Raw genomic sequence first — 47,695 nt, forward strand, 5'->3', positions numbered from 1 at the left:
GTGGAATCATCTACCGTGGAGCAACAACAACAATCTAATTTTATTGAAATAAAATTGAGGATGGGCCTGGGACGTATGTCTCAGGCCCGTTTATTTTCGAAGGGAAACGGTAGGTACGCCTGACTCTTTGGAAAAAAATAAGTGATATGTTAGAATGAAAGAAATAGAGTGGCAGAAATCTGTCTGGAGGAAAAATATGAGTAAAATATTAGGTATGGTCATCACAGGGATAATCGTTGATGAAAATGAGAAAAGTGTCTTTGTGCAAAAGGATGGCGTCACTTATCGTTTGGATAAGGAAGAATTAGAGAGCCCATTGACTCTAGGCGACACGGTAAAGGGTTTTGTTTATGAAGCGATGAATAAGGATTTACGGATGACGCTGAAGGAACCTGCAAGCCAAGTCGGACATTATGGCTGGGGAACGGTTGCTGCAGTCCGAAAAGATCTAGGTGTGTTTGTGGACATCGGCTTGAAGGATAAGGAAATGGTCGTATCGTTGGACAATTTGCCTGAAATAAAGTCACTATGGCCCAAAAAAGGAGACCGACTGTTGATTGCTCTTGAGCAAGACGAGAAGGATCGTCTATGGGGCGTCTTGGCGGATGAACCCGTGTTCCGTTCCATTTCAAAAGTTCCTGGGGAAGAGTGGAAAAACAAGAACATTACCGGGACCGTGTTCCGCCTGAAGATGGTGGGGACATTTATTTTGACGGATGATTATTATATCGGATTCATCCACCCTTCCGAAAGAGAAATCGAACCGCGCTTGGGCGAAGTCGTCAACGGCAGGGTCACCGGCATCAGCTCGCACGGCATGCTGAATGTGTCCCTAAAACCGCGTGCCCATGAAGCGATCAGTGAAGATGCGCAGATGATCCTTGTTTTGCTGGAAAAAAGCCCGACAAAGAGCCTGCCTTATTACGACAAAAGCGATCCAGAAGAGATCAAGAATTATTTCGGAATCAGTAAAGCGCAATTCAAACGTGCTTTGGGACATTTAATGAAAGAAAAACTGATTGTCCAAGAAGAGGGACAAACAAAATTAATCAAGAAGGATTAGGCGGAATGTGCACAATCCAGTGAAGGAGTAATAATAAGTGACCGAATTATCATTATTAAGTATAAGAAAGCAACTGCAGGAAGCTGGATTTAAACTTACACCTCAACGGGAAGCTACGGTCAGTGTATTGCTGGAAAAAGAAAAAGAACATCTCAGTGCAGAAGAAATTTTCCTTTTGCTGCGTAAAAAACATCCGGATATTGGACTTGCGACGGTCTATCGCACTTTGGAAATTTTGACCGATTTGAATATCACCTATAAAGTCGTCTTTGAGGATGGTTTGTCCCGTTACGACCTAAGGCGGACCAGCAATGAACATTTCCACCATCACCTTCTGTGTATCGAATGCGGCAATATCGAAGAAATACATGAAGATTTGCTGGGGGATGTCGAAAAAGATGTTGAATCCCGCTATCATTTCATCGTGAAGGACCACCGTTTGACTTTTCACGGCATTTGTCGCGATTGCCAAAAAAAATTGCGTTTGCCGCAAAAAAATGAATGATGCGTTGCATTGAAAAGGGCATAGAATATGGATGAACAGATCATTGAATATATGCACTATCTAAGGATTGAGAGAGGTTTATCAGATAACACCATTCAAAGTTATCGACGCGATTTGAAGAAGTATCAACTTTTTTTGCAGACAGAACAAGTTGTGGCTTTCAATGCTGTCACGAAAGCCGATATTTTGCTTTATTTGCAATACCTCAATGCGGAAAAATTTGCGACTTCTTCCATCAGCAGGATGATTTCCAGCCTGAGGAAATTCCATCAATATTTGAAACAGGAAGGTTTGAATGAAAGCGATCCGATGATCAATGTGCAGCTGCCGAAAAAGAAGCAGTCGCTGCCGAAAGTGTTATCGACGGATGAAATCGATCGATTGATGAATACGCCGGATCTCAAAACCGTTCTGGGAATGCGCGACAGAGCCATATTGGAAGTCTTGTACGCAACGGGGCTGCGCGTCAGCGAGTTGGTGAATCTTACAATGAGCGAAATTCATATGGATATCGGATTCATCCAAACCATCGGTAAGGGCGACAAGGAAAGAATCGTTCCGTTGGGCGAGGAAGCCATCTATTGGGTCAATCAATACATACAATATAGCCGACCGGATTTAGCTAGAGGCAGAAAGGAAACGGCCTTTCTTTTTCTGAACTTTCACGGTCAAGGATTCACAAGGCAGGGAATATGGAAAAACCTCAAACAAATCGTCCGCCAGGCTGGCATTAAAAAGAATGTATCGCCGCATATGTTGCGTCATTCTTTTGCAACGCATATTTTGGAAAATGGTGCCGACCTCAGGGTTGTACAGGAACTACTGGGACACACCGATATTTCCACTACCCAAATCTATACGCACATCACAACGGAAAGAATGACGGAAATTTATCAAAGATATCATCCTAGAGCTTGATTGCTTTTCGATTCAAAGATGTGCTGAGAGCTCTCGTGACTTCAGTCGTGAGTAGTTCACGAAGTTAGAATATTATTGGAGGAAATCATATGAAATATAATCGCATTCACTTGATCGTTTTGGACTCAGTGGGTATAGGGGAAGCACCCGATGCAGAAAAATTTGGAGATGTTGGGTCCGATACGCTGGGGCATATTGCTGAGGCAGCAGGTTTGCATATCCCGCATTTGGAAAAAATGGGTTTAGGGAATATCCGCGAATTGGATGGCGTCAATAAAGATGACGAATCGTTGGGCTACTACACGAAGCTGGAAGAACAATCCGTCGGGAAAGATACGATGACAGGCCATTGGGAAATCATGGGCCTGAATATTGATACGCCCTTCCGGGTATTTCCGGAGGGATTCCCTCCGGCACTGATCGAACAAATCGAAAAGCATACAGGCAGGAAAATCGTGGGGAACAAGCCTGCAAGCGGCACTGAAATCATCGATGAGTTTGGCGAAAATCAGATGAAGACAGGGAATTTGATCGTTTATACATCTGCGGATCCCGTTTTACAGATAGCTGCTCACGAGGAAATCATTCCTTTGGAGGAATTATATGCCATTTGCGATTATGTGAGGGAAATTACGCTGGAAGATCCGTATATGATCGGCCGCATCATTGCAAGACCCTATGTGGGGACGCCCGGGCATTTTAAAAGGACGAGCAATCGACACGACTACGCCTTGGATCCGTTCGGGGAAACGACGTTGGATTTCCTGAAAGAAAAAGGTTTTGATGTGATCGCCATCGGTAAAATCAATGATATATACAATGGACAGGGGATTACCGAATACGTCCGGACAAAAAGCAACATGGACGGCGTGGATCAACTGTTGAACGTTATGGGCAAAGATTTCAAGGGCATCAGCTTCCTGAATTTGGTCGATTTTGATGCGCTCTATGGACATAGAAGGGACGTTAAAGGCTACGCGAAAGCCATCGAAGATTTCGATAATCGCCTTACTGAAATAGTGGACGCCTTACGCGAGGATGACCTGTTGCTGATAACAGCCGATCACGGCAACGATCCAACCTTCCCTGGAACGGATCATACACGTGAATATGTTCCATTGCTGGCCTTCAGCAAATCAATGGTTGGCCGCGGGAAAATCAGACAGGGTAAGTTTGCCGATATCGGGGCAACTATCTCGGAAAATTTCAACGTACGAGCAACAGAAAACGGCAATAGTTTTTTGAAGCAATTGAATTAATTGGGGGCAATGATAATATGTCAGGACATCAAAATAAAATATCAGAAGCAACACGATTTTTAGCAGAAAGCGGGTTTCTTGAACCTGAATTCGGCCTTATACTGGGATCAGGTCTGGGGGAACTGGCTGATGAAATTACGGATGCCGTTGCCATTTCTTATACCGACATTCCGAATTTTCCGGTTTCTACAGTTGAAGGCCATGAAGGCAGACTGATCTACGGGACACTGAGCGGAAAGAAAGTGATTGCGATGCAAGGCCGTTTCCACTACTATGAGGGGTACACCTTGGGAGAAGTCACTTTCCCCATTCGGGTCATGAAACAACTGGGCATCCATTCACTGGCTTTGACCAATGCGGCTGGAGGTATCCGATACGATTTTACACCAGGAGATTTGATGATGATTGTCGATCATATCAATCTGACCGGGCAAAATCCATTGATCGGCCCCAACGATGATGCTATTGGCCCGCGCTTTACGGATATGAGCCAGACCTACGATGCGGATTATCAGGATAGAATCCGCGAGGTGGCTTCCGATATGAATCTTGATTTAAAAGAGGGTGTTTACATCGGTTTGACCGGCCCGACCTATGAAACGCCCGCAGAAATCCGGATGTGCAGAGCGCTCGGAGCCGATGCTGTCGGGATGTCGACTGTGCCTGAAGCCATCGTGGCAAGGCATGCCGGCCTGCGTGTCTTCGGGATTTCTTGCATCACCAATTTGGCTGCGGGAATGCAGGCTACCTTGAATCATGGAGAAGTGGTCGAAACAACGACGCGTGTAAAAGAGACATTCAAAACGCTTCTGAAAAATGTTTTAGGCGCACTATAACCGTCGCCGGTATTGCCATGAACAAAAAGTACATTTGTCCAATAGCTTTTCTTGTGGTAAAGTAAATTTTAGCTTTTAAGGAACGATTTTTTCAAAATATATTTCCACTGTAAAGGAGTACTGTATATGAACGAACAACTCTTGACCGGCACATTAAAAATTAACGAAAACAACCATCTGGAAATCGGCGGAATGGACACTGCAGCTCTTGCAGCGAAATATGGCACCCCTTTGTATGTTTACGATGTAGCGCAAATCCGCTCAAAATGTAGGCAATTCAAAGCGGCTTTTGAAAAGAATGATTTTTCCTATCAAGTTGCCTACGCCAGCAAAGCTTTTTCCGTTTTGGCAATCTATCAATTGATCCAAGAAGAAGGCTGTTCGGTTGATGTGGTATCCGGAGGGGAACTTTACACGGCTTTAAAGGCGGGGTTTCCGGCAGAAAAAATCCATTTTCATGGGAACAACAAGACAGTGGCGGAATTGACCTTGGCTTTGGAGAATAAAGTGGGCTGTATCATCGTTGATAATTTCTATGAAATTGATTTGCTGAACGCTTTAACGAAGGAACGTAATCAAAGGGTTGCTGTACAATTACGTACCGCCCCAGGTATCAACGCGCACACACATGAGTACATCACAACCGGCCAACGGGATTCGAAATTTGGTTTCGATTTGGAAAATGGGCAAATCGATCAAGCCATCCAAAAAGTATTGGAGAATCCTTTGTTCGATTTAATCGGTGTCCATTGCCATATCGGTTCCCAAATATTTGAAACGGAAGCATTTACGCACACCGTCGATAAAATGATTGGGTTGTTGGCTTCTTGGCGCGATAAATATGGATATACCGCAAAAGTGTTGAACTTGGGCGGCGGTTTTGGTATCCGTTATACGGAAGCGGATGAACCAAAAGAAATCAGCGACATCATAGATGCAGTCTGTCAAGAAGTCGTTCAAAAAACAGGGGAATATGACTACCCCGTGCCTGAAATTTGGATTGAACCGGGTCGTAGCATCGTTGGGGATGCTGGTATCACCCTATATGAAACCGGATCTGAGAAGGATATTCCCGGCATCCGTAATTATCTAGCGGTGGATGGCGGTATGAGCGATAATATCCGTCCGGCCCTATATGATGCAGCGTATACTGCAGTCATAGCGAACCGGGCAACGGAACCGGCTGAAGAAACGTATTCCATCGCGGGGAAATGTTGTGAATCAGGGGATATGCTTATTTGGGACATTCCCTTGCCAAAAGTCAACCAAAAAGATATTCTGGCAGTCTTCTCGACGGGTGCCTACGGCTATTCAATGGCAAATAATTACAACAGAATTCCACGCCCGGCAGTTGTCTTTGTGGAGGACGGTGAAGACGCGCTTGTTGTAAAGCGTGAAACATACGAAGATCTCATTCATTTGGATCAACTGATCTAATTCACCGCATTTCGGGCAAATAAAGTTTTAAAAGGAGAAAAAAGTGTTTATTTCGTATAATCAATCATGTGAAAAAATCGCTATGGGATTACTTTCTTATGTAACGGATTTGAAAAATGTGGCCAGATTAAAGGCTGAAATGGATAGTTACAAGGAGAATGCTGAAAGGAAATTGTTTCTTTGGAAAGATGAAGAGACGGATAATATTGTTGCCTTAGTAGGCATTGAACTCAGCGACACCATGATTTTAGTCCGCCATCTAGCGGTTTCCCCTTCTTTCAGGAAGGAAGGGATTGTCTATTCGCTGCTGAATGGCTTGCAGAAACAGTACCCTGCCCATTCCATCAGCGGAACGATAGAAACAGCACAGTTTATAGCAAAGTGGAGCCAAAAACAGAAGGAAGAGAATGATGAGGGAATGAGTGGATGATAGCGCCTGGAGAAAATGAACTCACCTTTAAACTTCCTGATTTCGAAGGCCCCTTAGACTTGCTGCTCCATTTGATCAAAGAAATGAAAGTGGATATCTTTGACATCCCGATTGCCGAGATAACTGAACAATACCTCCGCTACCTTGACTCAATGCAAGAATTGAAGCTGGATGTAGCGGGGGATTACTTGCTTATGGCTGCCACACTGTTGGAAATAAAAAGTCGCTTATTATTGCCGAAAAAGGAAATCGAATTTACAGAAGATTTCTATGAAGAGGGTGAAGATCCTCGCGAAAGCCTTGTCCAGCAACTGATAGAGTATAAACAATTCCAAGGTGCCGCAAAGGCTTTAAAGGAATTGGAACAAGAAAGAGGCTTATATTTCACAAAAAATGCTACCGACTTGGAGGAACTGCAACATTCGGTTCCGCTGTCCCCAGGTGAAGTTTCCGCGACGGATTTGATAGCGGCCTTGCAAAAAATGTATCAAAAATTGCAGAAGAAAAAACCGCTGCAGGCAAAAATGGGGCAAGAACAATTTACCGTCGAACAGACTATGCGATCGATACTGGAAAAATTCGACAGTTTAGGGGCAACGCCCCAAGTCCGTATTCCTTTTGCCGCTTTTTTTGAGGTTCAGACAAAGTCTCAGGTAGTGAATACGTTCTTGGCGATGCTGGAACTGGTCAAAGAACGGGAAATTAATTTTATGCAAGAAGAAGTTTATGGTGACATCTATTTAATACGGATTATGGGAGTTTTAGTCGATGAATAAAAAAGGGGCTTTGGAAAGTCTTTTATTTGTAGCGGGCGATGATGGACTGAGCATGGATGAGATAACATCGTTGCTGGAAATAAGCGAAATGGAAGCTCGCAATCTTTTGGTTGAAATGAGAGAGAACCATAATGATAACATGCATTCGGGACTGACTCTGATCGAGACGCGCAAAAGATATCAATTGGCGACAAAAAAAGAATATGCCGAGTTAATCAAAAGCTATGCCATTTCACCTTTTGCGACGCATTTGTCGCAGGCAGCGTTAGAGACACTGGCGATCATAGCGTATAAACAGCCATTGACGCGCATCGAAATCGATCAAATCAGGGGTGTGCAGTCCGCTGGTTTAGTGCAACGCTTGATGCTAAGGGGTTTGGTGAAGGAGATGGGACGGACTGAAACGCCTGGAAGACCGATCATCTATGGCACGACGGACTATTTCATGAACTATTTTGGACTGACGACGATCGAGGATCTGCCCAATGTTGAAGAGCTTTTTCAAATGCAAGAGAACGAATCGTTCGATCTATTTAATTATGGCTTGGACGAGGGAAACGAAAACCCCGATGGACCTATTGAAGGAACGGACGGTTTTTTTGCTGATGACCAAATATCGCTGATTTAATAGATTAATGGCATTGGCGGAGTGGTAATGACAGTTTTGCCAATAGATACTGACCTTTCCGGCCGGCAATCAGCCGCAAGCTGGAAAGGGACAAAATGAAAGAATAAAAGGTGAATGAATGGAACGATTACAGAAAGTTATAGCACATGCGGGGATTGCTTCAAGAAGAAAAGCGGAAGAAATGATAACAGAAGGCCTAGTGACCGTCAACGGAGAAGTCGTAAAGGAATTGGGCGTTAAAGTATCAAAAAGTGACAGGGTGGAAGTGAAGGGGATGCCGATTTATCGGGAACAACCGGCCTACTATCTTTTCTACAAACCAAAGAATACCTTGTCCTCCGTCAAAGACGACAAGGATAGAACGGTGGTCACGGATTTCTTTAACGTCAAAGAAAGAATCTATCCTATCGGTAGATTGGATTTTGATACGACCGGTCTTTTGCTGATGACCAATGACGGTGAATTTGCCAATTTATTGACGCATCCGAAATATCACATCGAAAAAACGTATGTGGCAAAAGTCAGCGCAATCCCTACGCGCGCGCAACTGAATAAATTGGAGAATGGCGTCATCCTGGATGGCAAAAAAACATCTAAAGCTAGAACTAAATTGATTTCGGCCAATTCCCAGAAGAATACTGCGATCGTAGAAATCACTATCCATGAGGGCTGGAATCATCAGGTGAAAAGAATGTTTGAACAGATTGGCTGCCCTGTGGAAAAATTGAAACGGGAAGCGTTCGGCTTCTTGACACTGGGCGATTTAAAACCCGGCGAGTACCGCGAACTGAACGCATTCGAAGTGGAAAAACTTAAAAAAATCGCTCTTTCAAATGAGGCGGACGCAAAAAGATAGAGAGAAAATTTACTAAATGCAAAGGATGATTTGAATGGCAAAAGCAGCAGGGAAGATTCTCATCGTAGATGACGAAGAACGGATTCGCCGACTATTGAAACTATATCTTGAAAAAGATGGGTACGAGACATTCGAAGCCGAAGATGGAAAGACTGCGTTGGAAATGATTTTAGCAAACTCGTACGATCTGGTCTTGCTCGACTTAATGCTTCCGGAAATGAGCGGCATCGAGGTGGCAAAATTGGTCCGCAAAGAAAAAGAAGTCCCCATCATGATGATCACTGCCCGCGGTGAAGAAAACAACAGAGTGGAAGGGTTTATGTCCGGAGCGGATGATTACATCGTGAAACCATTCAGCCCAAGAGAAGTGATGCTGCGGGTTGCAGCGGTATTGAAACGCACGAAACCGTTGGAATCTGAATCGAATACGATCGATTTTCCGCAACTCAAGATCTACCCTGACTCCAGGCTCGTATTAGTGGATAATGTGCCGATCAATTTAACGCCAAAAGAATTTGAATTGCTCCTCTATCTTTCTAAATCGCCAGAAAAAATCTTTACCAGAGAAGTGTTGTTGAAAGAAGTATGGCGCTACGAATTTTTTGGCGATCTACGGACGGTCGACACACACGTAAAACGATTGCGCGAGAAATTATTAAAACAATCCAAATCAGTTTCCAAAATGATTGTAACGGTTTGGGGAATGGGCTATAAATTTTCGCCGATCGATTCTGAACGGACTAACGAAAAGAAATGAAAAAGAAAAGAATTTTTTTAAACTCTTGGCTTTTCTTTGTTCTGCTGACAGTAGCGCTGATGACCTTGATGTATATAGGGAACGCCATCACCAATGTGAACACCATCGAAGATACGTACATCACTTTGCTGCAAGAGAAAATGATAGCAACACGGGATAGGATATTGGGGGCTCCTGATAGCTATTTGGCAGAGCCGGCTTCCAGCGGCAGCCAATCATCGGAGCTTGGCTATTACATTGAAATAGGTGATCAGAGTCAGTTTGTTATGAATGATGCGGCTCTTGCCAAGCAATCCAGTTCGCTGAAAAAGAAATTATTTGCCTCCGTCCCCCTGGCAAGCGCGTTGGCAAATAAACAAGAGCTATTTGAGAAAATTACTGTCTTTGATTCCAATAATAATGAGTTGCTTTTTTTGACGGATGTTCATTTTTTTGAGCGTGACGGAAAAGCGGGGACCATCATCATTTTTTACAATTTGGATGAGCTGCAGTCCTATCATCTTAATGCGAAAAGCATGTTTTGGTTGCTTCTGTCTATATTTTTGATGGGGGCAATCGCTTATTATCAATATCTGGAGCGTAAAGTATCGGAACCGTTGGAGGCGATGACGGATATCGCCTTTAAATATTCGCGCAATGATTTTTCAAAAAAAATCAAAGTTGAAACCTATGATGAAATTTCGAATCTGGGTATTGCCATGAGCAAACTCGGAAAAGCGATTCAGGCAAGCACGCTGATGAACAAGGAAGAGAAAGAATTGCTGACCCATTTGTTTGAATCGCTGCCTGGAGGGATTCTTTATTTTGACCAAAATATGAACTTGACACTTGTGAATGGTTTCGGGAAAGAATTTCTTGATTTTTGGAGAAAAGCAGACCCTGATGCCGAGAACAAAGCCATGCCTGATCAATTCAGGGAAATGATCCTACATTCGTATGATACGGCCTCCAGTGCGGAAACGGAGTGTCAGTGGCTGCAAAGGTATTTTAATGTGAAAGTCACTCCGTTGGTACAGGCCGAATCGAAACAGGTGCGGGGCGTCTTGGTTGTGCTGCAGGACATCACAACCGCAAAACAATTGGATACTATCCGCGGGGACTTCATCACGAATGTATCGCACGATTTGCGTACCCCTCTGCAGATGATAAAAGGCTACAGCGAAGCGATCATCGATAATATTGCAGAGACCAATGAAGAAAAGATTGAAATGGCGCATATTATTTTAGATGAGACAACCGAGATGAATAACATGGTCAACAATTTGCTGGATTTATCGCGGATGCAGGCTGGATATATCGAACTGAACAGACATGCTGTCGATTTGGCTGCGTTCTTTGAACATCTTTCTGTCCGCTTCGAGAAAAGTTTTAAAGAGTCGGAAATCCATTTCTCTTTTGAATTATTGGATGGCATCGATCATTATCCTTTTGATGAGGAAAAAATGAACCAGGTATTTTATAATCTGATCGACAATGCGGTTCGCTATTCTGCGGAAATCGGTGCAAGACAGCAAAAATTCATCCATATAGAAGGAAGCTTGGATGATCTATCCGGTAAAGTGTTATTTGAAGTGAGCGATAACGGAATTGGGATCCAACAAGAGAGTTTGCCCTATATTTTTGAACGTTTCTATAAAGACGATAAATCAAGAACCAATTCAAAACAAAAAAGTACGGGCATCGGGTTATCGATTGTGCAGACAATCGTAGAAGCACATGATGGTAAAATTGAGGTGCACAGCGAGTTGGGCGTGGGTACCACCTTCGTCATCAGTTTGCCGGATCCGGAGCTGCTCTGAACGTCCACTTCCCCCGGGAAATAACTCACTAAAAAAAATATCTCGAATTAATGATATTTATATTGACTTTCCTATCGGGAAGATATATATTTGATTTACAAAATAAAAAAAAGATTCGTCTTCAGGGCAGGGTGAAATTCCCGACCGGTGGTATAGTCCACGACCTCGTATTTCGATACGGGCTGAACTGGTGTAATTCCAGTACCGACAGTACAGTCTGGATGGAAGAAGATGGGGTTTCTTTGAATAGCTTATTCGAGGGCTCTATTTTTATCTATCCATTTTGCGGAGGATAAGAATAGGGCTCTTTTCTATTGAAAGAGACCCATCTCTGAGATGAAATCAACAGGGAGGATTTATTATTATGCAACAGAACAAAACTAAAAAAATGGTGGGCATTTCACTGTTTGGAGCACTTGCTTTCGTATTGATGTTTATCGCTTTTCCGGTCATCCCGGCATTCTCGTATTTGAAAATTGACTTCAGCGATCTACCCATTTTGCTTTCATTTTTCCTTTATGGTCCAGCAGGCGGCATCATTTCAGCACTGATTCGTTCCATTTTACATTACCTTCAAACAGGCGGCGATATGGGTTACCCAATCGGCGATGCTGCTGGCTTCTTGGCAACACTGGCTTATACCTTGCCGGTATATTACTTATTGCAAAAATCTAAAACAAAAGCAGGCGTTATCCTATCCTTGCTTGCCGGCACAATCGTATTGACCGTCGTCTTGTCTGTAGCCAATTGGTATGTCTTCACACCTTTGTACATGAACCTTTTAAACTTCCAAATGGGACCAATAAAAGAGTTGGTATTGGCGGGAATCTTGCCATTCAACATAATCAAAGGATTGGTCATCAGCGCTGTCATCCTGCTGGTTATGCCAAAGCTGAAACCATGGCTTACACATCAAAATATTAAGTTAACATATAAATAAAACGAAAAAGCAGCCGATTGGCTGCTTTTTTTGTTCGGGTATTGATTTTTGGCTACGCTTGACGCTCAAATGGCTCTTCTGACCGCAATATCGCGCCTGTAGGGCATTGTTGGTAGGCTTTGCGAAAGGCATCCATCTCTTCCGAAGGGACGGGTATGATGCCTTTATTTTCGTCCTTACGCGTGAAGGCGATGCCGTCCGGGGTGAAATCAAACAGAGCGGGGGAAATTATTTGGCAAAGTCCGCAGGCGATGCAGTTTTCTTGATTAATTTTGGTATAATACATATATTTTCACTTGAAATCCTTTCATATCAATGTTCTAAGCTTGTTTCAATTTATTTTTCGAAGGAAAGGGGCAGAAAGGGGGCAGAACTATTTCAAGTTGTTTAGTTTGTCCACGATATCCCGCGTCATGTTCTTCGTAACGTGTGTATATATTTCCAACGTGACCTTCGGATCAGAATGGCCAACTCTTTCCATGATGGCCTTCACTGGGATGCCCAACTCTGACAAGATGGAGATATGGCTATGTCTGAAAACGTGCGTCGAAATCTCCTTTTGGATCCCCATGTCAATCATCACTTTCTTCAGGTGGTAATTGATTATGCTGTGCAAGATAGGCGTTCCTTTCGGCATGGCGAAGATATAACCTTTATCATCATAATCCGGATACTCTGATTTGTATAGTTCATTCTCCGATTCGAATAACCGGATGATTTCAATGGCCCGATCCGACAAGGCTACCATGCGATAAGCCGCTGCCGTCTTGGGGGTGCTGATGTATGCATCGGCAACAGAATTCGTATCGGTGGCATAGGTGCCGGATACTTTCACGCAGCCATCGATAATATCGGATGCCCGCAATATATTCGTTTCGCCAATCCGCAAGCCAGTCAATGACATAAACTCGCACAGACGCGAATAACGGACGTTGTAGCGTGACAACCCATAGAGGCAGGTTTCCAATTCATCATGATCTAGGAATTTGTTGCTTATTTTTTCGCGCTCCGACATCGTGATCGGTTTCTTTTTCAGTTCGACATCCGAAACGGGGTTATACAGACAGTAGTTGCGTTTCTTTGCGTATTTGAAGATTTGGTTAACCATTGATTTTATGTTTCTGACGGTATCGAAGCCGTAGTTCTTTTCGTAATAGATCATTTCGAAATAGTCCTGCAGCGTGCCGGTATCGATTTTGGAAACCAACGCTTCTTTAGGGAAGTTATTCATTACTAACGAGAAATATCTTCTTTGCGTTTTTCCGGTCGATGCCTTCACAGTCTGCAGATACTTTGGAAACCATTCGTTGGCCACATCTTCAAAAGTGATATTCATCCCGGCTTTCGTCAGGCTGAAATTCTTGAGGAATTTTTGATTCTTTTCGTCCAGCATCCGCTTGGCTTCTTTTTGAGCACGGGAGCTTTTGCTGGTTAGGGTGACGGAAAACTTCTTTGTTTTCCCGAACAGTTCGTTTTCATAGCGTTCGAAGAATTTGTATTTCCCGTTCGGTAGTTCTTCCATCCACATGCTTTTTCAGCTCCTATCTGTTATAATAGGGCGTAACAAATCGCTCTATTTATGGGCGTTTTTTTGGAAACACCACTTTCGCTTTGGTCGGGGAGAGTGGTGTTTTTATTTTGCGTACAACTCTTCAATGTAAGTAAAAATCCTTGTCATAGTGTTTTCTGGTATGTTTAAGATTTGATAAATATTTTTTCCATTGATCAATTTATTAGGTTCATATGTTTCAGAATCAATATAAGGAAGTAATGATACCAGTAATTCTTGGACGAAATTACTTAGTACAACCTCGTCAAAAGTGTATTTAAGAATTAGTATGATTACTGTGTATAAATCTTTAAAGCCAAAGCCATTATCTATATCACTTTGTGTAAGCAATGTCGTTCCAAAAAACTGTAAGCTGTTACCAGGAGAAATATAATGCTTAATTTTTTCTTTGAAGTTCCTTTTTCCGTGAGCGGCGATGTTTCGATAGTCTCTTAAGAAATTCATGGAGTAATACAGAAAATCCGCATGGCCTCTTTCTGGTAATTCGGAGTTGTTGAAGTAGTCTGTTAAAATCATCTGTTTAAAGTCATAAGGTAAAATTTCGAACCATGAAATTGTATTGAAAAAGGATATGTCATTCACAACAATCCAAGGAGGGATATTAGCTTTATTTTCCTTATAGTAATAGGTAACGGAACCTTGTTTGCAATTCCTGATGCAATCATCTAAATCACGCAAAGTACTTCCTCTCAGGCGCCGGCTATCAAGATACAAACCTCTTTTTAGATAACTATTATCACCAGTGTTTTCTACGCCGAATGTATTAGCAACAACATAGGAAACGCGTGTTCGTAGTCCGCGTTCAATGAAGAGGATATATTTAAATATTAAACTACTAATATTCGTATCTATATAATATGCTACTGAAAAATCTTCAAAACAAGTTCCGTCTATCATAATGTCGGTTTCACCAGGCTTTAGAAATAGATGTTTATAACCGTTGATTAAGGTGTAATAAGAATGATTTTTAAGTGAATTAATAGTAAAGTCTTCCGATATAATATCGATGTTTTTCTCTTGTATTTTTACAAGTTGTTCTTCAAATGACTTGAAAGGAATATTGTCTGACATAAAAAAACGGAGCCTCCCTATCTTTCGATAAGAAAACTCCGTACCAACTTCCCGTTGGCGTTTCAGTTAAGTTTATCTTATCGAAGTATTTTGAAACTGTCAACTAATTTTGTTTTTTACTGGATCCCCAATTGAAATCAATGAATTAGAGATAGCCCAATGTTTATTTTCATCTGGATTTACTTTTAATTCATCGTAAGTAACATATATATTCTCTTGTAATAAAGGAGTCATAGCAATTGAAATTTTGTTTCCTTTTTTTCTAACTACCTTTTTACAAACTGAAAATTCTTGATATACTTCGGTAACTTCAACTGTCTCTTTAATGAAATCATATTGTCCGAGTTTTTGATTTGTTATAGGATCTTCAATAATTTTTCCGGATTCATATATATAGATTTTGTCTCCAACAGAAACTGAGAACTCTCCAACATTAATTATTACCGTATATTCATTTGGTATCTCAACTATATACCCAATTGCATTTTTATCCATAAAGTTCTACTCCATTCTTTATTATAATAAGGAAAAGGCAAATTCATACTTTCATCCGAACACTCTGATATACTTTTCACTCCTTACCGTCCAAAGTAGGGGAGTGGGGATTTTTGTTTATAATCCTAGTATTTGCTTCTTCTTAGCATCAAATTCACTTTGCGTAAGAATATCCATGTCAACAAGTTCTTTTAACTCTTTTAATTGATCAGGAAGGCTTTTTTCTTGGGCGGCTGCGGTTACCACCTGAGATGGTATGTTTATCTTGTCCTTAATAATTTTGATAAGCTCTATAGTTCCATGATGCATGCCTGTTTCGACTTTTATTACATTTCCACTAGTATGTATTTTAAGTTCCCACAATATCGAACCTTTGTTATATTCAACAGATGAAATCTTGTTATAGTCAATTGTTTCCAAATTAAAGCCTGTCATTTTTTTCCCATAAGCAAGTACTCTTTTATTTGTTGCGATAAGGACGCCGCTAATTTTTGTATCTGCATTCAATAATTTAGCATCATACACTCCAGACACATAATCAATAAGTTCTTCGTTGTCTTCAAAATGATTTTTTGCATCATTTAGAATCTTAATTGTTGATTTTCCGGTTTTTATTTTTTCTTCATTAATTAATTCTTTTTCAAGTTTAGCGTTTTTCTTTTCTTCCGCCATTAGAATTTTTGCTGTTTTTTTGTCCTCATTTCTACTAAAAAGGCCCATATGATTTCCTCCTATTATTTAAAAATACGCTTTATCACTCGCTGCTATGCTAAGCAGGGGAATGGGGATTTTTTGTTTATAATTCTTCCCTATAACTCACATTCATCGATTTTTTCAGATCCCGCACTGCAGCACGTAAGACTTCGCGAACGTGAGCAGGATCCTGAACTCGACGTAGAACTAACACCGGCGTAGACGAGTCTTTGCTGATAATCTCAACATCTCCTATTTTCAATACCTTCTCTTTCAAGCCTTGTTTCACGTTAATATCTTTGATTGTAAAAAGTTCTATTTCTTCTCGCTTTTTAGATACCACACCTTGTTTTTCTATAATAAGACGTTCGGAGGTAATCGTGTAATTCTCTTTAGGCATAGAAATATCAAATTTCCCACCAATGTTGGCCTTTTGATTTTCCATTCCAAACATATAAGTCGAGAAGGTTAACAGTTCCTTTTCTCCGTGTTCCTTAACAGGTTCAACTGTAGCTGCAGCACTTGTAGTCGATCCTCCAACTTTATATCCGCATTCCGGACAAAACTTCGCACCCTCAATATTATTACCGCATTCTGGACAAAACTTCATAACAATCTCCTCCTGAAATATATTTCAAAAAATCCTACAAATCAAAAACAACTTCAACGGCTTTACCAAGTATTCTCGCAGGATTATGCTCCGTAATAATATAAGGCGCATATGCACTATTTTCAGCCACTAGCATTATGATATCCCCTTGCTTCTTCACACGCTTCAAAGTAGCCTCTGTGTCTCCGTTCACAAGCACCGCCGCGATTTCGCCGTCTTCAACCTCTTCCTGAAGTCTGATCAGAACATCAGCACCGTTTCTGATTGTCGGCTCCATGCTGTCGCCGGCAGCCTTCAGATAGAAAGTTTCGCCACCCGGTAGGGTATCCTTCAGATGGTAACGATAGCCGATTATGTTCTCATCTGCTAATATCGGATCGCCGCATGCGATGGTTCCGATAATAGGTATAGCGATCATATTGTCGGCGGATATAGGGATTATGTTAGTTGGAGCAGAACTCGGTGTGTCAATTCCCATCAACCACGCTTCGCTTACGCCTAAAGCCTTAGATAACTTGAAAATATTATCTTGTTTAGCTTCGTAATCACCTTTTAACCATGCAGTAATGGAAGACTTATTTATCCCCGTTCGTCTCGCTAATTCTGCCGGTTTAATACCTTTTTCAGCGATAGCTTTATTCAATCGTTCTTTAAATGATTCAACCATATTTTCTATCCTCCTTTATGTAATATTTATAATTACATAATAAAGAAAACTTAACGCAAATACAAGTTTAACGAAAATAAAATTAAGATTTCTGAATATTTTGTGTTGCAATCATAAAAATAACATGCTAAGATTAGGTTGTTCAGAAAACTGAACTTTAAATTTAAAGGAGGTGAAAATAAAGTGAGCTTCGAATATAACAAATTACGCGGTCGCATCAGAGAAAAATTCGCTACGCAGGAAGAATTCGCTATCGCGCTAGGCATGAGTACTGTCGCACTATCAGGAAAATTGAACGGACATACTTTTTTTACGCAACCGCAAATAAAAAAAGCTTGTGAGCTCTTGTTGATAGAACCTAATGAAGTTTCTGAATATTTTTTTGTTAAAAAGGTTCAGAAAACTGAACTAAAATAGAAAAGGAGGAGCAATAACATGAATGAAGAAAAAATACAATTGTTACTACAAATAACTGATGGGCTCAGTAAATCTGAATGGGAAAGAGTTGTTGAGGTGGTTAATCAAAATTACTCCTATCAAGCTGCTAAGGTGCAACTTAACAGCCATGATAAGGAGCTTATAGGTCACTGGTTAAAGAAATAGTTTAAGACTCGACAATCTGAATGAAGATCGGATGAATCCGATAATCGCGATTCTTGTAATGAATCACGATGTAATCCTGATTGTACATTGTGTTTTCTTCCTTTTTCTGAATGGGACTAAACAATTCAGCATTTTCTTCCCACCATATATAGGGAGAGGTCATGCGCGGACCCATTACACATGAATCATCTGTTGATAAATCAACCCAGCTACCAATTAAATTGGCGTAAACCTTTGTAGACATAGTATCACCTCCTTTAGAGCATTATCTCAAAGGGAACCAACAAAAGAAAGAAGGGAACAAAATGAATAATTTGCAAATACTAAATAGATCAGCAGCAATCGATTCGAGGGAAGTTTCAACAATGGTTGAAAAAAGACACACAGAATTACTTAGAGATATTCGTACATATATCAACTATTTAGCCGAAAGCAAAATTGCGTCGGGCGATTTCTTCATAGAGTCAACTTATACGGATGCTAACAACCAAGAACGTCCATGTTTCTTGTTAACAAAACAAGGATGCGAGATGGTGGCCAATAAGCTGACTGGAAAGAAGGGCGTGCTGTTCACCGCGAGATACGTCAAGAAGTTCAACGAAATGGAATCGATTCAGCCAAAGAACTCGTACATGATTGAGGATCCAATCGCAAGAGCACAGGCGTGGATTGAGGAGCAACGGGAGAAGCAGAAACTGCTCGAAACGACTGAGGTACAGGCGCAACTCATTGCGGAGTACGAACCAAAAATCGGATACCTGGACAAAATTCTCCAATCAAAAGGTTTGCTTACGGTAACGCAGATTGCTGCAGACTATGGCTTGTCCGCAAGAGAACTGAACAAAGTCTTACATGAGGAACGTGTGCAGCACAAGGTTGGAAATCAATGGATCTTGTACAAAAACCACATGAATAATGGGTACACCAAATCGAACACAATTAACATCGTACGGAGCAACGGAGAGCCTGACACACAGATGCAGACTAAATGGACGCAAAAGGGAAGGTTGTTCATTCATGAGCTGCTTGAAAGACGCGGGATTATCGCATTAATGGATTTAGAAATGGAGGGGTGAGAGGGATGGGAGATACAGAAAAAGAAATGCCCACTATGGAATCGAAAGATTCAATAGAAGGCAAAAAAATGAACATGAATCTAAAAAGCGGAACCGTTAGATTTGGCCAAGAAACAGATGTTCGCATAGTTCAGCGTACCGCAGACGGACTAAAGATTATTCCGCTTGTAGAAGAAATGGAGGTTTAAGAGGATGGAGAACGGCATTTTAAATCAAGAAAAATATCAAAAGTTAGTCATAGAAACAGAAAACGGCGAAAAAATAGCAGAAGTTACTGCTGAAGAGGCAACTCCTGCTGAAGGTTATATTATTCGGCTTATTCCGCAATATGAGAATTAGCCTTTTGGAGGATGTGGATCTTTTCCGTAACTATCCTTGGCACGGATTTTACCATCAACTCCATGGATGACAACTTCGGACTTCTGGTTTTTAGCGATGTTTTTGGCAGCGTCAATTGCTTTGGCTTGTGTTTCGTGTTTACTAGTGACGCGCTTATTTCCTGCTCCTAAAACATTCCAAGTTCCATCTTGATTTCGAGTTACATGTTGATCTCCCATAAAAAAATATCACCTCGCTTCTTATACATAGATTTGCAGGAAACTCCGGTCGAAGGCGAGTCCTACAAACAAAAGTATAACACGATATATCACGGAAAGTTACCAAAAAAATACAATATATAGCAATTAGGGGGTGGTTCTATGTGGGACACCATCGAAAAAATATTGAAAGAGAAGAATTTGAACCAGGAGCAGCTGGCCAAACGCATGAAGGTTCATTCCGGTACCGTATCAGATCTAAAAAAAGGCAGAATCAAGAAGCCCAGTTTCGAGCTGATGTGTAAGATAGCCGATGCATTGGAAGTTAGCTTAGATGTTTTTAGAGAGGAGTGAGTAATATGCCGAAACCGGTAACGATTAACCTAAGTGAAGTGGAACAAAATCCAGAGCGCGCTGCAATCAAATACGGCAACAAGGACGTCGTATCCAAGATGTATAGCGTGAGCAGGACGACAGTGACGAAGTGGATTGCGGACATGCGTGATAATCCAAAGTTTGCGGACGGCGTTGTGAACCCGACACATAAGATTGTGTTGATCAAATTGGATAGGTTCGAAGACTATTTCAGATGGTTGGAAGATAACAGGTATAGGAGGTAGAACATGAAAATCTTTTCAAATGAGTTTGAGGAGATCCTGGTCAAAACGATTGTATATGGCTTGTTGATCGGATTGGCGCTGATATTGTTTGGCATAGCCGGAGGTATAGAACAAGGACTCATAGGAGGTTAATGATGATGAAACCAGAAAAGTATATTGAAATGCTGATTCAAATAGAAGCGGCGGAAAACTGTTTTCGCGACATGCGTATTAGTGCAGCAAGGTATCAAGCTGAAGCTGATAGAGCAGCGAGAAAGGCGCGTGCGTTCGAGCATAAAATTGTCAGGCTGCAAAGACAACTAGAAGAAATGGAAGAGGAAGGGATGCAATGAGTTTAGCTTTATTATCAAATGCATTGGGCAAACGTGGCATATCGCATATTCAAAGCAAGGTGGATGCCGGTTTCGTGAAAGTTTATTGGATCATTGATGGTGCATCGTTGCCGGTAGTCCTAGTGAACGTGAATAAAGGGACATTCCTGGAGCTGCGTGACTTCGAAAGGTTAGATAAATATGCAAAGAAAGTTCTCTCTGCAGTCAAAAAAGAATACAAAAAAAGCCGCTGATAGCCGGCAAGCAAAATCAGCGGTTAAAAAATAATACTTTTATAGGAGTGAGTATATCATGAACAGAACAAATTTTGAACGGTTTTTGGAACCGGATGAGCCACAGCTATTCGGTTCTGACTGGGAAGGAAACGAAATTTATGATGGTGATGAATACGTGGAGACGGAACTGGGCCTTGTCCGTTTGGAAGACATTTCCCGGTTCGTTAAGGAAACACAGAAAGTGATGGTGGCAGGAGAATGAGGAAGAAAGTATCCACTAAAAATATGACCCGATTCGATTGGCTGGACCTGAGACGGACCTCCATCGGCGGAAGCGATGTGGCAACCATTCTTGGATTCAATAAATACAAGAGCCCCTATCAATTGTGGCTAGATAAGACGGGTCAAATCGATATCGATACAACAGATTCAAGCGAAGCAGCTTATTGGGGGAATGTGTTCGAGCAGACGGTCGCAGAAGAATTTTCAAGACGGGCAGAAAAGAAGGTGCGCCAAGACAATCACATGTATTTCCACAAAGAATATGATTTCCTGAGCGCAAACGTTGACCGTCAAATCGTTGGAGAAAATGCCATCCTGGAATGCAAGACAGCCAGCGTGTATTTAGCAGACAAGTGGACGGAAGAAAACATACCGGAACAATATATTTTTCAGGTGCAGCATTATCTCAACGTCTTGGATAAAGACTATGCCTACATCGCTGTATTGGTAGGCGGACAGAAGTTCCAATGGAAGCGAATAGAAAGAGACCAGGAGTTGATAGATCTCATTCAGGAGCGTCTGATTGCATTCTGGACTGTCAATGTAAAGCAAAATATCGCGCCTCCGATTGATGGCAGCCAAGCAGCAACGGATTTCCTGAAAGAGCGATATGCCAACAGTGAAGCAGGGAAAGAGATCACCTTGTCCTCTTCCTTTGATGAAACAATCGCTTTACTGAATGAAGCGAAGGCCGCCAAGAAGACCGTAGAGGAAACCATCAGCTTATACGAGAATCAGATAAAGTTGGCGCTTGGAGAAGCGGATGCGGAGATAGGCATCACCCCAACGAATCTCATTTACTGGAAGCCAGTCACCACAAACCGATTGGATACCAAGACTTTGCAAAAAGAACAACCGGATATATACGAAAAATATGTGAATGTGTCGCAATCAAGAAGACTAACGATAAAGGGGATTAAATAATCATGGCAACGAATTCAAGTTTGAAAAACCAACTACAAAATAACGGCAACCAATCGCCAGGGCAAACGAAACAATTGGGGCTGAAATCACTGCTTAATTCACCGGTGGTTCAAGATAAGTTCAAAGAGGTCCTGAAAGACAAATCGCAAGGATTCACGGCTTCCGTCCTTAGCCTGGTGAATAACGATTCCTACTTAGCTCAAAGCGATCCGATGAGCATCATCACCTGCGCCATGACGGCCGCAACGCTGGACCTGCCCTTAGACAAAAACCTCGGCTACGCCTACATCGTGCCATTCAGGGATTACAAGGATGGCAACAAGCAAAAAGGGCAATTCATCCTGGGCTATAAGGGTTACATTCAGTTGGCCCAACGATCTGGCCAATACGAAGCATTGAATGTCATTGAGGTTTACGAAGGTGAATTGACATCCTGGAACCGACTGACTGAAAAATTCGAGTTTGATCCAAACGGAAAGCTGTCTGATGTGGTTATTGGATATGTCGGCTATTTTAAATTGCTGAACGGATTCGAGAAAACTGTCTATTGGACCAAGCAGGAAGTGGAAGCACACCGCATTCGCAACAACAAAACCAAAAACAAAACGGAACTTTCAGGCGTTTGGAAGACAGATTACGACTCAATGGCAAAAAAGACTATCCTCCGGAACATTCTTTCCAAGTGGGGAATCTTATCCATCGAAATGCAAAAAGCCGTCACAACGGACGAAACCGTCCAAACGCTCGATAAGGATACTGGTGACATTCGAGATATTACTCCAGAAAATAATCTGGAAGATTTTGAAGCAGTTCCAGAAGTCATTGCCATTCCTAAGACAAATGAATTTGTAACGGAAGATGGCGAAATTATCAATCTGGAAGATGCCGCAGCACAAGAATCATTATTCGAAGAAAGAACAATCAAGCCGAAAGATTAACAGAGAGGGGAGGCTTCCCCTCTTGATTGTGAGGTGAAAGAGAATGGCTGACAACAAAAAATACTATTACCTAAAACTTAAAGCAGATTTCTTTGAAGGCGACTCAATGATCGTCCTTGAAAGTATGCCGGATGGATATAAGTATTCCAATATCCTTTTGAAGCTTTACTTAAGAAGCTTGAAGAACGAAGGGAAGTTAATGCTTAATGAGCGGATTCCTTACAACGCAACGATGTTAGCGCAAGTCACACGGCATAGTGTGGGAGATATAGAGAAGGCCGTTAGGATATTTACGGATCTAGGTTTAATTGAACTATTGGACAACGGGGCTATATATATGAGCGACATTCAGAATTTTGTAGGGAAATCTTCAACGGAAGCCGACAGAATTAGGGATTATCGCAAAAGAATTGAAGGTGAGAAACAGGTAGAAATACCTGAAAGTGTTACAAATGTACGTACAAACGTACTAGCAAATCAAAGACATTTGTCGGACGAATGTTCGTACAAAAATACACCAGAGATAGAGATAGAGTTAGAGAAAGAGTTAGAGATAAAGATAGAGCAAGAGACAGAGAAAGAAGCAAAATCATCCGGCGGCGGCGTCCATTTGTTTTATCAACAAAATTTTGGAATGCCAACAGCATTCATCATTCAAGATTTGGAAAATTGGATAAATGATCTGAGTGAAGATGTGGTTATTATGGCGCTTCAAAAAGCGATAGAAGCTAATGCACCGTATTCCTATGCCAAGGCCATTATGAAGAGCTGGGCCAACAAGGGAATCAAAACGATTGAAGCGGCGGAAGCTGAGTCAGTTGGAAATCAGAAGCAAAAACAAAATCCATGGCAGCAACAACCGAAAAAAGAAATAACACCTGCATGGACTGAACAACCGCGGACGGAGACAGCACTTGATCAGGAGCAGCAAGCAGCAATAAACGCTCGTATCGCAAGGCTACAGAGTTCGAAGAGGGAGGCATAAAAATGAACGGAAAGTATTGGATTCAAGGCAAGTACACGGGGCGCTATTTCATTGACGGATTCGGCAATCGCTTAGAAATCTATTGGGCCGATGCGGTGCAACTGGTGAATGACCATCCGGAATTTGAAATGATTGAGGTTGACGACAGCTATACACCCATAGAAGTGAAGCTTTCGGGGCCGGATGAAATTCAACTGGATCTATTCACGACAGCGGAGGTTGAAAGATGAATGAACAGCTGAGCCTGCTTCAAGATGCGCCGACTGTCCAGATAGACGAAACGCACTGGGAAATATTCAATGATCAAAAACGTGTAGGATTTTTCGAATCGGACGGAACGCGTTATGAGTATACATCATGTGTTGGTGCCTGGTGCGGTAGCTCTGGGCCATTGGATAGTGAAAAAGAAATTAAATTTTATTTGGAAAGTGCTGCTGCTTTCTTGATCGCTCATGATCGTTATGAGGAAATGAAAAAATGGAGTAGGAAAGTGAGGAAGTAGCGGAATGAATAAACGCCAGTTAAAAAAGAAAGTCAAGCAAGCATTGCGGCGTGGGCCGCTGCTGATGACTGCAGAAGATCGGCATATCGTCCGAACATACGGAAATCGCTATTACACGCAAGAGCAAGTTTTTTGTTTAATCGATGCAGAATCGTGGCGCAAGCTTGGGGAATATATCAACGAAGTTATTGAAGCGGTGGTGCAAGGCATCAAGTCATTTGCGAAATTTATAGGCGAATTCGAATATATACCTGTAATCGAGGATCTGGAGGATGAGGAATGAACTTGTATATTTACACTGGCTACCAATGGCGGTTGATGACAGACGAGGAAATTTTGATCATGAGTTCTGAAAACGTGGTGCCAATCAAGCCGAAGCATCCGGAAGCCGGGGACATTTACATAGAGCAGGAGGTACAGAATGACGGGATTTGAAATAGTCATCATCGGATTAGTGGCCGTTATCCTCATGGGGTACCTTGAAATACTGACTCTATTGGACAATAAACGGAGGTATAAGAAATGATTAACAATGTAGTGCTAGTCGGACGCGTAACGAAAGAGCTTGATTTGAGGTATACACCGGCAGGAAAAGCCGTGGCGCGGTTCAATCTGGCAGTCAATCGTGATTTCAAAGATGCAAACGGGAATTCCCAGGCTGATTTCCCAAGTTGCCAGGTGTGGGGGAAAACAGCTGAAGCCATGGCTGATAACTTGCGGAAAGGCTCATTGATTGATGTAACCGGACGGATCCAAACAGGCAGCTACGAGAAGGATGGTCAGAAAATCTACACGACTGATGTCATTGTTGAAAAGTTCCACTTCCTGGAGGCTAAAAATGATAATAGCAATCGTTCGAGCGGTCAACAAGACAACGGGAATAACCAACAAAATTCTGGTGGGCATCATCAATCAACTGATCCATTCATGGGCGTTGGTGAGCCTATTACTGTTAATCCTGATGACCTTCCGTTTTAAGAAATGGGGACCGAACGATGAGAGTGAGTGAAAAATACGACGAGGAAAAACTGGATGGAGCCCTTGAAACCAGGGGAGTCCATGCCAATGCGCCGGATTCCTATGCAGAAGATAGCCAGTTCCTGCGGCACATGCGCACTCTGGACACGCGACGCCTAACGCCGACAGAGGTGAGGCGATTGATCAGAATAGCCGAAAACGGCATGCGCGTGAGGTTTGCGATTGAAAAATGGCTGGCTGACATAAAGAGACGCGAAGCCGAGAAAATTGCAGACAAGTCGATTAATAACGGCTTGAAGTACAGTGAGATTTACAGGCGTTTAACCAGCCAACTGAGAGGGATGAGGTGAGTGCGTGAGTAAATACGGAGCGAAAAAGGTCACGATCGACGGCATCACGTTCGACAGCAAAGCAGAATCACGTTATTACGAGTATCTTCTTAAACTAAAAAAATCGGGTCTTGTAGAAGATTTCTCCATGCAGCATTTACATTACTGGACAGGTTTGCTCATCCGCAGACGGGTAGAATCGTGCGAGCCATCACCTACAGGGCTGATTTCGAAGTATTATACGCAGATGGCCGGATAGAGGTTGTCGATATCAAAGGTTTCCTGACACCTGAGTTTAAAATAAAAGCAAAATTGTTCATGTTCCGTTATCAAATTCCGTTGGTGCTGCTGAAGTGGAGTGCAAAAGACAAAAAATTTGTGGAAGTCTAGGAGGAGATTGGATGGCTTTTAATTTCTTTATTCGCAAAAAAGAGGAACCGGTGCAGCAACAAGAGGCTCCGAAGAAAAATGTGGTCAACGCGGATCTATTGCTCAAGAGAATAGAACTGATGCATGATACGCACTACAGCGTTGCGAGGCACAAAAACGGAAAAGGCGAGCCGCGCGGATACTGCAGGGCGCTGAAGGACATCGAAGAAATAATCAAAGACATGAAAGAGGTAGAGGCATGAGCGACAGGAACACACAGTCAGGGTTACCACCAGAAAAGGATTACTGGTCAATCGTAAGAACAGCGTTCGAGGATGATGTGATGAATAACGGCTTCCAAATGACGTTAAACAATGGCATTTATGATATTTTCGAATGCGGGTTCCTTATATATACGCTTGATGGAAACAAACTGATTTATAAAAAAAGATATTACTGCAAGTTCGTTGATGATGATCGGACAGCCGTATTGGAAAAGATACTATACAAACATTTTGGCTGGGGCGGGCCAGGCAGTTCGCTGATCAGCGAAAAAATAATTTCTTGAGAGTACAACAGAAATAAAGTGTTTCGTGAATTTTGGGAAAAGGTGGATGTAATTGGCAGAACAAATACCGGAAAAATGGATTGAAGTGATTGCAATAACCGTATTAAAGGAGCAAAAGAAGCAAGAACGCATTGCATCAAAAGAGCAGCATGATCGTCGCTTTCGTAATACCGAACTTCTCGTGAAAAATTACCGCAAGTTAAGCGCGCATTGCGAGAACTTGCCGGAGCAAATTGGCATTATTCATCAAGAAATAGATATGGGATTGCTGGAACACATTGACCTGAATCTGAAAGAGGTCATGAAGTCCAAGCAGAAAACAAAAATGATCATGGATTATATCGATGCGATGCTGCTGGCATACAGATCATTGGCGGAACGAGGCGGGGATGTCGCTAATCGCAGGCATAAAATTCTCCAAGATATGTATCTGAAACCCGAATATGAAAATCCAACCGCGTTAATGGAACGCTACGGCGTCGAAAAGACGACTTTATATAAAGACTTAAAGAAGGCAATCGAAGAATTCTCCGTCGTGCTCTTCGGGATCGATGCCTATGTTTTACAGACGAGCGGAAAAAGAGTGGACGAAAGGTGAACTGAAAAGGTATATACTGTCTTTGAAGGGGTCTGCAAAAAATCAGGCTCCAATGCCTCCTTTTTATTTATTGGCCCCGCACATTTGTGTGGGGTTTTTGGTATAGTTAATAAAAGGGAGGTGTGAAGCGATGGATGGTTATAAAGTGCAAATTTACGTTGTGAATGATTCTCATGATTCGGCAAATGGAAAGGAATTTACTTTCCCAATTATTCCAAGAGTAGGTGATTTAATCGATGTGAAATACAAAATCGATGAAAAAAATCATCCGAATTTAGGCGTTGTTGGTGTGTTTGAAGTTAAGCGTGTATACATTCATGAATTCGGGAGCAAGTATGATGCTACGTTGCATGTTGAAGGTGATGAAGAAATCGCATAATTATTAGACCTCACTTGAGGTCTTTTTTAATACAAAAAATACAGGTGGTGATGGAAAATGGCAGGATTGACGTTAAAGCAGCAACGGTTCGCAGATGAGTACATCATCTGCGCAAACGTGGAACAAGCTGCACTAAAGGCAGGTTATAGCAGATCATATGCAAGAGCGAACGCTTATAAATTATTGGCAAATGTGAGCATAAAGGCTTATGTAGATGAACGACTAGAAGCTTTGAATTCAGAAAAGGTGGCTGATCAGCAAGAAGTGATGGAGTTTCTTACTTCTGTTATGCGTGGCGAGGTAACGGAGCCGGTACCAATTTTTGTGGGCGATGGCTTTCAGGAAGTGATGAATTTAAAACCAAACGTCCAAGCCAGGAGAGCTGCCGCAGTGGATCTCGGCAAGCGCTACGGCATGTGGACGGAGAAAATAGAACAGACCAACCGCAACATCGAAATTGTTGTCGGCGATTGGGATGCTGACGATGAAGACTGAAACGAAACCATCGATTAAGATTGAATTTAAGTACCCATCCAGAGTTTTTAATAAGCACATATACGAGAAGCTATATGATTACGATACATTCACTGAAGCCCACTATGGGGGCGCCTCATCCGGTAAATCTCATGGCGTTGTCCAAAAAGTAGTTCTGAAAGCTTTGGGTGAGTGGAAAAAGCCTCGTAAAGTGTTGTTCCTACGTAAAGTGGGCGCAACTCTTAAGGATTCCATTTTTGAAGATGTGAAGCAATGCTTGATTACCTACGGCGTGTTCGATTACTGCAAGGTGAACATGACGGATTATCGGATCAAGCTGCCGAATGATGCAGAGCTGATCTTCAAAGGAATGGATAACCCAGAGAAAATCAAATCGATCAAAGCCATTTCGGATGTGGTTATGGAAGAGGCATCCGAATTCACAGTCGATGATTTTACCCAGCTCACTCTGCGGCTCCGGGATAAAGGCCACAAACAAAAGCAAATATATCTCATGTTCAACCCGGTTAGTAAAACTAACTGGGTTTTTAAGTATTTCTTCGAAAAGAAGCCGGCTAACACGGTCATCTATCAGACGACGTACAAGAGCAACCGTTTCTTGGATGAACTCACGAAGCAAAATATCGAAGAGTTAGCGAATCGGAACCCTGCGTACTACAAAATATACGCGCTTGGCGAGTTTGCTACCCTGGACAAGCTAGTTTTCCCAACCTATCAAAAACGGCTGATAAACCGCGACGAAGTGGCTCAGTTAACGTCCTACTTCGGTCTCGACTTTGGTTATATCAATGACCCGTCTGCATTTATTCACCTGAAAATAGATGAACAGAACAAACGGATTTATTTCCTCGAGGAGTATGTGCGAAAAGGATTGCTGAATGACAAGATTGCCGAGGCTATATTAGACCTGGGTTATTCGAAAGAAGTCATAACCGCTGACTCTGCGGAAAAGAAATCCATTGCTGAAATTAGACAGAAGGGAATCAGCCGGATCCGAGAGGCGAAGAAAGGTCCTGATTCTGTCATCCAAGGAATCCAATTTCTTTCGCAGTATGAATTTATCGTTGATGAACGCTGCGTTAAGCTGATTGAGGAGCTGGAAAACTACACTTGGGTGAAGGACAAAGGCACAAATGAGTACATCAACAAGCCGGTAGACAGTTATAACCACGTTATCGATGCTTGCCGTTATGCGGTCGAAGGAATTCGTAGCAAGGTCAAACTAAAAACAATAAAAGGAGGGCTATAAGTGATATTGATTCATCCTGCAGAGGAAGAAGTAACCGCTGAAGTAGTGAATAACTTCATAGAAATTCATCAGGCCGAACTAGCTCGATACATGCGACTGAAGAACCTTTTTGAAAGCCAGGCTCCGATACTCAGTCTGGATAAGAAAGAGCCCTACAAGCCTGACAATCGCCTGGTAGTGAATCATGCAAAATATACGGTCGAAACATTCAACGGCTACTTCGCTGGAATACCTGTGAAGGTCAGCCATGAAGATAAAAATGTCAGCGAAAGAATTGAGCAATTCTTAAGAATGAATGATATGGACGATAATTTCGCGGAGTTGAGCAAGATTACCTCGATCTATGGCCATGGATTTGAATTGCTCTATCAGGACGAAGAATCTGAGACCTGCTGCACGTATAACAATCCGCTGGATATGTTTATCGTCTATGATGACACGATTGCGCAGAAGCCTTTATTTGCGGTTCGGTATCAGTTCGATTCGGAAGGGAAGATAAATGGACAGCTGTTCACTAAAAACGAGGAGGTAGCCATTGTCCAGGGTGAAGAAGATTTAGCGTTCGCAGAAACAAAGCTACACTATTACGGTGATGTTCCCGTGATTGAATACATTGAGAATGAAGAGCGGCAGGCGCTGTTTGAGCCTATTGAATCGCTGATCAATGCGTATGACAAAGCCTTATCCGAAAAAGCCAATGACGTTGATTATTTTGCGGATGCATATCTCTGCATTCTTGGTGCAGAGCTGGATGAAGATGGCGTGACGAGAATCCGGGACAATCGGACTATTAATATATTTGGCACGGATGACGCGAGCAAGATTGTCGTTGAATTCCTGCAGAAACCTGATGGGGATACAACGCAGGAACATTTGCTGGACCGTTTGGAGCGTTTGGTTTATCAGATCGCTATGGTCTCAAATATCAACGATGAAAGCTTTGGGAATGCATCAGGTGTTGCACTGGAGTTCAAGCTGCAGCCGATGAAGAATTTAGCCGCAATGAAGGAGCGAAAATTCACGTCAGGCATGAATCGCCGTTTTAAAATGCTGTTCAACCTGCCGACTAACATCGAGGCCAGTAAGAAAGATGAATGGCGCAATCTGAAATATAGATTTACCCGGAACATTCCAAGGAATATCGCGGATGAAGCGGACACTGCCTCATCTTTGCAAGGGGTCGTATCTAAAAAGACGCAATTGAGTGTGTTGTCCATCGTTGATAATGTCGATGATGAGATTGAGAAAATGGCCGAGGAAAACAATTCCGGCAATAGCGGCTATTCTACGGATCCAAACGGCGGCTTTGCAACTGAAGGAAGTTAGGCGATCACATGGCTACTGAAGAGAAAGTTAAATCCAAAGATAATAAAACCTATTGGCTTGACCGGATGACTCAGCTGGATGCGGCTCAGGATAAAAGAAATAATGCGTTCGACAATAAAATGCGGAAAGAATATCACGCGTTGGAAGAGAGCATCAGCAAAGATATCGCTAGCTATTATCAGAAGTACGGAAAAGATGACGTGATCGAGTACCGGAAACTAGTCATTTCCTTGACAGACTCTGAGAGGAATCTCCTGTATAAGGATTACGACGAGTTCATGAGAAGAAATCCAAAGTATTCCCACTTGATGCCGGTCAGGGAAAGCATATATAAGCTGAACCGATTAGAAGGTCTGCAACTATCCACGAGGATGCAGATGGTTGAATTAGGGGCATTTGAGCAAGAGGGATTAGAACAGCTGCTCAAAGAAGCTTATGAAAATGGATACTTATCAACGATGAAGGGGCTGGATAGTGCTTCTTCATTTTTTAGCGTGAACAACGACGCTATGGCTCAGACGATAAACGAGAAGTGGACCAATGGTGCTAATTTCTCTGATCGTATATGGGACACCAAAGAAAAATTGATAAACACACTTAACAATGAAATCCGAGACGGCATTATTCGCGGGGACAGTTATCAGAAGATGACCCAAACGCTGCGGCATAGGGCCGAGGTTGGCGCATACGAGTCTCTACGATTGGTGGCGACCGAAAGTGCGTTCGTTACCAATCAAGCGAACAAACAGGCTTTTATGGATGTAGGGATAAAGCGTTATGAGATCTCTGCCGTTCTGGACAAACGGACAAGCCAAACATGCGAGCATTTAGATGGGCAGCAGTTTAAGTTTAAGGATGCGAAAGTCGGATCGAATTTCCCGCCGTTCCATCCGTGGTGTCGCTCAACGATTTTCGGCATTGAGAACGACTGAGAAAGGAGTTGGATTAATGACAATGTTAACCGTTCTATTATATGGACTTTATTTAGTTGTATTCTCTATTTTTGTAGCTTTAAGCATTCTGATCGTGGGTATCAGTATCAACGAGGTTAAGAAAAGAAAGGAGTAGTGATCCAATATCTAATCTAACGCGAAGGAGGTGGAATTTTGGAAGAAACAAAAACAGTACCAGAAATTATTGATTATTTGATTCTTAATTCAAATGATATCAAAACGTTGGTAATTGCCTTTGAAACGAAAAATGAAATTTTTTATGTTGATGCAAATAATAATGACATTATCGTAAAAATGGGCATGCTTGAATATGCAAAAGAAGTGGCGCTTAGAGGCAATGATACTGATTACGAAAAAAAAATAGACGAACAACTTTAGGAGGGTTGGTATGAAACACTTTATCACGAAGTACGCAGAAGACGGCAAGCGTTTTGCTGAAAGCTGGTTACAAATCGATGCATTCGGCAGGTCGTTTTGCTTCAACAAGAAAAAAATAGAAATTTAAACAGGGGTGTCGAAATGAATTTTGGACAAGCTATCGAAGCATTAAAAGAAGGAAAGACGTCCTGATGTACGGTGACGATGTCGGTGAAGAGATTGAATAGGTGGTGCGGATATGGCGCGAGAATCGGAACATTCGTTTGGAGAATTGAACAAGGTCGAAATAAAAGATGGACTGTTTGTAAATGGAGTGGAAATAAGCCACATACTCAAGGCAAATATCAATATGGATGCCAATAATATTTCGGTTGTAACAATTGAATTTGCTGCAAATATTATTGGAATAGATAAAAAATAATAGGCGGTGTGCTAACGTGCAGTATTTACCTATAATCACTATATTCATTTCTCTTCTAGCGATAGGCCTATCCATTAGCAACATTCGCTATATAAAGAAACGTGACGCTGAAAGGAAAGCCTATTACAAAAATAGGCAAAACAAATAAATGACTCATGGCCGTGCTTGTTCTCGGCCTTTTTCTTTTGTCCGTTGCCTCGCTGTGGACGCTATAAATAAAGCGTGAGTAAATAGTCAACCGAGACTCTAAACGTGAGGAGAATTACGATGAAAATCGATAGATTCAAGCAATCAAGACCATATTTACCTTTGAAATTACAACTGTTCACTGAGCCACCTGCAGATCCAGCGCCGCCAGTGTCAGACCCAGTGGACCCGCCTGCGGATCCCGCTCCACCCACTGACCCTAAACCGCCTGCGAAGATGTACACACAAGAAGAAGTCGAAAAAATGATGAAAGACCGTGTTGCTCGCGAGAAAAAAGCAGCTGAGGAAGCTTTAGAAGAAGCCAAGAAACTTGCGAAAATGAATGAAGATGAAAAGGCCAAGTATGAATTGGAGAAACTTCAAAGGGAATTGGCTGAATACAAGAAAAAAGATGCCTTTAACGGTTTATCCAAAGAGGCATCAAAAATGCTTTCTGAGCATAATATTCATGCCGATGATGAATTGCTCGCTTTCGTCGTGAAGGGTGATGCAGAGGCTACAAAGTTAGCCGTGGATTCGTTTGTGGCTCTAGTCAACACAAAGATATCTGATGGAGTGAAACAAGCGCTATCCGGCACACCACCTAAGGCAAGCATAACAACTGCCGGTGGAGCAAAGAACCCATTTAGCAAGGAGCATTTCAACTTAACCGAACAAGGTCGTCTGAAAAAAGAAGATCCTGAACGCTACAAAATACTAAAAGCCTTAGCAGGCAAATAAGGAGAGGTTATAAATGACAGTAGTAAAATTAACAGATGTTATTCAACCGGAGGTATTCACTGAGTACGTCATGAATCGAACAGCGGAAAAATCAGCACTCTATCAATCAGGGATTGTCGTGAACGATCCACAATTCAACGAGTTGGCAAGCGGGCCATCCAAATTAATGGATATGCCTTTCTGGAATGATTTGGCTGATACGGAAGCAACGTCCGTTGCTGAAGCGACGGATTTAACGGCACAAGGGATCACAACTGGCAAAGATATTGCGCGTAAATTGATGCGTGCACAAATGTGGGGTGCGAACAACTTGGCTGGAGCATTGTCCGGAACTGATCCATTGGCTAAAATCGGAGAGCTGGTATCTGATTACTGGGTACGCCAAGACCAACGAATTGTATTGGCAATGTTGAAGGGTATTTTCGGCGCAACCAGCATGTCCGGCAATGTATTGGATATTTCAGGAAAAACGGTAGGCGCCAACGTATTGGGTGCGGAAGCATTCTTGGACGCACAACAATTGCTAGGTGATTCTAAAGACCTTCTAACTGCAACAATGATGAATTCTTACACTGAAACATTCTTGAAAAAATTAAACCTAATCGAATATGTTCCGGTAGCTGACCAAGGCAAACCTCTGGCTTACTTCATGGGCAAACGTGTAATTGTTGATGATGCTGTTGCATTTAACACTGGAACGGGCGTAGGTGAAATCTTCTTGTTCGGAGAAGGAGCAATCGGTCAAGGTAACGGTACTAACCCTAATATTCTAGCGACTGAAGTTGCCCGTGATGCTAAAAACTCTGCCGGTATCGACTACTTGATTAACCGTCGTATTCAATTGCTGCACCCTCGTGGAATTAAATGGACTGAAACTGCTGTAGCTGGCGAGTTCCCGACGAATGCTGAGATTCAAACAGGAACGAACTGGACACGTGTATATGACAACAAGAAAATCCGTGTCGCTAAACTAGTATTTGGTACTGTAGCGAACGCATAAGAGAGGATGAACGCAATTGGCTTATATAGCAGTCAGAGAATTTTACGATACGCAGTATGGCGATATCCGTTATCGAGTGGGACAACCTTATCCAAGCGATGGAATCGATGTAAAACCGAGTCATATCGATTATTTGTTGAGTGATGCCAATCAACAGCGAAAAACGTTCATCAAATTCGTTCCGGATGCTGAAACGGATGAAGAAGTTGCGAAAGTTTTCCCTAATCACATCGGAGGCGGCAAATATGAGCTTTCCAACGGTGAAAAAGTGAAGGGCAAGGAAGTGGCGATTGAAGCGGAGAACGCACTGAAAGTCGGTGAATAACCATGACTTTTGAAATCAGCATTATCGATCGTGTGAAGATTCGTATTCCTGAAATCGGATCAGGTCTGATGTATGAACTAGAAACGACTGCATTAGACAGAATCAAACTGCGTTTGGGACTGGCAGAGTTCCCCGTTGAATTGAACTCCATCGCTGTCGAAGTAATCTGCGCTATGTATAATCGATCATTTCATGAGGGAATCAAAACTGAGGGAGTGGACACCTTCAGTACCACTTTCGTGGATGACATCCTGAAGGAATATGAAACGGAATTCTCCAGATATCTCGCTATCAAAGAAAAACAAGCAAATACAAATAGAGGGGTGTTGAGATTCTTATGAGATTTCAGCCCCTTTTGTTTTATAAAAATGAATCGTTGGAGACAGACGCGCTTGGGAACCCAATCAACACGCTGGAGAAATTTTGGCAATCGGATGGCCGCTTTTCCAATTGGACTTCCCAAGAGATTGCTTTGGATAATCGCAATGTAACGATCAACAACCGAAAGATAGTTACCCGGGCATCAAAAAGCTACTTGGAGCAAGCTTACAAAGTTAAATTCGAGGGCCGCTACTACTCTGTAAAAGAAGTGAAGGGTTCGGATTATGATCGTTGGCGCATCCTTATTGTGGATCGTTACGGAAGTGATGGACAATGAAATTTGAATGGAACGGAAAGCAGTTGAACGACCTTCAAATGAAGTTGTTAGAAAAAAGTTTGCTTGATTTTACGGCAGTCAGTAACAAAAACATCCGTGATATTTTTGCTCGGTCGCAACAAACTGGTGGAACGCCTGTTGGGGATTACCTAGGAGGCGGCGGATTACGTAAATCAGCCCGTTACGCTAAGGATGAGATGGGATACTTAATGGACTATGGGCCGCACGTTGAATACGGTCATAGAACTGTAAACGGCGGTTATGTACCTGGTCAGTATTTCCTGAAGCGGAACGTGGATACGCAGCGCCCGATTTACAAACAAGATTTGAGAAACAAACTGAAGGAGTAGGCGCATGATTAAAAAATTGAGTTTCACCACTGTATTAGCTGCAGTGATTAAGACTGTAAAGGCCGGGACCGAGCTGGAATGCTACGACTTAGTTCCAAGCGATGAAGATTATCCATACTATGCAGCTGAGATTATTGGTCAGATTCCAGATCCATCAAAAACGATGTGGAAAGAACGTTATCAAATTGTCATTCATGCGTTTGCTGATGGTTCGAATGGTTCAGTAGCCTTATTCGAAATAATCGACAATCTTGCTGAGGCCATGACAATGGCAATTGAACTGCCTGCCGGCTATGAATTAATCATGCAGACACCGACAGGGGTACAACAAATTTACGATGAAGCAGATGGTTCGAAGCATGCCATTATGGGCTATGACTTCACTATATTCTACGGATTCAAAACCAAAATTTAGGAGGATGATTAAATGGCAGCAGATCCATTATACGCACAATTAACAGGCACGCTTACAGCAGCGATTGCCGGCAAAGATTTGGTGTTGGCTTTATACAACAGCACGACTTTTACGCTTCTGGCCGTAGCCGGACAACAAGGGTTGACAATCAATCGTGATAAGGACACTTTCGAAGTGACTTCAAAGGATTCGAATGGATGGAAAGAGTTTATCGGCGGCCTGAATGAATGGTCCATCGATAATGATGGTATCTATGTGCGCTCAGACGCTACTCATGCGGCTTTGAAAGAAGCGTTTACGTCAGGCGCTCCGATTTTAGTTAAAGTTGTGAATATCAAAACATCAAAGGATATGTTCGGTGGATTGGCAATCTTGAACAGCTACCCAATCGAGGCCCCGTATGATGATGCCGTGACTTATACAATCGGTTTGCAAGGAACTGGGGAATTGGTTGACTTGGCGGATGTCGCATCCACTATTACGCCCTAGTGAGCCAATAGTGGTTACAGTAGCACCGGCTAGTGCTACCGTATTGCCCGGCAAAACCAAGCAATTAGTCGCAACAGTAACAGGAACAGATATCGATACAGTTACATGGACAACAAGCGCAGCTTCAGTTGCTACAGTCGATGGAAACGGTTTGGTTACGGTTTTGGTAGGCGCAACTGCAGCACAAACCGCTACTATTACAGCAAAATCTACGCAAGATGTCACAAAGGCGGCTACAGCGATTATAACAGTCGGCTAGTAGCATAAATAGGAGAGTGGAAATATGTTTGAAGTTGACGGCGTAAGCTATACATTGAAATTTAACAAACAGAAATTGAAGACGATTGAGCTGACTGCGAATACAAGTGTCGTTGGAGAAATCACAAAGAACAATGGGATTCTTCGATACTCTCTGATAGAACAGCTATTCTCTTTCGGATTGGTTGAAGAAAAGACAAATGAAGCAGTGAAGCAGAAAAAAGCACTTGAATTGTTTGAAGGTGTGGTTGAAGAAAATGGATTGATCAGCTTAAATATGGCGATCATTGAAAAGTTGCAAGATGACTTGGGGTTTATGTTCCGTTAGAACTCACCGAGAGCGAGTTTCCTGAAAACGACAATCCTACACCAGCTGATTTACGCCGCGCGGAATTAGCCAGGGATTTCTCTTATGAGAAAGATCTGGCTTTTTTTGTTGTCCATTTTCACATGACGCCGGCCGAATTCGGCATGCTGACTGAAAAAGAAAAGATGTTCATCCGGAAAGAGCATGAGAATAAATTGATTTCGGACACGACCTGGACGCGAAACGCGGTTCTGAATGCTGAGGCAAACCTCAACCGTAAGAAGCATAAACGCTTTATCGAATTGTTCCCTAAAAAGCCTACCAAGGTGGACAAGGAATATAACGAGAATGCAGTGAAAATCATCGAAGAAATGGATCGAAACAACGGTCAATGTTGGATTGAGAAGATATTAAAAGCCGCCGGAATGAAAAAGGCTATCGCTCAAAGAAAGGAGTAAATAATGGCTGATTATGTATTAAGCGCAAATATTACGGCGGATGCGGATAAATTTAAAACTGCGGTTAAGTCTGCAATATCTGACTTGAAAGGTTTAGAAGAAACATCAAAATCAATCAGCGAAAAGATTGCCGGTGCTGGAAAAACAATCAGTATGGTTGGAGCCGGTATGACAGCTGCCATCACAGTTCCGTTTGTAAAAGCTGTCCAGACAACTGCAGACTTTGAACAAGCGATGACAAAAGCAGGGACGATTGCAGGCGCTAGTGCTGAAGAGTTGAAAGCAATGACTCAAGCCGCAGTGGATCTTGGAGCAAGTACTTCCTTATCCAGTAGTGAGGTAGCTGTCGCAATGAGCGAAATGGCCGCAAAAGGTTTCGATGCCAATCAAGTAATTGCCTCAATGCCGGGTGTCATCAGCGCAGCTGAAGCTTCGGGGGAAGACCTCGCATTGGTGGCCGATACGGTTACGAGTGCGTTGAATGGGTTCGGCATGGAGGCGAGTGAATCAGGTCGAGTCGCTGATATCCTCGCAATGTCTGCCAATAAAACTGCTGCAGGCGTGGAAGATTTGAGCTATGCATTGAAATATGCCGGCCCAAGTGCAAATGCCTTAGGAATCAGCATCGAAGAGCTAACGGCAGCGACAGGATTCATGGTTGATGCAGGTATGGCTGGAGGGCAAGCTGGAACAACTCTCCGAATGGCTTTCAGCCGTTTGGTAGATCCAACCAAAGAAGCCACCGGGAAGATGGAACAACTCGGATTTAGTGCAATGGATGCTGATGGCAATTTCAAACCGTTGAATCAAATTGTGGGTGAATTGAGCACGTCTATGGACGGCATGACGGAAGCGCAAAAGCTGTCCACGCTGTCTACCATCTTCGGGACGGAAGCCGCAAGCGGGATGATGATTCTTCTGCAGGCCGGACAAGAAGAGTTGCAAGGCATGACCAAGGAGCTGGAAAATTCCGCCGGAGCCTCTGCAGAAGCGGCTGCTAAAATGAAAGATAATTTGGCTGGTGCGTTGGACGAATTAAGTGGATCCGTTGAATCGGCCACAATTTCAGTAATGAGCCAGCTGACACCTATGATTCGCCAAATTGCGGAAAGGGTCACGAGCTTAGTGAATGCATTCAATGAATTGCCGGATGGAACGAAGAAACTGATTGCTATGACTGCCGGGATTGCGGCTGTTGCAGGTCCAGTGATAACCGTGCTAGGAACAATGATTTGGGGATTAGGTAGAGTTGTCGGGGTACTTGGATTCTTGCTCAGTCCGATGGGATTAGTCGTTGCCGCAATCATAGGATTGGTTGCCGCGTTTGCTACAGCGATGATAAAGAGTGAATCATTCCGGAACACGGTAATAACAGCTTTCAACAACGTAAAAGATATTGCCATGGGGATATTTGCCGAACTCAGCGGAAAAATGAATGCCGTTTGGGAAAAAGCACAACCAGTTATAGCCGGATTTGTATCTAGCGTTCCTGGTCTCTTGTCAGGCATGGGCCAAAAGATGGGGAGTATTTTTGATGCAGTAAAAGAAAAAGTATCGAGTGTCTTCCAAACCATTGGCCCGATCATACAAAGTGCGATCGCATTTATTCAACTGCTACTTGCAAACATCGGAAATTTCATCATGAATACTTTCCAGGCAATCGGCCCTTCGGTCATGAGCTCGCTAGGAAATATCGGTTCACAGATTGGATCGGTATTCAAGACTATCTGGGGTATCATTCAAGCTGTTTATCCAATTTTCACAACGTTCTTCAGCAGTCTATTATCCGGATTCCAATCAGCGGACGGAGCAGGTACTGGCTTTGCCATTAACTTATCAACGATACTGTTTGGTTTGAATCCAATCATCAAAGGAATCATTATATTGTTTCAAAACTTTGGACCTCAAATTGTAACAGCCTTCCAACAGATTGCTACTATGGTCATTCCGTTGATGGCAACTATCGGAACGACAATCGGACAATTGGCAACGGCAATCATACCGCTTGTTATGCAGGCTTTAGCGACACTGATTCCGATAGTTGTTCAGGTTGGAACCACGTTCATGAACATCATCAGTTCGGTATTGCCAGTGGTTATTTCATTGTTCAATCAATTTATTCCAATCATTGTACAAGTCGTTCTGATGTTCGCAAATATCATAGCGCAGGTCGTTCCATTAGTTGGCGTATTGATCAGTTCTTTGCTGCCGGTTATTCAAAATATCATTGTTGCTTTCATGAACATTGTTTCCGCAGTAGCGCCGGCCTTTATTGCGATTATCCATGCGATCATGGCCGTCATTCAGGCACTATTGCCAATCATCATGATGATAATCACGGTTGTGGTTCAAGTATTCGCTGCAGTAATATCGACCATTAGCCCGATTGTAGCCTTTATCGGAACAATCGTCAGCGCGATTATGTCTGTCATCACGCCTATCATTGTATTTGTTGCGGGTGTCATTACGTCGATTGTCAGCTTCATTACGCCTTTGATTCAGATCGTTACGGGAATTTTCTCAACGATATTCACTGTAATCAGCGGCGTTTTCCAAAACATCATGACGTTCATCGGGAGTGCGATTAATTCCATTGGTACCATCATCAGCGGGTTAACGAACACGGTATCCGGCGTATTTAATACCATCTACAGCACGGTTTCTAGTGTCATGAGTAACGTTTCTAGCAAAATCAGTTCTGTCTTTGAGGCAATCAAGACCTCTTGGAACGGGTTGACGAGTTTCGTAAGTGGCGTATTCAGCGGTATCTCAAGCGCTGTAAGCTCACTAGTCGGACAAGTAAAGGGATTCGTTAATGGTGTCATTGGTGGCGTAAACTCGGCAATCAGCATCATCAACAAGATACCCGGCGTTTCCATCGGAACCATTCCCTATTTGGTGAATGGTACGAATAACTGGCAAGGCGGTTTCGCCCGGATGAATGAAGGCGGACGCGGCGAGTTGGTAAATCTGCCGAACGGATCACAGGTTATCCCTCACGATGTATCTATGAAATACGCGAAGGAAGCTGCAAGAAACACAGTCGGAGAATCCGAGGGCGGTTCAGGCGTTTATAACGAGGGGGACGTGAATATTACAATCGATCGATTCGAGAATAACACAGATAGAGATCTTGAAACATTGGCTTACAACCTGGCTTGGATGACGAAGAAAGAAAGGGGGAGATTGAGTGCTTACTGATGCAGATTTGTATGAACAATTACTGGATTCTACTGATCAAGCGGTTTTCGTGTATGGCGATACCGTTTCGAGCGATATGGGCCTTGTAGTCAGTAACGAGACGGCTCAAACGAGTCCAGAAGCGGATATCTCCTTCCAGAAAATTCCTGGACGCGATGGCAGCCTTATTGTTGATAACAAGCGATTGAATAATTTCATTTATCCGATTCACACGTATCTCAGACCAGAAGTAGGTTTAGATATCCATGAAGCAGCTTCTCACATTTCGCAATGGCTAAAAGGGGACGTGCGCTACAGAGAGTTGTATTTGTCATGGGATCCTAATTACATTTACAAAGCCGTTTACAACGAACAGTTCAGCATTACCGACATTCTTCCGAGATTCGGGAAAATCGCTTTGAATTTCAAGTGCCATCCAATCAAGTATCTGATTAGTGGACAAAATGCGCTGGCTCTTACTTCTGGACAGACGTTACTTAATCCGGAAAAAAGAGCCGCCAAACCATTGATTTCCATAATGGGAACCGGAGACATTACCATAAAGAAAAACGGCGTAAACTGGCTCATTTTGAGCGATATCGATGGCTCCATTACCGTTGATTCGGAATCAAAAAGCGTTTATAAAGATGGCCCAAATCTATTTGAAAAAATGAACGCTACTTTGTCGCCACTGTTCCCGCAGTTGGATCCTGGGACGAACGCTATCACTTGGGCAGAAGCCGGATTTGCTGTTAGCATCACTCCGAGATGGGAGGCTATCGCTTAATGGCTATTTTGTATAAAGCGAATGAAACGGACTTCACCCATTTCGGGCTGGGAATGCTTCAGGATGCCATTCAAATCTTTGTTACGGAAGAACGTAACGGGATTTTGGAGTTGGAAATGCAATACCCTGTCAGTGGTGATCGGTTTGCAGATTTGAAACTAGACCGATTGATTAAGGCTGATGCCGGGCATTATTTGAAGAATCAGCGATTCAAAATCATTAGGATTACTAAACCATTGAATGGCATCGTAACCGTTTATGGAGAACATGTCAGTATGCTGACGCGTGATTTACCATTGCCGCCAAACGTGAGTTTTTCCGGTGATGCTACAAGTGCACTGAATACATGGAAGAATTCCATTATCGGAATTGATCCGAACCCGTTCACTGTTTTTTCTGATATTTCATTGCCGGGCAGCGGCTCCTGGTCTATCAAAGACGTTAAGAATGCCAGGGACGCGCTTGGCGGTGTCGAAGGATCACTGTTGGACACGTATGGCGGTGAGTACTTGTTTGATAATTACGATATCAAATTATATGCAAACCGTGGGAAGCAGTCTGGTGCCCTTATTGCATACGGTCGCAATCTTACAGATCTGGAGCAAGAAGAAAATATTGCAGATACCTATACCTCCATCTATCCATATGCAGTAGTATCGGACGATAACCAGAACGAAATCATTCTGACATTGCCGGAATATTATCTTGATAGCGAATATGTCAGCAATTACGCAAGACGGAAAATTCTCACCGTTGATTTTTCCGGGGATGATGTCACAACGGTCGAACAACTACGGACCAAAGCTGAAGCCTACATCATCAATAATCGGATCGGCGTCCCGAAAGTGAATCTGAAAATCAAGTATGTGGATCTGGCCAAAACATTGGACTACGAAGAGACGCAAGCGCTGGAAGAAGTAAATGTCTGCGATTGGGTAACGATCTACTTTGAGGAATATGGAATCAAAACAAATGAGAAAATCATCAAAACGGTTTGGGATGATTTGCTGAAGCAATACGATTCCATTGAAGTAGGGGAAGCTCGGGCAAGTTTGGCGCAGAGCATAAATACAACTGTTGATGGAAAACTGGAGACAGTAGCTGTTAATTTAAATACGATTCGCCTTGCTGCAGATGGCAAAACGAAGATTTACACCGGTTTAGCAGAACCGGTTGCATCGAATATCAATGATTTGTGGTACAAGCCAGTCGATTCCGGAGCGGTGGAGATGTATCGCTGGAACGGAATTATCTGGGCACTACAAAAGACAAGTGCTGATACTTTAGCTGGTACTGTTGATTTTGCTACTGTACAAGCTATTAACATCGATGCCAATGCTATTACGACAGGGACACTTAGCGGCGCAAATTTCTGGCTGAACCTCATCACCGGGCTTATGCGGTTCATTGATCCAGTATCCCAAGACACTTTAGACCTCGACCAAGCAAAAATCATATATGGTGCAGGTACTACATACGAACGCATTCTCGCGTATACATCTGAAGGTTGGAAGTTATATCCGGGACCTAACAACACCGGAACGAACTTGAACACCTCCCTGCGTCTGCATGGTGGTATCACCTATGTAGATTTCTTCGGTGACCTCACTGGAAATGCGCCGGAATCGACGCACAGAGCCCGGGTGGAATCAAACGGCGAATACTTGTATCTCCGCACCGCGAATGGGGAAGTAGTCAAGGTTATTGACTGGGGCGGGAATCCTCGGGACATCATCGCGAGGGACTTTATTACGTCGGATCCGAATAACCCGACCCATCATTATGCAGACCGCTGGGAAACGCCGCGTGATGGGAACAGAAGTATTGTAATCAGCCCGAATGGTACGGGGTCGCTTTATATATGTGATCCGACAATGACAGCTTATTACAACATAAAGGCCTCCGATTTTGTCGTATCTTCATCGGAAACGATTAAAACTAACATCGTGGAATCAACAATCAGCGCCTTGGATCAGATTATGGACCTGACGGTGGTCGAATACGACCTGATTAAGGATGTACAAGATGGGACGGTTGACAAGCAGCTCGGATTCATTGCTGAGAATAGCCCAGCTATTTCGAACCCAACAAATGATGCCATTAGCTTGTACAAGGCGAATGCATTGGCCACAAAAGGGGTCCAGGAGTTGTTGGCGAGGATTGAAGCGCTGGAAGCAGAAAACGCAACGATGAAAGCTGACATTTCCGCAATAAAATAAACATTGGGGGAACCCTTATAAAAGTAAAATTGAATGATGATGAAATTCATATTAAAAAGGATGGACTAATTGTCCATCCTTAAACATTGTGACGTTTCATAAAAATAGTTTTACATATGCTGCATTAGCTGGAGTTGTGAAGGTTGATTTCGGCATTTGTTTGAATGGATGTGCTGTTCGTGAAGATCCTTCTTTTCCTTTTTCAGCAAATACTCCAACTTGTTTAATGTTATTTTCAGATACTCCTCTGAGGTTTATTGAATTTGTAGGAGTATATGATACACCTAAATTGAACTCTCTAGAAATACTGATGATTAGTTCATGTGCAATTTGACGTACTAATGCAAAATGAAGATTTATTATTGGAGACTCATATCCACTCTGATCCACATTAGTGAATAAACTTTTTGTTGCAGTCGCTAAACTCAAATAGTTAATTTCCACATTTTCGACAGAGTCAACATGAGTCCCTCCATCTTGCTCAGCCATAGTAAGTACGATTGATTTTCTCGTAATGCTGAGATCAAGGTTTTCAGAATGTTCGACAATAATGTTGCTTTCCCACCAATCAATGAAATTTAACCATTTAACATCAATGTGCCTGCTTTTTTCTAGAACAGGTAAATAGATATTATCGACCTTTCCTGGCAACGCTGGTGGCTTACTCGGAACGGTCACCATGCCCACTAAATTAATACTAATTATTGGGTCAATTGCTTCAAATCCTGTATTAAAAAATTTCATAGATTCTTTCCGGTCCAGTTGCTTAAGCAAGCTGACTGTCTTATTATTTTTCCTTGGAAAATCGGGATCTTTTAATAAAGTCCTTATTATTGCGGACATCATTTTTGCTTGTGCAAAATTTCCTCTGTCGTAATTGTGTGCGGAATCAACTAGAAAGGAAATCTGCTCGTGAAGTTGTTGCATATAATATTCTTCGTTTTCAATCACTTTCTCACCTCGCTTTCTGTATTCAGTATAAGCGATAGTTAGCAAAAATTGATACAGTACTTAAAATAATATTTTTGGAAAAGCTATCTTTATAGATAGTTTTTTTCGATTTACCAAAAGGAGTGATACATGTTGGTCTTAGAACAATTTATAATAGATGCCGACATTACTTGGGATCAAGTCGGTAAAACGTTTTACGAAAATCCGGAAGCGAAAGCCGGCCGGAAGATGCGTGTACGAGTTGTCAATGGCGGTATCGTTGAGGATTTAACCGGATATACGCTTAATCTAGGGTGGACGAGTCTGAAAGATCCGACGAAGTTTGGGTTGGATGCCTTTACTGCAGTAGATATCACAAAAGGGATATTCGAGATTGTCTATACAAGTGGCATGCTCACAAATATAGGCCCGCTCAACGCATCGCTGCAGCTTGTCCCTCCTGGTGAAGGAAGGCCGGTGGAATCCAATAATTTCAGACTCACCGTGAAGAACAGTGCGATCAATTCATCGGCGATTCAGGGTGAGACAAGCTTCCTAGCTTTGGAGAATGCACTCGTGGAAGTGAATGGTTGGAACGCGCGGATTGATGACGTGGAACAGGAGTTTAGGGATCGGGCGGATGCTCTGGATGCGGCTTATCCTGTTAGGCTTACGGCTGCAGAGCGGTCAGTAGCGGCTGTTGAAGCGCAAGTCGATTTGTTGAACCGCGGCCTTGGTGAAACAATGCCTACTATGGCTTCACTATTAGCAGCATACCCTACCGGAGACACTAGGGATCATATTGTAGCTGGGAATATCGCAGAGGTTGATACTCTGACTGTTACAGGAATCCCGACAACTGCTGGTAATGTGATTGTGACTCTGAATGGGGTTGCGGTGAATGTTCCCGTAACGGTAGGTGTGGCTGAAGTAGCTTCACTGCTAGTTACCGCGGTTCCAACTGTGGCCGGTAATGTGACAATCAACTTAAATGGCGTACCCATTACTGTAGCGCTTGATCCTGCTGTACAAACTACGACTGGTTTGGTAGCAGCCGCAATTAGAGCTGCTATATTCACTGGTTGGACTACTGGAGGCACTGGATCAACTGTTACATTCACGGCAACCGCAGTAGGCACCAAAACTGACGCCACATACAGTGCAGGAACCACAGGCGCTACTGGCACGATGACGACCACTATCCAAGGCGTTGTAGCTGCCACTACCACAATCGTTGCAACAGCTATCCGGGCTGCTGTGTTTGCAGGTTGGACAACTGGAGGTACCGGCGCAGTAGTAACCTTCACTGCAACTTCCGTCGGAACAAGAACAGCTCCTGTATTCAGTGGGGGATCTACAGGTACAACCGGGACATTTGTAAGAACTGCAATCGGAGAGGCTGCAAATTACCATAGATATTTCTGGAACGGAACGGCATGGACAGATGGCGGAGCTTATCAGGCTATAGAAGTAGGTGATAAGGCTGTAAGTAGTGTTAAAATCGATAATTCGGTTATGAAGAATCCATTGAGTAATTTATTTGGAAGCGCGCATAATACTGGAATTGTTTACAATGGAGCATCTGGAGTTGAGAGCAATGGGGTGTTTACTGTTACTTCGTCAACAACCTATGGAACAATTTATGCCAAATTGCAGAACCTAGGAAAAATGACTGACTTTATTTTATTAGGTAAAGTGGCGGCACCTTCTGGAAGTTCAGCAATTGGTGCTGGGTGTTATATGAATGCCTATGCCTATGACATAAATAACGCAAACTTAGGAACCGCTACCAAAGTATTAATGAGTGGACCTAATTCTGTAAACCTTCAAGAAAACGTATATCAAAATCTATTTGCCAGGTTCTCAATCGCAAGTAAACCAACCGCAACTAGGCTTGATATAGGTTTTAACGTCGGAGCAGTTGGTCAAATATTCAACGTTAAAGAGTGGTATATCGTCGACGTTACGGGACTTACAGATGCTGAAATATTAAAGTTGGACCCTGCCGCATTATATGCGAAGTCGAATAGAAACAGTGAGGTAATAAAAGCAACGCTTGCAGATAAAGCATTGGAAGCTGTAAATGCAACCAATGCGGTAAATGCAACTAATGCAGTGAGCGCCATTTCAGCAGCAAGCGCAAACAGTGCCGAATATGCTAAAAATGCTCAGAGTGCAACCCCTCAAAAAGTAGTTGACTTTGCTGCAGCCGTACCGCATTTCGGAGGCACACTCACATCCTATAATTTAGTGACTCGTTCGTGGACCTATGTATTAGCTGCAAGTTATGACGGTATGCGAGTACCTATTGACGTTGAAGCTAATCATTCATACTTAATGATATTCAAAAGCGCATCAAGCTCACTAGGTCAAGCGGGTTATCTAAACGTAGCAGGTCAGTGGGCGCAGACGAAAGGAATATATGATGTAACACTCGGTGGACAAGCTTATCGATATGCTTTTGTTGATGTCTCCACTGATTTTAGAGAGTATTTAATGCTTGTGCATGGAGGTGCTGCAACTGCAGGTTCTACCCACACTATCGATGACTTAAAAGTGTTTGACGTAACTGGTTCGACTCAAAACTTAATATTGATAAATGATTGCTTCACTACTAATGGTGGAAACTTCAATATCGCCCAAAAGATTAAGGAGATCGAATCCTCAATTTCCGAGTCAGCTTCAAACTTGACGGCCAGGTATATGGTAAATAGCGCACCAAGAATACTTCTGAACTATTTGGGACTGGTTGCATTTGGGGTTGAAGCTTTAACTTATGATGCTGAGTTAGAGACAATAACCTATACGCTAACTCAAAGTTATGGAGGAGTTACTTTCCCTATTGGAATTGAAACAGGGAAAAGTTATTTAGTTATATGCAAAACGCCTTCAGCATCTCTTCAGCAAGCAGGGTATTATACCTCAGGAAGTGGGTGGGGCGGTTATGGCGCCTTTAACAGCTATACCTATAATGGTGTAGTGTATGAATATGCTTACTTTACTGTCGGTGCTGACTGGCGAGCACA

General features: G+C 42.6%; 69 protein-coding genes, 1 pseudogene and 1 riboswitch (1 of these 71 only partly in view). Of the genes and pseudogenes, 60 read left to right on the forward strand and 10 right to left on the reverse strand.

The window, feature by feature from the left end; all coding sequences use genetic code 11:
• The 14 genes from pyk to BM101_RS03390 all read left to right on the forward strand — a co-directional run.
• Positions 1 to 38, forward strand: the 3' portion of a protein-coding gene (pyk, locus tag BM101_RS03325) for a pyruvate kinase (protein WP_087030734.1). Its footprint begins 1,720 nt before the window's first position; 38 of the gene's 1,758 nt are visible here — the last part of the coding sequence; its start codon lies beyond the left edge, outside the window; it ends in the stop codon at positions 36 to 38.
• 158 nt (positions 39 to 196) lie between these two features.
• A complete protein-coding gene (locus BM101_RS03330) occupies positions 197 to 1,063 on the forward strand; it encodes a CvfB family protein (RefSeq protein WP_087030736.1) in 867 nt (288 codons plus the stop codon).
• A 37-nt stretch (positions 1,064 to 1,100) separates the two neighbouring features.
• Complete coding sequence (fur, locus tag BM101_RS03335) at positions 1,101 to 1,568, forward strand: ferric iron uptake transcriptional regulator (RefSeq protein WP_087030739.1); 468 nt, start codon at positions 1,101 to 1,103, stop codon at positions 1,566 to 1,568.
• 27 nt (positions 1,569 to 1,595) lie between these two features.
• Positions 1,596 to 2,486 (forward strand): site-specific tyrosine recombinase XerD, encoded by an 891-nt coding sequence (gene xerD / locus BM101_RS03340; protein WP_087030741.1) that lies wholly within the window; start codon positions 1,596 to 1,598, stop codon positions 2,484 to 2,486.
• Positions 2,487 to 2,575: 89 nt separating this feature from the next.
• The gene (gene deoB / locus BM101_RS03345) at positions 2,576 to 3,745 is read left to right on the forward strand and encodes a phosphopentomutase (RefSeq protein WP_087030744.1); all 1,170 of its coding nucleotides are present in this window, start codon (positions 2,576 to 2,578) and stop codon (positions 3,743 to 3,745) included.
• A 17-nt stretch (positions 3,746 to 3,762) separates the two neighbouring features.
• Positions 3,763 to 4,581: a purine-nucleoside phosphorylase gene (locus BM101_RS03350; RefSeq protein WP_087030747.1), complete on the forward strand. Its 819-nt coding sequence runs from the start codon at positions 3,763 to 3,765 to the stop codon at positions 4,579 to 4,581.
• Between the two features lie 126 nt (positions 4,582 to 4,707).
• Positions 4,708 to 6,018 (forward strand): diaminopimelate decarboxylase, encoded by a 1,311-nt coding sequence (gene lysA, locus BM101_RS03355; protein WP_087030749.1) that lies wholly within the window; start codon positions 4,708 to 4,710, stop codon positions 6,016 to 6,018.
• A 118-nt stretch (positions 6,019 to 6,136) separates the two neighbouring features.
• Positions 6,137 to 6,448, forward strand: coding sequence for a GNAT family N-acetyltransferase (locus tag BM101_RS03360; protein ID WP_245825582.1), 312 nt, complete (start codon positions 6,137 to 6,139; stop codon positions 6,446 to 6,448).
• Positions 6,445 to 7,224 (forward strand): segregation/condensation protein A, encoded by a 780-nt coding sequence (locus BM101_RS03365; protein WP_087030751.1) that lies wholly within the window; start codon positions 6,445 to 6,447, stop codon positions 7,222 to 7,224. The genes BM101_RS03360 and BM101_RS03365 overlap by 4 nt, the downstream gene beginning before the upstream one ends.
• Complete coding sequence (scpB, locus tag BM101_RS03370) at positions 7,217 to 7,852, forward strand: SMC-Scp complex subunit ScpB (RefSeq protein WP_087030754.1); 636 nt, start codon at positions 7,217 to 7,219, stop codon at positions 7,850 to 7,852. The genes BM101_RS03365 and scpB overlap by 8 nt, the downstream gene beginning before the upstream one ends.
• A 118-nt stretch (positions 7,853 to 7,970) precedes the next feature.
• Positions 7,971 to 8,708 carry a pseudouridine synthase gene (locus BM101_RS03375; protein ID WP_087030756.1) on the forward strand — a complete coding sequence of 246 codons (738 nt, stop codon included), beginning with the start codon at positions 7,971 to 7,973 and terminating at the stop codon, positions 8,706 to 8,708.
• Positions 8,709 to 8,742: 34 nt separating this feature from the next.
• Positions 8,743 to 9,465, forward strand: a complete 723-nt coding sequence (locus BM101_RS03380; RefSeq protein WP_087030759.1) for a response regulator transcription factor — start codon at positions 8,743 to 8,745, stop codon at positions 9,463 to 9,465.
• Positions 9,462 to 11,264, forward strand: coding sequence for a HAMP domain-containing sensor histidine kinase (locus tag BM101_RS03385; protein WP_087030762.1), 1,803 nt, complete (start codon positions 9,462 to 9,464; stop codon positions 11,262 to 11,264). The genes BM101_RS03380 and BM101_RS03385 overlap by 4 nt, the downstream gene beginning before the upstream one ends.
• Before the next feature lie 113 nt (positions 11,265 to 11,377).
• A riboswitch (FMN riboswitch) is annotated at positions 11,378 to 11,501 on the forward strand.
• A gap of 127 nt (positions 11,502 to 11,628) precedes the next feature.
• Complete coding sequence (locus BM101_RS03390) at positions 11,629 to 12,204, forward strand: ECF transporter S component (protein WP_087030765.1); 576 nt, start codon at positions 11,629 to 11,631, stop codon at positions 12,202 to 12,204.
• Between the two features lie 52 nt (positions 12,205 to 12,256).
• Here BM101_RS03390 and BM101_RS03395 read toward each other — a convergent pair whose 3' ends face one another.
• The 7 genes from BM101_RS03395 to BM101_RS03425 form a co-directional block, all read right to left on the reverse strand.
• Entirely contained in the window at positions 12,257 to 12,490 is a 234-nt protein-coding gene (locus tag BM101_RS03395) for a ferredoxin (RefSeq protein ID WP_087030767.1), read from the reverse strand.
• Between the two features lie 87 nt (positions 12,491 to 12,577).
• Positions 12,578 to 13,732: a tyrosine-type recombinase/integrase gene (locus BM101_RS03400; protein ID WP_087030770.1), complete on the reverse strand. Its 1,155-nt coding sequence runs from the start codon at positions 13,730 to 13,732 to the stop codon at positions 12,578 to 12,580.
• Positions 13,733 to 13,837: 105 nt separating this feature from the next.
• A complete protein-coding gene (locus tag BM101_RS03405) occupies positions 13,838 to 14,845 on the reverse strand; it encodes an Abi family protein (protein ID WP_087030773.1) in 1,008 nt (335 codons plus the stop codon).
• 99 nt (positions 14,846 to 14,944) lie between these two features.
• Positions 14,945 to 15,340, reverse strand: coding sequence for a hypothetical protein (locus tag BM101_RS03410; protein WP_087030775.1), 396 nt, complete (start codon positions 15,338 to 15,340; stop codon positions 14,945 to 14,947).
• Between the two features lie 117 nt (positions 15,341 to 15,457).
• Positions 15,458 to 16,060, reverse strand: a complete 603-nt coding sequence (locus BM101_RS03415) for a PH domain-containing protein (RefSeq protein WP_087030984.1) — start codon at positions 16,058 to 16,060, stop codon at positions 15,458 to 15,460.
• A gap of 76 nt (positions 16,061 to 16,136) precedes the next feature.
• On the reverse strand, positions 16,137 to 16,643 hold the full coding sequence (locus tag BM101_RS14220) for a PH domain-containing protein (RefSeq protein ID WP_093399826.1): 507 nt from the start codon (positions 16,641 to 16,643) through the stop codon (positions 16,137 to 16,139).
• Positions 16,644 to 16,677: 34 nt separating this feature from the next.
• A complete protein-coding gene (locus tag BM101_RS03425) occupies positions 16,678 to 17,310 on the reverse strand; it encodes a LexA family protein (protein WP_177194346.1) in 633 nt (210 codons plus the stop codon).
• A 183-nt stretch (positions 17,311 to 17,493) separates the two neighbouring features.
• Here BM101_RS03425 and BM101_RS03430 point away from each other — a divergent pair, with 183 nt between their 5' ends.
• On the forward strand, positions 17,494 to 17,727 hold the full coding sequence (locus BM101_RS03430) for a DUF739 family protein (RefSeq protein WP_087030778.1): 234 nt from the start codon (positions 17,494 to 17,496) through the stop codon (positions 17,725 to 17,727).
• An 18-nt stretch (positions 17,728 to 17,745) separates the two neighbouring features.
• On the forward strand, positions 17,746 to 17,913 hold the full coding sequence (locus BM101_RS14015) for a hypothetical protein (RefSeq protein ID WP_177194347.1): 168 nt from the start codon (positions 17,746 to 17,748) through the stop codon (positions 17,911 to 17,913).
• A gap of 1 nt (position 17,914) precedes the next feature.
• On the opposite strand, the gene BM101_RS03435 is transcribed toward BM101_RS14015, so the two are convergent.
• Positions 17,915 to 18,157 carry a hypothetical protein gene (locus BM101_RS03435; RefSeq protein ID WP_087030782.1) on the reverse strand — a complete coding sequence of 81 codons (243 nt, stop codon included), beginning with the start codon at positions 18,155 to 18,157 and terminating at the stop codon, positions 17,915 to 17,917.
• Positions 18,158 to 18,218: 61 nt separating this feature from the next.
• Between BM101_RS03435 and BM101_RS03440 the strand changes: the two genes are divergently transcribed.
• The 3 genes from BM101_RS03440 to BM101_RS14020 are packed head-to-tail and all read left to right on the forward strand — an operon-like array spanning position 18,219 to position 19,328.
• On the forward strand, positions 18,219 to 18,989 hold the full coding sequence (locus BM101_RS03440; protein ID WP_087030785.1) for a phage regulatory protein/antirepressor Ant: 771 nt from the start codon (positions 18,219 to 18,221) through the stop codon (positions 18,987 to 18,989).
• 5 nt (positions 18,990 to 18,994) lie between these two features.
• Positions 18,995 to 19,177 (forward strand): hypothetical protein, encoded by a 183-nt coding sequence (locus BM101_RS03445; RefSeq protein ID WP_087030788.1) that lies wholly within the window; start codon positions 18,995 to 18,997, stop codon positions 19,175 to 19,177.
• A 4-nt stretch (positions 19,178 to 19,181) separates the two neighbouring features.
• Entirely contained in the window at positions 19,182 to 19,328 is a 147-nt protein-coding gene (locus BM101_RS14020; protein ID WP_087030791.1) for a hypothetical protein, read from the forward strand.
• On the opposite strand, the gene BM101_RS03455 is transcribed toward BM101_RS14020, so the two are convergent.
• Positions 19,325 to 19,546, reverse strand: coding sequence for a DUF2188 domain-containing protein (locus tag BM101_RS03455; RefSeq protein WP_087030794.1), 222 nt, complete (start codon positions 19,544 to 19,546; stop codon positions 19,325 to 19,327). The two genes, BM101_RS14020 and BM101_RS03455, sit on opposite strands and share 4 nt — an antisense overlap.
• 141 nt (positions 19,547 to 19,687) lie before the next feature.
• On the opposite strand from BM101_RS03455, the gene BM101_RS03460 reads away from it, so the two are divergent.
• The 40 genes and pseudogenes from BM101_RS03460 to BM101_RS03645 all read left to right on the forward strand — a co-directional run bounded on the left by BM101_RS03460 (position 19,688) and on the right by BM101_RS03645 (position 43,739).
• A complete protein-coding gene (locus tag BM101_RS03460) occupies positions 19,688 to 19,879 on the forward strand; it encodes a helix-turn-helix domain-containing protein (RefSeq protein WP_087030797.1) in 192 nt (63 codons plus the stop codon).
• Between the two features lie 5 nt (positions 19,880 to 19,884).
• Positions 19,885 to 20,145 (forward strand): excisionase, encoded by a 261-nt coding sequence (locus BM101_RS03465; protein ID WP_087030800.1) that lies wholly within the window; start codon positions 19,885 to 19,887, stop codon positions 20,143 to 20,145.
• Positions 20,146 to 20,148: 3 nt separating this feature from the next.
• Positions 20,149 to 20,277 (forward strand): hypothetical protein, encoded by a 129-nt coding sequence (locus BM101_RS14340; RefSeq protein WP_256212114.1) that lies wholly within the window; start codon positions 20,149 to 20,151, stop codon positions 20,275 to 20,277.
• 2 nt (positions 20,278 to 20,279) lie between these two features.
• Positions 20,280 to 20,477, forward strand: coding sequence for a hypothetical protein (locus BM101_RS03470; RefSeq protein ID WP_087030803.1), 198 nt, complete (start codon positions 20,280 to 20,282; stop codon positions 20,475 to 20,477).
• Positions 20,474 to 20,710: a hypothetical protein gene (locus BM101_RS03475; RefSeq protein WP_087030806.1), complete on the forward strand. Its 237-nt coding sequence runs from the start codon at positions 20,474 to 20,476 to the stop codon at positions 20,708 to 20,710. The genes BM101_RS03470 and BM101_RS03475 overlap by 4 nt, the downstream gene beginning before the upstream one ends.
• Positions 20,711 to 20,768: 58 nt before the next feature.
• On the forward strand, positions 20,769 to 20,954 hold the full coding sequence (locus BM101_RS03480; protein WP_087030809.1) for a hypothetical protein: 186 nt from the start codon (positions 20,769 to 20,771) through the stop codon (positions 20,952 to 20,954).
• Complete coding sequence (locus tag BM101_RS03485; protein WP_087030812.1) at positions 20,951 to 21,898, forward strand: YqaJ viral recombinase family nuclease; 948 nt, start codon at positions 20,951 to 20,953, stop codon at positions 21,896 to 21,898. The genes BM101_RS03480 and BM101_RS03485 overlap by 4 nt, the downstream gene beginning before the upstream one ends.
• A 2-nt stretch (positions 21,899 to 21,900) precedes the next feature.
• Entirely contained in the window at positions 21,901 to 22,836 is a 936-nt protein-coding gene (locus BM101_RS03490; RefSeq protein ID WP_087030815.1) for a recombinase RecT, read from the forward strand.
• Positions 22,837 to 22,879: 43 nt separating this feature from the next.
• Positions 22,880 to 23,821, forward strand: a complete 942-nt coding sequence (locus tag BM101_RS03495; RefSeq protein WP_087030818.1) for a phage replisome organizer N-terminal domain-containing protein — start codon at positions 22,880 to 22,882, stop codon at positions 23,819 to 23,821.
• Positions 23,822 to 23,823: 2 nt separating this feature from the next.
• On the forward strand, positions 23,824 to 24,051 hold the full coding sequence (locus BM101_RS03500) for a hypothetical protein (protein WP_087030821.1): 228 nt from the start codon (positions 23,824 to 23,826) through the stop codon (positions 24,049 to 24,051).
• Complete coding sequence (locus BM101_RS03505) at positions 24,048 to 24,323, forward strand: hypothetical protein (RefSeq protein ID WP_087030823.1); 276 nt, start codon at positions 24,048 to 24,050, stop codon at positions 24,321 to 24,323. Before BM101_RS03500 ends, BM101_RS03505 begins: the two co-directional genes overlap by 4 nt.
• Positions 24,324 to 24,327: 4 nt before the next feature.
• Entirely contained in the window at positions 24,328 to 24,606 is a 279-nt protein-coding gene (locus tag BM101_RS03510) for a hypothetical protein (RefSeq protein ID WP_087030826.1), read from the forward strand.
• Positions 24,603 to 24,758: a hypothetical protein gene (locus BM101_RS14025; protein ID WP_177194349.1), complete on the forward strand. Its 156-nt coding sequence runs from the start codon at positions 24,603 to 24,605 to the stop codon at positions 24,756 to 24,758. The genes BM101_RS03510 and BM101_RS14025 overlap by 4 nt, the downstream gene beginning before the upstream one ends.
• A gap of 87 nt (positions 24,759 to 24,845) precedes the next feature.
• Complete coding sequence (ssb, locus tag BM101_RS03515; protein WP_087030829.1) at positions 24,846 to 25,301, forward strand: single-stranded DNA-binding protein; 456 nt, start codon at positions 24,846 to 24,848, stop codon at positions 25,299 to 25,301.
• Positions 25,302 to 25,318: 17 nt separating this feature from the next.
• Positions 25,319 to 25,651, forward strand: coding sequence for a hypothetical protein (locus BM101_RS03520; RefSeq protein ID WP_087030831.1), 333 nt, complete (start codon positions 25,319 to 25,321; stop codon positions 25,649 to 25,651).
• A 4-nt stretch (positions 25,652 to 25,655) separates the two neighbouring features.
• Positions 25,656 to 26,020: pseudogene (locus BM101_RS03525) on the forward strand (DUF1064 domain-containing protein).
• Positions 26,021 to 26,031: 11 nt separating this feature from the next.
• Entirely contained in the window at positions 26,032 to 26,262 is a 231-nt protein-coding gene (locus tag BM101_RS03530) for a hypothetical protein (RefSeq protein ID WP_087030834.1), read from the forward strand.
• Positions 26,259 to 26,567 carry a hypothetical protein gene (locus tag BM101_RS03535; protein WP_087030836.1) on the forward strand — a complete coding sequence of 103 codons (309 nt, stop codon included), beginning with the start codon at positions 26,259 to 26,261 and terminating at the stop codon, positions 26,565 to 26,567. Before BM101_RS03530 ends, BM101_RS03535 begins: the two co-directional genes overlap by 4 nt.
• Positions 26,568 to 26,619: 52 nt before the next feature.
• Positions 26,620 to 27,165: a hypothetical protein gene (locus BM101_RS03540; protein ID WP_087030839.1), complete on the forward strand. Its 546-nt coding sequence runs from the start codon at positions 26,620 to 26,622 to the stop codon at positions 27,163 to 27,165.
• Between the two features lie 130 nt (positions 27,166 to 27,295).
• Entirely contained in the window at positions 27,296 to 27,544 is a 249-nt protein-coding gene (locus BM101_RS03545) for a hypothetical protein (protein WP_087030842.1), read from the forward strand.
• A 57-nt stretch (positions 27,545 to 27,601) separates the two neighbouring features.
• Positions 27,602 to 28,039, forward strand: a complete 438-nt coding sequence (locus BM101_RS03550; RefSeq protein WP_087030845.1) for a terminase small subunit — start codon at positions 27,602 to 27,604, stop codon at positions 28,037 to 28,039.
• The gene (locus tag BM101_RS03555) at positions 28,029 to 29,288 is read left to right on the forward strand and encodes a PBSX family phage terminase large subunit (protein WP_087030847.1); all 1,260 of its coding nucleotides are present in this window, start codon (positions 28,029 to 28,031) and stop codon (positions 29,286 to 29,288) included. The genes BM101_RS03550 and BM101_RS03555 overlap by 11 nt, the downstream gene beginning before the upstream one ends.
• A complete protein-coding gene (locus BM101_RS03560; protein ID WP_087030849.1) occupies positions 29,289 to 30,614 on the forward strand; it encodes a phage portal protein in 1,326 nt (441 codons plus the stop codon).
• 8 nt (positions 30,615 to 30,622) lie between these two features.
• Positions 30,623 to 31,546: a minor capsid protein gene (locus tag BM101_RS03565; RefSeq protein WP_087030852.1), complete on the forward strand. Its 924-nt coding sequence runs from the start codon at positions 30,623 to 30,625 to the stop codon at positions 31,544 to 31,546.
• A 174-nt stretch (positions 31,547 to 31,720) separates the two neighbouring features.
• The gene (locus tag BM101_RS03570) at positions 31,721 to 31,945 is read left to right on the forward strand and encodes a hypothetical protein (protein ID WP_087030854.1); all 225 of its coding nucleotides are present in this window, start codon (positions 31,721 to 31,723) and stop codon (positions 31,943 to 31,945) included.
• A 238-nt stretch (positions 31,946 to 32,183) separates the two neighbouring features.
• Positions 32,184 to 32,366: a hypothetical protein gene (locus tag BM101_RS03575; RefSeq protein ID WP_087030857.1), complete on the forward strand. Its 183-nt coding sequence runs from the start codon at positions 32,184 to 32,186 to the stop codon at positions 32,364 to 32,366.
• A 267-nt stretch (positions 32,367 to 32,633) separates the two neighbouring features.
• Positions 32,634 to 33,293 (forward strand): DUF4355 domain-containing protein, encoded by a 660-nt coding sequence (locus tag BM101_RS03580; protein ID WP_087030860.1) that lies wholly within the window; start codon positions 32,634 to 32,636, stop codon positions 33,291 to 33,293.
• A 13-nt stretch (positions 33,294 to 33,306) separates the two neighbouring features.
• Positions 33,307 to 34,293, forward strand: a complete 987-nt coding sequence (locus BM101_RS03585; protein ID WP_087030863.1) for a major capsid protein — start codon at positions 33,307 to 33,309, stop codon at positions 34,291 to 34,293.
• A 16-nt stretch (positions 34,294 to 34,309) separates the two neighbouring features.
• Entirely contained in the window at positions 34,310 to 34,618 is a 309-nt protein-coding gene (locus BM101_RS13855) for a hypothetical protein (protein ID WP_143084413.1), read from the forward strand.
• A gap of 2 nt (positions 34,619 to 34,620) precedes the next feature.
• Positions 34,621 to 34,959, forward strand: a complete 339-nt coding sequence (locus BM101_RS03595; protein ID WP_087030866.1) for a phage head-tail connector protein — start codon at positions 34,621 to 34,623, stop codon at positions 34,957 to 34,959.
• Positions 34,956 to 35,276 carry a hypothetical protein gene (locus BM101_RS03600; protein ID WP_087030869.1) on the forward strand — a complete coding sequence of 107 codons (321 nt, stop codon included), beginning with the start codon at positions 34,956 to 34,958 and terminating at the stop codon, positions 35,274 to 35,276. The genes BM101_RS03595 and BM101_RS03600 overlap by 4 nt, the downstream gene beginning before the upstream one ends.
• The gene (locus BM101_RS03605; protein WP_087030871.1) at positions 35,273 to 35,626 is read left to right on the forward strand and encodes a hypothetical protein; all 354 of its coding nucleotides are present in this window, start codon (positions 35,273 to 35,275) and stop codon (positions 35,624 to 35,626) included. Before BM101_RS03600 ends, BM101_RS03605 begins: the two co-directional genes overlap by 4 nt.
• 4 nt (positions 35,627 to 35,630) lie before the next feature.
• Complete coding sequence (locus BM101_RS03610) at positions 35,631 to 36,041, forward strand: DUF5072 family protein (RefSeq protein ID WP_087030874.1); 411 nt, start codon at positions 35,631 to 35,633, stop codon at positions 36,039 to 36,041.
• Positions 36,042 to 36,053: 12 nt separating this feature from the next.
• Positions 36,054 to 36,530, forward strand: coding sequence for a phage major tail protein, TP901-1 family (locus BM101_RS03615; protein ID WP_087030877.1), 477 nt, complete (start codon positions 36,054 to 36,056; stop codon positions 36,528 to 36,530).
• A gap of 10 nt (positions 36,531 to 36,540) precedes the next feature.
• Positions 36,541 to 36,789, forward strand: coding sequence for an Ig-like domain-containing protein (locus BM101_RS03620; RefSeq protein WP_177194350.1), 249 nt, complete (start codon positions 36,541 to 36,543; stop codon positions 36,787 to 36,789).
• A gap of 24 nt (positions 36,790 to 36,813) precedes the next feature.
• Positions 36,814 to 37,116: a segregation and condensation protein B gene (locus BM101_RS03625; RefSeq protein WP_087030882.1), complete on the forward strand. Its 303-nt coding sequence runs from the start codon at positions 36,814 to 36,816 to the stop codon at positions 37,114 to 37,116.
• Positions 37,117 to 37,259: 143 nt separating this feature from the next.
• Complete coding sequence (locus BM101_RS03630) at positions 37,260 to 37,553, forward strand: phenylalanine racemase (protein ID WP_245825585.1); 294 nt, start codon at positions 37,260 to 37,262, stop codon at positions 37,551 to 37,553.
• A 3-nt stretch (positions 37,554 to 37,556) separates the two neighbouring features.
• Complete coding sequence (locus BM101_RS03635; protein WP_087030888.1) at positions 37,557 to 40,754, forward strand: phage tail tape measure protein; 3,198 nt, start codon at positions 37,557 to 37,559, stop codon at positions 40,752 to 40,754.
• Complete coding sequence (locus BM101_RS03640) at positions 40,744 to 41,520, forward strand: phage tail domain-containing protein (protein ID WP_087030891.1); 777 nt, start codon at positions 40,744 to 40,746, stop codon at positions 41,518 to 41,520. Before BM101_RS03635 ends, BM101_RS03640 begins: the two co-directional genes overlap by 11 nt.
• Positions 41,520 to 43,739, forward strand: coding sequence for a phage tail spike protein (locus BM101_RS03645; protein ID WP_177194351.1), 2,220 nt, complete (start codon positions 41,520 to 41,522; stop codon positions 43,737 to 43,739). The genes BM101_RS03640 and BM101_RS03645 overlap by 1 nt, the downstream gene beginning before the upstream one ends.
• A 96-nt stretch (positions 43,740 to 43,835) precedes the next feature.
• On the opposite strand, the gene BM101_RS03650 is transcribed toward BM101_RS03645, so the two are convergent.
• Positions 43,836 to 44,690, reverse strand: coding sequence for a hypothetical protein (locus BM101_RS03650; RefSeq protein ID WP_087030897.1), 855 nt, complete (start codon positions 44,688 to 44,690; stop codon positions 43,836 to 43,838).
• Between the two features lie 129 nt (positions 44,691 to 44,819).
• Between BM101_RS03650 and BM101_RS03655 the strand changes: the two genes are divergently transcribed.
• Positions 44,820 to 47,695 (forward strand): BppU family phage baseplate upper protein (locus BM101_RS03655; RefSeq protein WP_143084414.1); only part of this gene is annotated, 2,876 nt, incomplete at its 3' end.

The organism is Trichococcus palustris, from assembly GCF_900114465.1.
Lineage (GTDB): Bacteria > Bacillota > Bacilli > Lactobacillales > Aerococcaceae > Trichococcus > Trichococcus palustris.

Coding starts and splice junctions, on each gene's coding strand:
- BM101_RS03330 (WP_087030736.1), top strand. CDS start 197: ATGAGTAAAATATTAGGTATGGTCATCACAGGGATAATCGTTGATGAA.
- xerD (WP_087030741.1), top strand. CDS start 1,596: ATGGATGAACAGATCATTGAATATATGCACTATCTAAGGATTGAGAGA.
- deoB (WP_087030744.1), top strand. CDS start 2,576: ATGAAATATAATCGCATTCACTTGATCGTTTTGGACTCAGTGGGTATA.
- BM101_RS03350 (WP_087030747.1), top strand. CDS start 3,763: ATGTCAGGACATCAAAATAAAATATCAGAAGCAACACGATTTTTAGCA.
- lysA (WP_087030749.1), top strand. CDS start 4,708: ATGAACGAACAACTCTTGACCGGCACATTAAAAATTAACGAAAACAAC.
- BM101_RS03365 (WP_087030751.1), top strand. CDS start 6,445: ATGATAGCGCCTGGAGAAAATGAACTCACCTTTAAACTTCCTGATTTC.
- scpB (WP_087030754.1), top strand. CDS start 7,217: ATGAATAAAAAAGGGGCTTTGGAAAGTCTTTTATTTGTAGCGGGCGAT.
- BM101_RS03375 (WP_087030756.1), top strand. CDS start 7,971: ATGGAACGATTACAGAAAGTTATAGCACATGCGGGGATTGCTTCAAGA.
- BM101_RS03380 (WP_087030759.1), top strand. CDS start 8,743: ATGGCAAAAGCAGCAGGGAAGATTCTCATCGTAGATGACGAAGAACGG.
- BM101_RS03385 (WP_087030762.1), top strand. CDS start 9,462: ATGAAAAAGAAAAGAATTTTTTTAAACTCTTGGCTTTTCTTTGTTCTG.
- BM101_RS03390 (WP_087030765.1), top strand. CDS start 11,629: ATGCAACAGAACAAAACTAAAAAAATGGTGGGCATTTCACTGTTTGGA.
- BM101_RS03395 (WP_087030767.1), bottom strand. CDS start 12,490: ATGTATTATACCAAAATTAATCAAGAAAACTGCATCGCCTGCGGACTT.
- BM101_RS03400 (WP_087030770.1), bottom strand. CDS start 13,732: ATGTGGATGGAAGAACTACCGAACGGGAAATACAAATTCTTCGAACGC.
- BM101_RS03405 (WP_087030773.1), bottom strand. CDS start 14,845: ATGTCAGACAATATTCCTTTCAAGTCATTTGAAGAACAACTTGTAAAA.
- BM101_RS03410 (WP_087030775.1), bottom strand. CDS start 15,340: ATGGATAAAAATGCAATTGGGTATATAGTTGAGATACCAAATGAATAT.
- BM101_RS03415 (WP_087030984.1), bottom strand. CDS start 16,060: ATGGGCCTTTTTAGTAGAAATGAGGACAAAAAAACAGCAAAAATTCTA.
- BM101_RS14220 (WP_093399826.1), bottom strand. CDS start 16,643: ATGAAGTTTTGTCCAGAATGCGGTAATAATATTGAGGGTGCGAAGTTT.
- BM101_RS03425 (WP_177194346.1), bottom strand. CDS start 17,310: ATGGTTGAATCATTTAAAGAACGATTGAATAAAGCTATCGCTGAAAAA.
- BM101_RS14015 (WP_177194347.1), top strand. CDS start 17,746: ATGAATGAAGAAAAAATACAATTGTTACTACAAATAACTGATGGGCTC.
- BM101_RS03435 (WP_087030782.1), bottom strand. CDS start 18,157: ATGTCTACAAAGGTTTACGCCAATTTAATTGGTAGCTGGGTTGATTTA.
- BM101_RS03440 (WP_087030785.1), top strand. CDS start 18,219: ATGAATAATTTGCAAATACTAAATAGATCAGCAGCAATCGATTCGAGG.
- BM101_RS03445 (WP_087030788.1), top strand. CDS start 18,995: ATGGGAGATACAGAAAAAGAAATGCCCACTATGGAATCGAAAGATTCA.
- BM101_RS14020 (WP_087030791.1), top strand. CDS start 19,182: ATGGAGAACGGCATTTTAAATCAAGAAAAATATCAAAAGTTAGTCATA.
- BM101_RS03455 (WP_087030794.1), bottom strand. CDS start 19,546: ATGGGAGATCAACATGTAACTCGAAATCAAGATGGAACTTGGAATGTT.
- BM101_RS03460 (WP_087030797.1), top strand. CDS start 19,688: ATGTGGGACACCATCGAAAAAATATTGAAAGAGAAGAATTTGAACCAG.
- BM101_RS03465 (WP_087030800.1), top strand. CDS start 19,885: ATGCCGAAACCGGTAACGATTAACCTAAGTGAAGTGGAACAAAATCCA.
- BM101_RS14340 (WP_256212114.1), top strand. CDS start 20,149: ATGAAAATCTTTTCAAATGAGTTTGAGGAGATCCTGGTCAAAACGATT.
- BM101_RS03470 (WP_087030803.1), top strand. CDS start 20,280: ATGATGAAACCAGAAAAGTATATTGAAATGCTGATTCAAATAGAAGCG.
- BM101_RS03475 (WP_087030806.1), top strand. CDS start 20,474: ATGAGTTTAGCTTTATTATCAAATGCATTGGGCAAACGTGGCATATCG.
- BM101_RS03480 (WP_087030809.1), top strand. CDS start 20,769: ATGAACAGAACAAATTTTGAACGGTTTTTGGAACCGGATGAGCCACAG.
- BM101_RS03485 (WP_087030812.1), top strand. CDS start 20,951: ATGAGGAAGAAAGTATCCACTAAAAATATGACCCGATTCGATTGGCTG.
- BM101_RS03490 (WP_087030815.1), top strand. CDS start 21,901: ATGGCAACGAATTCAAGTTTGAAAAACCAACTACAAAATAACGGCAAC.
- BM101_RS03495 (WP_087030818.1), top strand. CDS start 22,880: ATGGCTGACAACAAAAAATACTATTACCTAAAACTTAAAGCAGATTTC.
- BM101_RS03500 (WP_087030821.1), top strand. CDS start 23,824: ATGAACGGAAAGTATTGGATTCAAGGCAAGTACACGGGGCGCTATTTC.
- BM101_RS03505 (WP_087030823.1), top strand. CDS start 24,048: ATGAATGAACAGCTGAGCCTGCTTCAAGATGCGCCGACTGTCCAGATA.
- BM101_RS03510 (WP_087030826.1), top strand. CDS start 24,328: ATGAATAAACGCCAGTTAAAAAAGAAAGTCAAGCAAGCATTGCGGCGT.
- BM101_RS14025 (WP_177194349.1), top strand. CDS start 24,603: ATGAACTTGTATATTTACACTGGCTACCAATGGCGGTTGATGACAGAC.
- ssb (WP_087030829.1), top strand. CDS start 24,846: ATGATTAACAATGTAGTGCTAGTCGGACGCGTAACGAAAGAGCTTGAT.
- BM101_RS03520 (WP_087030831.1), top strand. CDS start 25,319: ATGAGAGTGAGTGAAAAATACGACGAGGAAAAACTGGATGGAGCCCTT.
- BM101_RS03530 (WP_087030834.1), top strand. CDS start 26,032: ATGGCTTTTAATTTCTTTATTCGCAAAAAAGAGGAACCGGTGCAGCAA.
- BM101_RS03535 (WP_087030836.1), top strand. CDS start 26,259: ATGAGCGACAGGAACACACAGTCAGGGTTACCACCAGAAAAGGATTAC.
- BM101_RS03545 (WP_087030842.1), top strand. CDS start 27,296: ATGGATGGTTATAAAGTGCAAATTTACGTTGTGAATGATTCTCATGAT.
- BM101_RS03550 (WP_087030845.1), top strand. CDS start 27,602: ATGGCAGGATTGACGTTAAAGCAGCAACGGTTCGCAGATGAGTACATC.
- BM101_RS03555 (WP_087030847.1), top strand. CDS start 28,029: ATGAAGACTGAAACGAAACCATCGATTAAGATTGAATTTAAGTACCCA.
- BM101_RS03565 (WP_087030852.1), top strand. CDS start 30,623: ATGGCTACTGAAGAGAAAGTTAAATCCAAAGATAATAAAACCTATTGG.
- BM101_RS03575 (WP_087030857.1), top strand. CDS start 32,184: ATGGCGCGAGAATCGGAACATTCGTTTGGAGAATTGAACAAGGTCGAA.
- BM101_RS03580 (WP_087030860.1), top strand. CDS start 32,634: ATGAAAATCGATAGATTCAAGCAATCAAGACCATATTTACCTTTGAAA.
- BM101_RS03585 (WP_087030863.1), top strand. CDS start 33,307: ATGACAGTAGTAAAATTAACAGATGTTATTCAACCGGAGGTATTCACT.
- BM101_RS03595 (WP_087030866.1), top strand. CDS start 34,621: ATGACTTTTGAAATCAGCATTATCGATCGTGTGAAGATTCGTATTCCT.
- BM101_RS03600 (WP_087030869.1), top strand. CDS start 34,956: ATGAGATTTCAGCCCCTTTTGTTTTATAAAAATGAATCGTTGGAGACA.
- BM101_RS03605 (WP_087030871.1), top strand. CDS start 35,273: ATGAAATTTGAATGGAACGGAAAGCAGTTGAACGACCTTCAAATGAAG.
- BM101_RS03610 (WP_087030874.1), top strand. CDS start 35,631: ATGATTAAAAAATTGAGTTTCACCACTGTATTAGCTGCAGTGATTAAG.
- BM101_RS03615 (WP_087030877.1), top strand. CDS start 36,054: ATGGCAGCAGATCCATTATACGCACAATTAACAGGCACGCTTACAGCA.
- BM101_RS03625 (WP_087030882.1), top strand. CDS start 36,814: ATGTTTGAAGTTGACGGCGTAAGCTATACATTGAAATTTAACAAACAG.
- BM101_RS03630 (WP_245825585.1), top strand. CDS start 37,260: ATGCTGACTGAAAAAGAAAAGATGTTCATCCGGAAAGAGCATGAGAAT.
- BM101_RS03635 (WP_087030888.1), top strand. CDS start 37,557: ATGGCTGATTATGTATTAAGCGCAAATATTACGGCGGATGCGGATAAA.
- BM101_RS03645 (WP_177194351.1), top strand. CDS start 41,520: ATGGCTATTTTGTATAAAGCGAATGAAACGGACTTCACCCATTTCGGG.